This is a genomic window from Azospirillum sp. UENF 112521 (assembly GCF_058780665.1).
The window spans coordinates 168,281-225,243 of the sequence record NZ_JBSNCI010000007.1; the positions used below are offsets into that span (position 1 = coordinate 168,281).

General features: G+C 69.8%; 50 protein-coding genes (2 of these 50 running past the window's edge). 25 read left to right on the plus strand and 25 right to left on the minus strand.

All coding sequences use genetic code 11. The features are described from left to right. Positions 1-757, plus strand: partial view of an amino acid ABC transporter ATP-binding protein gene (locus ACWPN8_RS29545; RefSeq protein WP_492243341.1) — the 3' portion only. It extends 26 nt beyond the left edge of the window; 757 of the gene's 783 nt are visible here — the last part of the coding sequence; the start codon falls outside the window, past its left edge; its stop codon occupies positions 755-757. A 42-nt stretch (positions 758-799) separates the two neighbouring features. Continuing rightward, entirely contained in the window at positions 800-2,194 is a 1,395-nt protein-coding gene (locus ACWPN8_RS29550) for an MmgE/PrpD family protein (protein WP_492243342.1), read from the plus strand. A 65-nt stretch (positions 2,195-2,259) separates the two neighbouring features. On the opposite strand, the gene ACWPN8_RS29555 is transcribed toward ACWPN8_RS29550, so the two are convergent. The 8 genes from ACWPN8_RS29555 to msuE form a co-directional block, all read right to left on the minus strand. Next, positions 2,260-3,537, minus strand: coding sequence for an SfnB family sulfur acquisition oxidoreductase (locus ACWPN8_RS29555; RefSeq protein WP_199237420.1), 1,278 nt, complete (start codon positions 3,535-3,537; stop codon positions 2,260-2,262). A gap of 36 nt (positions 3,538-3,573) precedes the next feature. Continuing rightward, positions 3,574-4,365 (minus strand): ABC transporter ATP-binding protein, encoded by a 792-nt coding sequence (locus ACWPN8_RS29560; protein WP_492243343.1) that lies wholly within the window; start codon positions 4,363-4,365, stop codon positions 3,574-3,576. 26 nt (positions 4,366-4,391) lie between these two features. Further along, positions 4,392-5,753, minus strand: coding sequence for an ABC transporter substrate-binding protein (locus ACWPN8_RS29565; protein WP_492243344.1), 1,362 nt, complete (start codon positions 5,751-5,753; stop codon positions 4,392-4,394). A gap of 65 nt (positions 5,754-5,818) precedes the next feature. After that, entirely contained in the window at positions 5,819-6,874 is a 1,056-nt protein-coding gene (locus ACWPN8_RS29570; protein ID WP_492243345.1) for a branched-chain amino acid ABC transporter permease, read from the minus strand. A gap of 3 nt (positions 6,875-6,877) precedes the next feature. Further along, positions 6,878-7,765 (minus strand): branched-chain amino acid ABC transporter permease, encoded by an 888-nt coding sequence (locus ACWPN8_RS29575; RefSeq protein WP_492243346.1) that lies wholly within the window; start codon positions 7,763-7,765, stop codon positions 6,878-6,880. 3 nt (positions 7,766-7,768) lie between these two features. Next, positions 7,769-8,608 (minus strand): ABC transporter ATP-binding protein, encoded by an 840-nt coding sequence (locus ACWPN8_RS29580; RefSeq protein WP_492243347.1) that lies wholly within the window; start codon positions 8,606-8,608, stop codon positions 7,769-7,771. 66 nt (positions 8,609-8,674) lie between these two features. Beyond that, entirely contained in the window at positions 8,675-9,784 is a 1,110-nt protein-coding gene (sfnG, locus tag ACWPN8_RS29585; RefSeq protein WP_492243348.1) for a dimethylsulfone monooxygenase SfnG, read from the minus strand. A 32-nt stretch (positions 9,785-9,816) separates the two neighbouring features. Then, positions 9,817-10,404: an FMN reductase gene (gene msuE / locus ACWPN8_RS29590; protein ID WP_492243349.1), complete on the minus strand. Its 588-nt coding sequence runs from the start codon at positions 10,402-10,404 to the stop codon at positions 9,817-9,819. A gap of 297 nt (positions 10,405-10,701) precedes the next feature. On the opposite strand from msuE, the gene ACWPN8_RS29595 reads away from it, so the two are divergent. The 4 genes from ACWPN8_RS29595 to ACWPN8_RS29610 all read left to right on the plus strand — a co-directional run bounded on the left by ACWPN8_RS29595 (position 10,702) and on the right by ACWPN8_RS29610 (position 16,274). Next, positions 10,702-12,900, plus strand: a complete 2,199-nt coding sequence (locus ACWPN8_RS29595; protein ID WP_492243350.1) for a sigma-54-dependent Fis family transcriptional regulator — start codon at positions 10,702-10,704, stop codon at positions 12,898-12,900. Between the two features lie 174 nt (positions 12,901-13,074). After that, complete coding sequence (locus ACWPN8_RS29600) at positions 13,075-13,932, plus strand: amidohydrolase family protein (protein ID WP_492243351.1); 858 nt, start codon at positions 13,075-13,077, stop codon at positions 13,930-13,932. 15 nt (positions 13,933-13,947) lie between these two features. Then, complete coding sequence (gene ssuD / locus ACWPN8_RS29605; RefSeq protein ID WP_492243352.1) at positions 13,948-15,078, plus strand: FMNH2-dependent alkanesulfonate monooxygenase; 1,131 nt, start codon at positions 13,948-13,950, stop codon at positions 15,076-15,078. Next, a complete protein-coding gene (locus ACWPN8_RS29610; protein ID WP_492243353.1) occupies positions 15,075-16,274 on the plus strand; it encodes an acyl-CoA dehydrogenase family protein in 1,200 nt (399 codons plus the stop codon). Before ssuD ends, ACWPN8_RS29610 begins: the two co-directional genes overlap by 4 nt. A gap of 25 nt (positions 16,275-16,299) precedes the next feature. On the opposite strand, the gene ACWPN8_RS29615 is transcribed toward ACWPN8_RS29610, so the two are convergent. Genes ACWPN8_RS29615 through ACWPN8_RS29625 form a run of 3 tightly spaced genes read right to left on the minus strand, consistent with a single transcriptional unit; the run spans position 16,300 to position 19,603 of the window. Then, a complete protein-coding gene (locus tag ACWPN8_RS29615) occupies positions 16,300-17,373 on the minus strand; it encodes an amino acid ABC transporter permease (RefSeq protein WP_492243354.1) in 1,074 nt (357 codons plus the stop codon). Beyond that, positions 17,370-18,524: an amino acid ABC transporter permease gene (locus tag ACWPN8_RS29620; protein WP_492243355.1), complete on the minus strand. Its 1,155-nt coding sequence runs from the start codon at positions 18,522-18,524 to the stop codon at positions 17,370-17,372. Before ACWPN8_RS29620 ends, ACWPN8_RS29615 begins: the two co-directional genes overlap by 4 nt. Before the next feature lie 8 nt (positions 18,525-18,532). After that, the gene (locus tag ACWPN8_RS29625) at positions 18,533-19,603 is read right to left on the minus strand and encodes an amino acid ABC transporter substrate-binding protein (RefSeq protein ID WP_492243356.1); all 1,071 of its coding nucleotides are present in this window, start codon (positions 19,601-19,603) and stop codon (positions 18,533-18,535) included. Positions 19,604-19,975: 372 nt separating this feature from the next. On the opposite strand from ACWPN8_RS29625, the gene ACWPN8_RS29630 reads away from it, so the two are divergent. The 10 genes from ACWPN8_RS29630 to ACWPN8_RS29675 all read left to right on the plus strand — a co-directional run bounded on the left by ACWPN8_RS29630 (position 19,976) and on the right by ACWPN8_RS29675 (position 30,888). After that, the gene (locus ACWPN8_RS29630) at positions 19,976-20,167 is read left to right on the plus strand and encodes a hypothetical protein (protein ID WP_492243357.1); all 192 of its coding nucleotides are present in this window, start codon (positions 19,976-19,978) and stop codon (positions 20,165-20,167) included. An 86-nt stretch (positions 20,168-20,253) separates the two neighbouring features. Next, positions 20,254-21,330, plus strand: a complete 1,077-nt coding sequence (locus tag ACWPN8_RS29635) for an isopenicillin N synthase family dioxygenase (protein ID WP_492243358.1) — start codon at positions 20,254-20,256, stop codon at positions 21,328-21,330. Between the two features lie 37 nt (positions 21,331-21,367). Further along, complete coding sequence (locus ACWPN8_RS29640) at positions 21,368-22,663, plus strand: O-acetylhomoserine aminocarboxypropyltransferase/cysteine synthase family protein (protein WP_492243359.1); 1,296 nt, start codon at positions 21,368-21,370, stop codon at positions 22,661-22,663. Between the two features lie 261 nt (positions 22,664-22,924). Next, on the plus strand, positions 22,925-24,586 hold the full coding sequence (locus ACWPN8_RS29645) for an FAD-binding protein (RefSeq protein WP_492243360.1): 1,662 nt from the start codon (positions 22,925-22,927) through the stop codon (positions 24,584-24,586). Next, positions 24,583-24,963, plus strand: coding sequence for a 4Fe-4S dicluster domain-containing protein (locus ACWPN8_RS29650; protein ID WP_492243361.1), 381 nt, complete (start codon positions 24,583-24,585; stop codon positions 24,961-24,963). Before ACWPN8_RS29645 ends, ACWPN8_RS29650 begins: the two co-directional genes overlap by 4 nt. Then, a complete protein-coding gene (locus ACWPN8_RS29655) occupies positions 24,960-26,006 on the plus strand; it encodes an ABC transporter substrate-binding protein (RefSeq protein WP_492243362.1) in 1,047 nt (348 codons plus the stop codon). Before ACWPN8_RS29650 ends, ACWPN8_RS29655 begins: the two co-directional genes overlap by 4 nt. Beyond that, a complete protein-coding gene (locus tag ACWPN8_RS29660) occupies positions 26,003-26,824 on the plus strand; it encodes an ABC transporter ATP-binding protein (RefSeq protein ID WP_492243363.1) in 822 nt (273 codons plus the stop codon). Before ACWPN8_RS29655 ends, ACWPN8_RS29660 begins: the two co-directional genes overlap by 4 nt. Beyond that, positions 26,821-27,714 carry an ABC transporter permease gene (locus ACWPN8_RS29665; protein ID WP_492243364.1) on the plus strand — a complete coding sequence of 298 codons (894 nt, stop codon included), beginning with the start codon at positions 26,821-26,823 and terminating at the stop codon, positions 27,712-27,714. The genes ACWPN8_RS29660 and ACWPN8_RS29665 overlap by 4 nt, the downstream gene beginning before the upstream one ends. Before the next feature lie 10 nt (positions 27,715-27,724). Further along, the gene (locus ACWPN8_RS29670) at positions 27,725-29,404 is read left to right on the plus strand and encodes an amidohydrolase (protein ID WP_492243365.1); all 1,680 of its coding nucleotides are present in this window, start codon (positions 27,725-27,727) and stop codon (positions 29,402-29,404) included. Between the two features lie 2 nt (positions 29,405-29,406). Beyond that, positions 29,407-30,888, plus strand: a complete 1,482-nt coding sequence (locus ACWPN8_RS29675; protein WP_492243366.1) for an FAD/NAD(P)-binding protein — start codon at positions 29,407-29,409, stop codon at positions 30,886-30,888. A 9-nt stretch (positions 30,889-30,897) separates the two neighbouring features. Here the strand turns inward: ACWPN8_RS29675 and ACWPN8_RS29680 are convergent, their stop codons facing one another. From ACWPN8_RS29680 to ACWPN8_RS29715, 8 genes are all read right to left on the minus strand, one after another. Then, positions 30,898-33,210, minus strand: coding sequence for a molybdopterin-dependent oxidoreductase (locus ACWPN8_RS29680; RefSeq protein WP_492243367.1), 2,313 nt, complete (start codon positions 33,208-33,210; stop codon positions 30,898-30,900). Beyond that, a complete protein-coding gene (locus ACWPN8_RS29685; protein ID WP_492243368.1) occupies positions 33,210-34,247 on the minus strand; it encodes an NrtA/SsuA/CpmA family ABC transporter substrate-binding protein in 1,038 nt (345 codons plus the stop codon). Before ACWPN8_RS29685 ends, ACWPN8_RS29680 begins: the two co-directional genes overlap by 1 nt. A gap of 57 nt (positions 34,248-34,304) precedes the next feature. Continuing rightward, positions 34,305-35,015: an ABC transporter ATP-binding protein gene (locus ACWPN8_RS29690; protein WP_492243369.1), complete on the minus strand. Its 711-nt coding sequence runs from the start codon at positions 35,013-35,015 to the stop codon at positions 34,305-34,307. Continuing rightward, the gene (locus ACWPN8_RS29695) at positions 35,012-35,887 is read right to left on the minus strand and encodes an ABC transporter permease subunit (protein ID WP_492243370.1); all 876 of its coding nucleotides are present in this window, start codon (positions 35,885-35,887) and stop codon (positions 35,012-35,014) included. Before ACWPN8_RS29695 ends, ACWPN8_RS29690 begins: the two co-directional genes overlap by 4 nt. A 229-nt stretch (positions 35,888-36,116) precedes the next feature. After that, the gene (locus tag ACWPN8_RS29700) at positions 36,117-37,436 is read right to left on the minus strand and encodes an LLM class flavin-dependent oxidoreductase (RefSeq protein ID WP_492243371.1); all 1,320 of its coding nucleotides are present in this window, start codon (positions 37,434-37,436) and stop codon (positions 36,117-36,119) included. A gap of 53 nt (positions 37,437-37,489) precedes the next feature. After that, positions 37,490-38,530, minus strand: coding sequence for an ABC transporter substrate-binding protein (locus tag ACWPN8_RS29705; RefSeq protein WP_492243372.1), 1,041 nt, complete (start codon positions 38,528-38,530; stop codon positions 37,490-37,492). 36 nt (positions 38,531-38,566) lie between these two features. Then, complete coding sequence (locus tag ACWPN8_RS29710; protein WP_492243373.1) at positions 38,567-38,914, minus strand: 4Fe-4S binding protein; 348 nt, start codon at positions 38,912-38,914, stop codon at positions 38,567-38,569. Beyond that, entirely contained in the window at positions 38,911-40,590 is a 1,680-nt protein-coding gene (locus tag ACWPN8_RS29715) for an FAD-binding protein (protein WP_492243374.1), read from the minus strand. Before ACWPN8_RS29715 ends, ACWPN8_RS29710 begins: the two co-directional genes overlap by 4 nt. A gap of 294 nt (positions 40,591-40,884) precedes the next feature. Here ACWPN8_RS29715 and ACWPN8_RS29720 point away from each other — a divergent pair, with 294 nt between their 5' ends. From ACWPN8_RS29720 to ACWPN8_RS29760, 9 genes are all read left to right on the plus strand, one after another. Next, positions 40,885-41,178: a co-chaperone GroES gene (locus tag ACWPN8_RS29720; RefSeq protein ID WP_492243375.1), complete on the plus strand. Its 294-nt coding sequence runs from the start codon at positions 40,885-40,887 to the stop codon at positions 41,176-41,178. A gap of 75 nt (positions 41,179-41,253) precedes the next feature. Continuing rightward, positions 41,254-42,885: a chaperonin GroEL gene (gene groL, locus ACWPN8_RS29725; protein ID WP_492243376.1), complete on the plus strand. Its 1,632-nt coding sequence runs from the start codon at positions 41,254-41,256 to the stop codon at positions 42,883-42,885. A 173-nt stretch (positions 42,886-43,058) separates the two neighbouring features. Continuing rightward, positions 43,059-44,246, plus strand: a complete 1,188-nt coding sequence (locus tag ACWPN8_RS29730; RefSeq protein WP_492243377.1) for an ABC transporter substrate-binding protein — start codon at positions 43,059-43,061, stop codon at positions 44,244-44,246. A gap of 30 nt (positions 44,247-44,276) precedes the next feature. Then, positions 44,277-45,473, plus strand: coding sequence for an ABC transporter substrate-binding protein (locus ACWPN8_RS29735; RefSeq protein ID WP_492243378.1), 1,197 nt, complete (start codon positions 44,277-44,279; stop codon positions 45,471-45,473). A gap of 20 nt (positions 45,474-45,493) precedes the next feature. Continuing rightward, complete coding sequence (locus ACWPN8_RS29740; RefSeq protein WP_492243379.1) at positions 45,494-47,332, plus strand: ABC transporter permease; 1,839 nt, start codon at positions 45,494-45,496, stop codon at positions 47,330-47,332. 7 nt (positions 47,333-47,339) lie between these two features. After that, positions 47,340-48,239 (plus strand): ABC transporter ATP-binding protein, encoded by a 900-nt coding sequence (locus ACWPN8_RS29745; protein WP_492243380.1) that lies wholly within the window; start codon positions 47,340-47,342, stop codon positions 48,237-48,239. A gap of 14 nt (positions 48,240-48,253) precedes the next feature. Continuing rightward, entirely contained in the window at positions 48,254-48,982 is a 729-nt protein-coding gene (locus tag ACWPN8_RS29750) for an ABC transporter ATP-binding protein (RefSeq protein ID WP_109095556.1), read from the plus strand. A 43-nt stretch (positions 48,983-49,025) separates the two neighbouring features. Then, a complete protein-coding gene (locus ACWPN8_RS29755) occupies positions 49,026-50,483 on the plus strand; it encodes an FAD/NAD(P)-binding protein (RefSeq protein WP_492243381.1) in 1,458 nt (485 codons plus the stop codon). Continuing rightward, the gene (locus tag ACWPN8_RS29760; RefSeq protein ID WP_492243382.1) at positions 50,480-51,595 is read left to right on the plus strand and encodes a CMD domain-containing protein; all 1,116 of its coding nucleotides are present in this window, start codon (positions 50,480-50,482) and stop codon (positions 51,593-51,595) included. Before ACWPN8_RS29755 ends, ACWPN8_RS29760 begins: the two co-directional genes overlap by 4 nt. A gap of 42 nt (positions 51,596-51,637) precedes the next feature. Here the strand turns inward: ACWPN8_RS29760 and ACWPN8_RS29765 are convergent, their stop codons facing one another. The 6 genes from ACWPN8_RS29765 to ACWPN8_RS29790 form a co-directional block, all read right to left on the minus strand. Beyond that, positions 51,638-52,444: a ParB/RepB/Spo0J family partition protein gene (locus ACWPN8_RS29765; protein ID WP_492243383.1), complete on the minus strand. Its 807-nt coding sequence runs from the start codon at positions 52,442-52,444 to the stop codon at positions 51,638-51,640. Between the two features lie 172 nt (positions 52,445-52,616). Continuing rightward, complete coding sequence (locus tag ACWPN8_RS29770) at positions 52,617-54,044, minus strand: aldehyde dehydrogenase family protein (protein WP_492243384.1); 1,428 nt, start codon at positions 54,042-54,044, stop codon at positions 52,617-52,619. After that, positions 54,041-54,202, minus strand: a complete 162-nt coding sequence (locus tag ACWPN8_RS29775; protein WP_492243385.1) for a hypothetical protein — start codon at positions 54,200-54,202, stop codon at positions 54,041-54,043. The genes ACWPN8_RS29770 and ACWPN8_RS29775 overlap by 4 nt, the downstream gene beginning before the upstream one ends. 117 nt (positions 54,203-54,319) lie before the next feature. Next, on the minus strand, positions 54,320-56,017 hold the full coding sequence (locus ACWPN8_RS29780) for a thiamine pyrophosphate-binding protein (RefSeq protein ID WP_492243386.1): 1,698 nt from the start codon (positions 56,015-56,017) through the stop codon (positions 54,320-54,322). 137 nt (positions 56,018-56,154) lie between these two features. Beyond that, positions 56,155-56,346, minus strand: a complete 192-nt coding sequence (gene thmT / locus ACWPN8_RS29785; RefSeq protein ID WP_098734949.1) for a 2-hydroxymuconate tautomerase — start codon at positions 56,344-56,346, stop codon at positions 56,155-56,157. Positions 56,347-56,386: 40 nt separating this feature from the next. Then, on the minus strand, positions 56,387-56,963 hold the 3' portion of the coding sequence (locus ACWPN8_RS29790) for an IclR family transcriptional regulator (protein WP_158285335.1). Its footprint extends 260 nt past the window's final position; the window shows 577 of its 837 coding nt (coding positions 261-837); its start codon lies off the right edge, out of view; the stop codon is at positions 56,387-56,389.

Here is a 56,963-nt window from a genome sequence, read left to right on the forward strand (position 1 = left end):
GCAGGTCGAGGATCTGCACAAGAGCTTCGGCTCCACCGAGGTGCTGAAGGGCATCGACCTGTCGGTGCGCCGGGGCGAGCGCATCGCGATCCTCGGTTCCAGCGGGTCGGGCAAGAGCACGCTTCTGCGCTGCCTGAACGTTCTGGAGATGCCGACCAGGGGGCGCCTAATCCTCGATGGCGAGGCGGTTGGCAAGCCGGCGGCCGGCGGCGGCACCCGCTACCGCGAGGCCGAGCTGAACCGCCTGCGGGCGCGGGTCGGCATGGTGTTCCAGCAGTTCAACCTGTTCCCGCACATGACCGCGCTGGAGAATGTGATGGAGGGGCCGCTGTCGGTGCTCGGCCGCTCGCGGGCCGAGGCGCGGCGGACGGCGCAGCGGCATCTGGAGCGGGTCGGCCTTGGCGGCAAGGCCGACGCCCATCCGGCCCGCCTGTCCGGCGGCCAGCAGCAGCGCGTCGCCATCGCCCGCGCCCTGGCGATGGACCCGGAGGTGCTGTTGTTCGACGAGCCGACCTCGTCGCTCGATCCGGAGCTGGTGGGGGAGGTGCTCGGCGTCATCAACGACCTGTCGGAGGACGGGCGGACCATGCTGCTGGTGACGCATGAGCTGGGCTTCGCCTATCACTTCGCCACCCGCATCCTGTTCCTGCACGAGGGCCGCATCCTGGAGGACGGCCCGCCCGAGCAGGTGCTGAAGTCCCCGCGCGAGGAGCGCACGCGGCGCTTCCTCGACCGTTTCACCGCCTTCCGGTTCTGACGGTTCGCCCATGCACCCCGTCTCGACGCCGATGAACGCTCCATGACCTCGCTGACGCGGCGTCTGGCCGATTTCGCGGCGGGGCTGGAGGTGGCGGACATCCCCGCCGACGTCCTCGCCAAGATCACCCTGCATCTGCTCGACGCGCTCGGTTGCGGCCTCGCCGGTGCGGACACCGATCTGACCCGGCGCGTGCTGGCCGCCGTGCGGGCGGACTGTGCCGACGGCCCCTGTCCGGTGCCGGGCATGGGGGTGTCGCTCGCGCCGGCCGGAGCTGCCTTCGTCAATTCCACGGCGATGAACGCGCTCGATCATGACGACGGCTTCGAGGTCGACGGCAAGGGCATGGGGCATCCGGGCGCGACGCTGGTCGCCGCCGCGCTGAGCGGCGTGGCCGTGTCCGGTGCCGACGGCGCAACGCTGCTGGCGGCGCTTGCCGCCGCCTATGAGATCAACGCCCGCATCATCCTGTCGATCCAGCCGAGCCAGGAGCGGTTCCGGCAGGTCTATGGCGTGTGCCAGCACCAGTCGCTGGCGGCGGCTGCCGTCTACGGACGCCTTCTCGGGCTTGGTGGCACCGATCTCGCCAATGCATTCGGCTTCGCCGGCACGCTGGCGCCGGTGCCGAGCCTGCGGCGCTACAATTGGGATGCCCGCCCGCTGGTGTCCTTCAAGGATTTCAACGCCCCCGCCGCGGAGGCCGGGCTGCGTGCCGTCGGCTACGCCATGGCTGGGCTGGTCGGTGCCGCCGATGTGCTCGACGGGCCGACCGGGTTCTGGCGGATGATCGGTTCGGACCGCTTCGATCCGGACGTCCTGTGTGATGGGCTGGGAGAGGTCTGGTGGACACGCCATGCCAGCTTCAAGGCCTATCCGGCCTGCCGCTGGATGCACACGGCGCTGGAATCCTTCGAGATTCTGCGCGACAGCCACGGGCTGGCGGCCGGTGAGATCGAGCGGATCGAGGTTCTGACCTCCGCCGGTATGGCGCGCGACTTCATGGATGCGGCCCCCGCCACCATGGTCGATGCGCAGTTCAGCCTGCCTTACTGTCTTGCCTGCCTCGCGCTGGGGCTGCCGCCGGTGGACTGGCATGTCGCCGGAGCCCTCGCCGACGATGACCGCGCGGCTTTGGCCGCCCGCGTCATCGCGGCCGTCGATCCTGAAATCGACGGGGCGATGGGCGGGGAGACGCGCCGGCCCGCCGGACAGGTGCGGGTGCATGCGCGCGGGCGCTGGTTCGAGGGGCCGCGGCTGTCCCATCCGCGCGGCTGCCGCGAACGTCCGATGGACGATGCGGCCGTGATCGCGAAGTTCCGCGCCAATGCGGCGCGGGTGCTGGCCGAACCGGCGGTCGACCGCCTGCAAGCCGCCGTGCTGACCATCGGAACCGCTGGCGACGCCCGCTGCCTCTTCCGGGATGCGGCGGCGGCCTGAGCATCCGGACGATCCCCGGTGGCCGCCGCCGCACCGATCCTGTCCCGTCGGCTCAACTCCTGCTGTCAACTCCAGGCATGGAGCGGCGGGTTGACGCCGTTCAGGGCATGGTTGCCGAGGATGGCGTATTTCCAGCGCACCGGGTCGTGCAGCGTGTGGGTGCGGGCGTTGCGCCAGTGTCGGTCGAAGTTATGCTCGGCCAGGACGGAGCGGGTGCCGGCCAGTTCGAACAGGGTGCTGCTCGCCTCCAGCGCGATTTCGGTGCTGAGGATCTTGGCCTCCGCCACCGCCAGTTGGGCCCGGGCGACGGTTTCGGCGCCGGGGGCGGCGACGGCGGCATCCACCGCGAGGCCAGCCTTTTCCTGCAAGGCTTCGGCGGCGTGCAGCCGCAGGGTCAGGCGACCGACCGCCTGGATGGTGTAGGGATCGTCGGACGCCCGGTCCTGCCCGCTGTCCACCCAGGGACGGCTGCGGCTGCGCACGAATTCCAGCGTGTCGCGGATCGCCGCCTCGGCGATGCCGTTGTCGACCGCGACCTGGATGATCTGGAAGATGGCGCCGTCGGCGGTCGGCACCTCATAGCCCTTGTAGCCGGGCACCAGATGGCTCTTCGGCACCCTCACCTTGTCGAGGATCACCGTGCCGCTGGCCGTGGTGCGCTGGCCGAAGCCCGACCAGTCGTCGATCACCGTCAGGCCAGGGGCGTTGCGGTCGGCGATGGCGTACCAGGCACGGCCCTGGTCGTCCACCGCGACAATGGGAACCAGATGGGCGAGCAGGGCGCCGGTCGAGTAGAATTTGCGGCCGGTCACCAGCACATGGTCGCCCTCGTCGGTGAAGCTGGTGGCGAAGTCGGCGGCGCGCTTGGTGCCGAATTCGGAAAAGGCGTTGCCGAAGCGGATGCCCTTCAGCACCTCGCCGAACAGCAGGCGCTGCTGCGCCTCGTCCGAGACGGTGCGGATGGCGGCGACCACGCCCAGATGGTTCTGCGAGATCTGCGACAGCGAGGGGTCGGCCGCCGCCACGATCTGCACCACCCTGGCCAACGTCGCGTAGGAGACCTCCGGCCCGCCGAACGCCTTCGGCACGTTGATCGACCACAGGCCGCTCTGCGAGAAGGCGTCCAGTTCGGCCACCGGCAGGATGCGCTCTCGGTCGCGCTTCGACGCGCTGTCGGCGACCTTGCGGGCCAGCGCCTCCGCCACCGCGATGGCTTCGGCGTCGTCCTTGATGACGTGGGCGGGCTTGGCGGGGCGCGGCAGGCCGGGCACGCCTTGCGGCGCGGGATCGGCGGTTTTGCTGTCGGAGGTTTTGGGGGCTGTGTCGAGAACGGCAGTGCTCATCGTCTCGTATCCTTTATCGGTTTCGGGTTGGTCCGCTCAGGCAGCGGTAGGGGTGGTTGCGGCGGCGGCGGGACTGCCGACACCGAAGCCCAGATAGAAGGCCTTGATGTCGTCGCGGTCGCGCAGGTCGGCGGCGGAGCCGTCCAGCACGGTGCGGCCGGTCTCCAGCACGCTGGCGCGGTCGGCATGGCGCAGGGCGACGGTGGAGTTCTGTTCGGCCACCAGAATCGACAGCCCCTCCTCGCGGTTCAGGCGCTTCAGCGCGGCGAAGATGCCTTCGACCACCAGCGGGGCGAGGCCCATCGACGGCTCGTCCAGCACCAGCAGGCGGGGCCGCGCCATCAGCGCCCGGCCGATGGCCGTCATCTGCTGCTCCCCGCCGGAGGTCAGGCCGGCGGGGGTCTTGCGCCTCTCGCGCAGCCGGGGGAACAGGGCGTAGATGCGCTCCAACTCGGAGCGCAGGGCGGTGCTGCCCAGGCCCCGCACCTGACCGCCGACAATCAGATTGTCCTCGACGGTCAGGGAGCGGAAGCAATGCCGGCCCTCCAGCACCTGCACCAGCCCGGCGCGCACCAGCTCGGCCGGGCTGCGGCGGGTGGCGTCCTCACCGTCATAGACGATGCTGCCGGCGGCGATCTGGCCGCGCTCCGCCGGCAGCAGGCCGGACAACGCCTTCAGGGCGGTGGTCTTGCCGGCCCCGTTGGCGCCGAGCAGGGCGACGATCTCCCCTGTCCGCACGGTCAGGCTGACGCCCGACAGCGCACGGATGGCGTGGTTGTAGGTCGCCTCGACCCCGTCCAGCGACAGCAGCACCTCGTTGATCGTCATGGTGGCGGAACTCCTCCGGGCTGCGGTCAGTTGCTCGCGTCTTCGGCGGCGGGGTCGCGGACCTGGAGGCCGTGCTCGGCGGCGTAGGCCAGCGACGACTTCTCAATGATCGGGCGCAGCAGGGCCCAGTCCGGGGCGATCCAGTCGGACACCACCTTCCACTTGGCGCCGTCCCACTGCTGGAAGGTCACGCGCCCTTCGCCTTCATGGTTGGCGACGCTGACGTTGATGGAATGGAACAGGCCCTTGGCGCCCAGCGCCTCGACCCGTGCGGGATCGAGCCGCAGATGCTCGAAGCCCCAGCGCACCTCGTCGCCGGTCAGGGTCCGCTTGCCGAACTTGTCCTGGGCGATGCGCACAGCCTCGACGTTCAGGATGCCGTTCACGATGCCGAGATTGTGATAGACGCTGCCGATCCGCTTCCTGTCGTCCAGATTGCCCTTGCCGGCGCCGTAGACCGTCTTCGCGATCTCCTGCAGCACCGGATAGTCCGCACCCGACGCCTGGGTGGTGATGGCGGTGTAGCCCTTGGCGGCGTCGCCGGCCGGGATGACGTCCTCTTCGGAGTTGGACCAGACATTGCCGATGATGCGGTCGGCCGGGAAGCCGACCTTCTGCGCGGTCTTCAGCGCCACCGGATTCATCACGCCCCAGCCGCGCAGCACCACATAGTCGGGCTTGGTCCGGCGGATCGACAGCCATTGCGACTGCTGCTCGTTGCCGGGGTGCGGCACCTCGACCTGCTCGACCGAGAAGCCGTATTTCTCGGCCAGCAGCTGGTAGATCGGGATGGTCTCCTTGCCGTAGGGCGAGCCGTGGTAGAGCACCACGATCTTCTTGCCCTTCAACTTCTCCAGCCCGCCTTCCCGCGTGCCGATGTAGTTCACGATGCCCGAGCTTTCGCTGTAGGGGTTCAGCAGCAGCGGGAAGACGTATTTGAAGACGCGGCCGTCGGTGCTGTCGGTGCGGCCATGGTTGACGGTGATCAGCGGAACCTTGTCGCGGCCGACATCGTCGATCATGGCATAGGCGATGCCGACCGACAGCGGGTTCCAGGCGGCGACGCCGGGCCGGTTCTTCTGCCGCTTGTAGCATTCGACGCCGCGTTCGACCTCATACTGGGTTTCGCACTCGTCCCAGGTCAGCTTGACGCCGTTGACGCCGCCGTCGCGATTGTTGACCAGCGTCAGATAGTCGATGAAGCCGCCGAAGAAGCCGGTGCCGCCGGCGGCATAGGGTCCGGCGCGGTAGCTTTGCAGCGGGAAATACTGCTCGTCGGCCCGTGCCGCGCCGGGCAGCAGGGCGGCGGTGCCGAGCAGCGCGCCGAGCAGGGCGGCCTTCAGGGACAAGGCTTTCAGGGACAAGCTTCGGGTGTTCGGACGCGACATCTGGTGTGTCTCCGTTGGAAAGGGCGGTTTTTGAAAAGGGGCGGGATGCCCCGGTTTTTTTGCGGTCAGCCGGCCCGGCGGAAGCGTCCGGCGATCCGGCTCCAGGCCCGGTCGAGCAGGGCGGTCAGGCCGGCCGGTTCGGCGATCAGGAAGGTCACGATCAGCAGGCCGAGCACGATGCGCTGGCTCATCTCCAGCACGCCGCTGTCGAACAGCCCGCCCAGCAGCGCCTCGCCCAGTCGGGACAGCAGCAGCGGGAAGACGACGATCAGCGCCGCCCCCAGGAAGGCCCCGCGCAGCGAGGCAAGCCCGCCGATGATGACGATGAACAGGATTTGAAAGGAGCGGTCGAGGTTGAAGCCGGCCGGCTCCACCGTGCGCAGATAGGCGAAGGCCCACAGCACGCCGGCGACCCCGATGATGAAGGAGGATACGGCGAAGGCCAGCAGCTTCAACCGCAGCACCGGGATGCCGATCACCCGCGCCGCCGTCTCGTGGTCGCGCAGGGCGACCAGGGCGCGGCCGGTCGGGCTTTCCACCAGCCGCCACACCGCCAGCGTCACCGCTGTCACCACGCCGAGCGCGAACAGGTAGCGGCCGGCGGAGCTGTCGAGCGGCAGGCCGGCGACCGACAGCGGCGGCACGGTGACGATGCCCGACGGGCTGTTGTTGGAAAACCAGCCGACCTTGTTGAACACCCACTGCACGAAGAACTGGGCAGCCAGCGTCGAGACGGCGAGATAGAAGCCGCGCAGCCGCAGGCTGGGCAGGCCGAACAGCAGCCCGACCGCGGCGGCGACCAGACCGGCCAGCAGGATGTCCAGCAGGAAGGGCAGGCCCGGCAGGCGGAGCGCCAGATTGTAGGCGGCATAGGCGCCGACCGCCATGAAGGCCGACGATCCCAGCGACACCTGCCCGGCATAGCCGGTCAGGATGTTCAGCCCCAGCCCGGCGAGCGCCAGCGCCAGGAAGGGCGTCAGGATGGCGTCGAACAGATATTCGCTGGCGACCAGCGGCAGGACGCCATAGGCGACGATCAGCAGGACGCCGATGCCCAGCAGGGCAGGGGAGGCACGGTGCGGAGCCGCCGCTGCGGTCTTCTCAAGCGCGAGATCGGTCATGGCTCAGACCCTTTCCACCGGCTTGGCGCCGAACAGGCCGGAGGGTCGGATCAGCAGGAAACCGAGGGCGGCGACATAGGCGATCCACCCCTCGATGCCGCCGCCGACGAACGGGCCGACATAGACCTCCGCCAGCTTCTCCACCGCGCCGACGATCAGCCCGCCGACGATGGCCCCGGCGATGGAATCGAAGCCGCCGAGCACCAGCACCGGCAGCGCCTTCAGCACCACCAGCGACAGCGAGAACTGCACGCCCAGCCGCGCTCCCCACAACAGGCCGGCGACCAGCGCCACCACCCCGGCCGCTGTCCACACCGCGGTCCAGATGCGGTCCAGGCTCAACCCCACCGCCAGTGCGGCCAGCTGGTCGTCGGCGACGGCGCGGAAGCCGAGACCGATGCGGGTGTAGCGGAAGAACAGGGTCAGCGCCGCCACCATCGCCCCGGCCACCGCCGCGGCGAACAGGTCGAAGCTGCTGATCAGCACGCCGCCGATCTCCAGCGGCAGGTCGTCGATGCCCAGATCCAGACCATGCACCTGGGTGCCCCACAGCAGCTGTGCGGCTCCCTCGATGACGTAGGAGACGCCGAGCGTCGCCATGAACAGGGTGATCGGCGGCTGGTTGACCAGCGGGCGCAGCACCGTGCGCTCGACCAGCGCGCCGATGGCGGTCATCGCCGCCAGCGTCAGCAGGATCGCGGCCCAGACGGGCAGTCCGCGCTCCGTCAAACTGACGAAGGTCAGCGCCGCGAACAGCAGCAGCGCGCCCTGGGCGAAGTTCAGCACGCCGCTGGTCTTGTAGATCAGGACGAAGCCGATGGCGACCAGGGAGTACATCACCCCCGACAGCAGGCCGCCGACCAGCACCTCGGTGAAGAATTGCCACTCCATGGCTCAGATGCCCTCTCCGGCTTCGAGGTCGTGGGCGACGCCGAGATAGGCGTCGATCACCACCGGGTCGTTGCGGATCTGATCGGGTGTGCCGTCGGCGATCAGCCGGCCGTAATCCAGCACGGCGATGCGGTCCGACAGCCCCATCACGACGCCGACGTCATGCTCGATCAGCACGATGGTGGTGCCGAGATCATCGCGGGCGGCGCGGATGTGGCCGCTGAGATCCCGCTTCTCGGTCAGGGTCATGCCGGCCATCGGCTCGTCCAACAGGAGCAGGCGGGGCCGCGCCACCAGGGCGCGGGCAAGCTCGACCCGTTTCTGCATCCCATAGGGCAGGGTGCCGGCGGGCCGGTCGCGGACATCGTCCAGATGCAGGAAGGCCAGCAGCTCCTCCGCCCTGGCATAGCCCTCCGCCCGTTCCCGCCGGGCGGCCGGCAGGCCGATGACCTGGGCCAGCACCCCGGCGCGCAGCCGGTGCGACAGGCCGGCGGCGACGTTGTCCAGCACCGACAGCCCCTTGAACAGCGCCAGATTCTGGAAGCTGCGGGACACGCCGAGCGTCGCCAGCCGGTCGGTCGGCACGGCAGCGAAGCTGTGCCCGCCGAGCCAGACCCGGCCGCGGTCGGGCTGGTACAGGCCGCTGACGACGTTGAGCAGCGAGCTTTTGCCGGCGCCGTTCGGACCGATGACCGCCCGGATTTCCCCCGGCGCGACGGCGAAGGAGATGTCGCTCAGCGCCATAACTCCGCCGAAGGACAGCGACACCGCCTCGACTGCCAGGGCGGACGGAACGGTCCCCGCCGCGGGCGAGACAAAGGGTTCGGAAAGGACGGCCGGCATGGGCGCGCTCCGCTGAAGACCTCGGGTTATGGGGCGAGGGAGGTGGGCCTCCCCCGCGGGACTTGCTCAGGCGGCGACCGCTTCCCGTTCCTTGGCCGCTTCCAGTTCGCGGACCAGCGGGATGACGTGTTTGCCGAAATACTCGACCTCCTCCTGGAAATGCAGGAAGCCGAGCAGGACCAGATCGACGCCGATGGATTTCAGGTGGACGATGCGCTCCGCCACCTGACGCGGCGTGCCGATCAGGTTGGTCTTGAAGCCGTCATTGTACTGGACGAGATCCTCGAAGGTGGATTTGGCCCAGTTGCCCTCGCGCTCCGGCGAAGCATTGCCGGCATTCTGGACCTCATGGTGGAAGCCCTTCACCGCGTCGGGATCGGCCTTTTCGAGAATCTCGCTAAGGACGGCGCGGGCCTCCTCCTCGGTCTCGCGGACGATGGCGAAGGCGTTGACGCCGATCTTCGCGCGGTGGCCGGTGCCGGCCTCCTTGGCGCGGATGTCGTCGATCTGCGCCCTGATGCCCTCCGGCGTGTTGCCGTTGGTGAAATACCAGTCGGACACGCGGGCCGCCATGTCGCGGGCGGCGCGGGAACTGCCGCCCTGGAAGATCTCCGGCAGCGGGGCCAGCGGCTTCGGCTTCAGCGTGTAGTTCTCGAAGCGGTAATGGGCGCCGTTGAAGGAGAAATTGTCCTCCGACCAGACGCCGCGGATGACGCGGATGAACTCCTCCGACCGGCGATAGCGCTCGTCATGATCCAGCCACGGCTCGCCGATGGCCTGGAACTCGCCGCGGAACCAGCCGCTGACGATGTTGACGGCGATGCGGCCCTTGGTCAGATGGCTGATGGTGGCGACCTGCTTTGCCAGCAGGGCCGGGTGCCAGGGGCCGGGCAGCACCGCGGCGATGACGTTCAGTGTCTCGGTCGCCGCCAGCAGGGCATGGGTGAAGGCGACCGATTCATGCTGGTTGTCGGCGCCGTAGCCGGCGGTGAAGCGGATCTGGCTCAGCGCATACTCGAACCCGGCCTGCTCGGCGATCTGCGCCAGCTTGCGGTTGTAGTCGATGTCCCAACTGGTGCGCTGCTCGATCTTGCTGATGACGAGGCCGCCGGACACGTTCGGAACCCAATAGGCGAACTTCACGGCGTCGGAATTGGCAGTCGTGGTGGCGGTCATGGCGAAGTCTCCGGGAGCGGAAGAAGGGAGGATCAGGCGGCGACCAAGGGCGCGGCGGCCAGGGAAGCGGTGGGAGCCGTCAGCCGGCCGAGTGCGGCGATGCGCACCGCCTCGTCGGCGGCGCGGGTCGCGCGGGCGGCGATGTCGGCGCTGCTCAGGCGGTAGTCGGTGAAGTCGCTGTCCTGGGCGAAGACGCCGGTCGGCACCGTATGGGCCAGGAAGAAGCCGAACAGCGGGCGAAGCTGGTGTTCGATCACCAGGGCATGGCGCGGGCTGCCGCCGGTCGCGGTCAGCACCACCGGCACGCCGCCCAAAGCGTTGGGGTCGATGAAGTCGATCAGATGCTTGAACAGCCCGGTGTAGGAGCCCTTGTAGACGGGCGTGCCGACCACCAGCAGATCGGCGCCGGCGATGGCGGCCAGCGCGTCGGCCACGCGCGGCGGCACCGCCTTCGGATCGGTCAGCGCCCCCAGCTCCGGTGCCAGTTCGCCGATGACGATGTCGGTGCGGTGGATGGCGGTTTGCGCCTCGACGCCTTCCACCACGGCATCGATCAGGGCGCGGGTGCGGGACCGGGCGCCCAGATTGCCGGAGACGGTGACGACCTTGATCTTGCCCATTGTACACAAGCTCCAGTGCGGGGTTGTCCGGAGCCATAGGCGCAATCAGTGTGCCAGATGCCTAACTAGCTGATTTTGTTGAAGAGACCATGCAGGGATCGCGGAAAATCCCGCTTCAAAGGCAGCAGGCTTCACACCATTCCTGCTGCACATGCAACAGCATGTAGGCATTATGCTGGCGTAGATTGTTCAATAATAACTCTGTGAGTTTGTAATATTGAATCAATTTCCATATTGATACACTGGGGAATGTTCGGGGTGACCCGACGATGCCCGCCTCAGGAAGCAGGTGCCGCCATGACCAGGATCCCGCCCAGTGACCGCTGGCCCGCCGCGACAGCCTTCGACGCCGCTCCCCGTCCGGGGCCCGGCCTGTCCTCCTGCCGGTTCGACGCCGCCGCCTTGCCGTCCGTTGTCGTGGGGCAGGACGGGGGGTGCGGACCGGGCATCGACGCCGCCGGTTACGAACAGCGCCGCATCGTCGCCTTCGACCCGGCCAGCCGGGGGCGCAAGCCGAAGATCCGCGCCACCGCCATGGTGTTCGAGGATCCGCAGTCGCAACGGCTCCAGGCCGATCTCGACCGGCTGGCGCCCAGCGACGCCACCGTGCTGATCATAGGCGAGACCGGCACCGGCAAGGAACTGGTCTCGCGCTATATCCACAGCCGCAGCCGGCGAGCCGACGGCCCCTTCGTCGCCGTGAATTGCGGCGCCTTCACCGACACGCTGGCGGAGGCCGAACTGTTCGGCTTCGAGAAGGGGGCCTTCACCGGTGCGCTGAAGACCCAAGCCGGCTGGTTCGAGGCCGCCCATGGCGGCACCTTGCTGCTGGACGAGATCGGCGACCTGCCGCCCGCCCTTCAGGTCAAGCTTCTGCGCGTGCTGCAGGAGCGCGAGGTGGTGCGCGTCGGCTCCCGCAAGCCCATTCCCATCGACGTCCGTGTCATCGCCGCCACCAACGTCGATCTGGAGGCGGCGGTGGAGGCCAGGCGCTTCCGCGAGGATCTGTTTTTCCGTTTGAACGTCGCCTCGGTGCGGCTGGCGCCGCTGCGCGAGCGGCCGGGCGACATCCCGCCGCTGGCCGGGCATTTCCTCGACCTTCACAAGGAACGGCTCGGCCGGCCGGAATTGTCGCTGAGCGGGGAGGCGTTGCGCCGGCTGGCCCGTTGCCCCTGGCCGGGCAACATCCGCCAGCTGGAGAATGTGCTGCATAACGCCGTGCTGCTGGCGCCCGGCCCGGAGATCGGCGCGGACGACGTCCGGCTGCGCTGCGAAGGGCAGGGCCGAGCTTCGGGAGGGGTGGAACCGCCACCCTGCGACCTGGAGGGGGCGGTGAGGGCGCTGGTCGCCCGCGCCGTCGCCGAGGGCGAGGCCGACCTGTATGAGCGGCTGGTCCGCACCGCGGTGCGCAGCGCCTTCGAGTTGGCGGACGGCAACCAGATGCGGGCGGCGGAAAGCTTGGGGATGACCCGGAACGCCTTCCGCACCCAGCTGGCCCATCTCGGCGCCATCGCACCGCGCCGCCGCCCCGGCGCGGCGGAGCCGGGGGAGGAGCGGAGCCAGGAACGGGGGTCCAAGCTTTCCGCTCCGGTGGTCTCGTCCCTGCCGGCCCGGCTGCCTGTCCGGCTTGTGGAGCTGCCGATCGGCTACCAGAAATTCGGCACCTCCAGCATCCTGAAGATGCGCGGCGCCGTGGAGCAGCGGCTGGCCGCCCATGGCTACCGCGTCACCTGGACCGAGTTCGTGTCCGGTCCGCAGATGATGGACGCGCTCGGCAGCATGCAGGTGGAATTCGTGGCGACCGGGGAGGCGCCGCCGGTCTTCGCCCAGGCGGCCGGGGTGCCGCTGGTCTATGTCGGCTACGACCCGCCGGCTCCCAATGCCGAGGCGCTGCTGGTCCGCCATGACAGCCCGTTCCGCAGCACCGCCGACCTGCGCGGGCGGACGGTGGCGCTGCACACCGGCTCGAACGTCCATTACTTCCTGCTGCGGGCCTTGCAGGCCTATGGGCTGACCCTGGACGACGTGCGGATCGTCCATATGCAGCCGGCGGCGGCGCTGGAGGCGCTGCTCGACGAGATGGTGGATGCCTGGGCGATCTGGGATCCGCTGCTCTCCTCGGCCCAGATCCGCGACGACACACGGGTACTGACCGACGGCAGCGGGCTGGTGCCCAACCACCAGTTCTACCTCGCCAACCAGAGCTTCGCCGACCGCAACCCGGAAGCCGTCTCCATCCTGCTGGACGAGGTGGGCAAGGCCGGCGAATACGCCGCCCTGCACGCGGCGGAGGCGGCGCAGAGCATGACCCGCGATCTCGGCATTGCCGCCCAGGCATTGGAACTGGCCTTCAGCCGGCTGACCTACGGGGCCAAACCGCTCGACGACCGTGCTGTGCGGCGGCAGCAGGCGGTCGCCGACAGCTTCCACGCTTCCGGTCTGCTGAAGTCCAGCATCTCGGTGCGCGAGGCGGTGTGGTCCGGCACCTGGGCGTAACGGGCGACATGTGAAACCAGCGCTGCCCATGCAGCAATTCCCCGGCGGCGGCTGTTGCAATTGCAGCGCGGCGGCCGGGGAGAACCTTGGTCAAGCAATTGAAAACAAACAACAAGCCGGTTTGGCACCGATGTTGCCCCTCCAGGGCAGACCCTGCAACCGGAGACCGCAACCGTGTCCCGCAAGATCATCGACCTGCGCAGCCGCCCCGCCTTCCTGCATGATTTCTATGGGGCGACCCCCGGCACCCCCGGCTTCGAGACGGCCAGATGGCTGAACCGGCGCGTTGGCACCCGTGGCGACGACGCCCATTTCACCCGCTCCCACACGCTGGACGGCTATCTCGCCGATGTGCGGGAGGCCGGCATCACCGTCGCCGCCATCATCGGCCGCGACACCCCCGGCGTCAGCACCTCCAACGACCGGGTGCAGGAGCTGGTCGCCGGCCGGCCGGACCTGATCGGCATCGGCTCCGTCGATCCGCAGCGCCAGGGCATCGCCGCCGCGGTGGTTGAGGTGGGCCGAGCCGTTACCGCGCTGGGGTTGAAGGGCATCAATCTGGAACCGGGCTTCCTCGATCCGGCGATCCCCTTCGACGATCCGTCGCTGCTGCCGGTCTATGACGCCTGCGACCAGCTGAAGGTACCGGTCTTCCTGATGACCGGCCCGACCACGCCGGACCCGCGCTTCAACGACCCGGCCCCGGTCGGCCGCATCGCCCGCGCGTTCCCCACCCTGAACATCGTCATCCACCATGGCTTCTGGCCGCATGTGGCGGAGATCGTCGGGATCGCCTTCCGCCATCCCAACGTCCACATCGTGCCGGACATGTACCTCTTCCTGCCCGGCAGCCGCCTCTATGTCGAGGCCGCCAACGGCTTCCTGCGCGACCAGCTGCTGTTCGGCAGCTCCTATCCGTTCCGCCCGATGAAGCAGACGGTGGAGGATTTCCTGAAGCTCGGCTTCGACGGGGCGGTGCTCGACGGGCTGCTGTTTGACAATGCCCGGCGCCTGCTGGCGCTCGATCTCTGAGCGGAGGACCGACCCATGGACATTTTCTGGTTCCTGCCGGTGCATGGCGACGGCCCCTATCTGGGCAGCCAGGTCGACAGCCGGCCCGCCACCCTGGACTATCTGACGGAGATCGCCCGGGCCGCCGACCGGCGCGGCTACCATGGCGTGCTGGTTCCCTGCGGCAAGGCCTGCGAGGAGCCCTACATCGTCTCCGCCGCGCTGATCGCGGCGACGGAGCGGCTGCGCTTCCTCGTCGCCACCCGGCCGTCCTCGATGACGCCGACCTTCGCGGCGCGGCTCGCCGCCGGGCTGGACCGGCTGTCGGGCGGGCGCTTCTACCTCAATGTGGTCGCCGGCGGCGACGCGGCGGAACTGGCCGGCGACGGCGTCTTCCTCGACCATGACGCCCGCTATGCCCAGGCGGCCGAGTTCTTCACGGTGTGGAAGCGGGTTCTGGCCGGCGAGACCGTCGATTTCGCCGGCAGCCACGTGACGGTGAAGGGTGCCGCCGTGCCGCTGCGGCCTGTGCAGCGCCCCCATCCGCCGCTGTTCTTCGGCGGCTCGTCGCCCGCCGGCCATGCCGCGGTGGCGGAGCATTTCGACACTTACCTGACCTGGGCCGAGCCGCCCGACGCGGTGGCCGCCAAGATCGCGGACGTGCGGACGCGGGCGGCGGCGCATGGTCGCACCCTGTCCTATGGCCTGCGCGTCAACATCATCGTGCGCGAGACCGAGGCGGAAGCCTGGGCCGCCGCCGAGAAACTCATCAGCAAGATCGACCGCAGCGCCGTCGAAGCCGCGCACGGCGCCTTCCGCCGCTTCGAATCCGAAGGCCAGCGCCGGATGACCGAGCTTGCCTCCCGCGACGATCTGGTGGTGGCGCCGAATTTGTGGGCCGGCGTCGGGCTGGTGCGCGGCGGGGCCGGAACCGCGCTGGTCGGCAACCCGCGGCAGGTGGCGGACCGGCTGCTGGAATACCGCGATCTCGGCATCGACAGCTTCATCCTGTCCGGCTACCCGCATCTGGAGGAGGCGCACCGCGTCGCCGACCTGCTGTTCCCGCTGCTGCCGGTGACGGCCCCGCCGCCGGCAGCTCAGGCCGCACCCGACGTCGCCTTCGTCAGCCCCTTCGGCGATCTTCAGCCGGCCAGGAGTGCCTCATGAGCCTCGTTCCGCTGTCCAGCCCGGCCCTGCGCGGGGCGCTGGCCGACCTCAAAAGCCTGTTGGCCGAGACCGCCGTCGCCCGAGACCGGGCCGGCGGCACCGCCAAGGCGGAACGCGACGCCATCCGCCGCTCCGGCCTGCTGACCCTGGCGATCCCGGCGGCCTATGGCGGGCAGGGGGAAGGCTGGCCGGCGATCCTGGGGTCGGTGCGGGAACTGGCGCAGGTCAATTCCTCGCTGGCCCATCTGTTCGCCTTCCATCACCTGATGGTCGCCTCGATCCTGCTCTATGGCAATCCGACCCAGCGGGCGGGGCTGCTGACCGCAACCGCCCGGCGCGGCCTGTTCTGGGGCAATGCGCTGAACCCGCTCGACCGCCGCACCCACCTGACGCCGGCCGGGGAGCCGGCGGAGGAGGAACCGCAGAACTGGAGTCTGAACGGCACCAAGAGCTTCTGCTCCGGGGCAACCGATTCCGACCTGCTGCTGGTGTCGGCGGACGGGCCGGACGGGGTGTTGCGGGTGATGGTGCTGCCGGCCGACCGTGCCGGCATCGCCGTGCTGGACGATTGGGACGCCATCGGCCAGCGCCAGACCGACAGCGGCACCGTCACCTTCACCGACGTGGCGGTGTCGGCCGCCGACATCCTGGGACCGCCGGGGCCGTTCGGCGACGTCGCCTCCAGCCTGCGCCCCTGCATCGCCCAGTCGATCCTGGCCAGCCTCTATCTCGGCATCGCCGAAGGGGCACTGGCGGCGGCGCGCGGCTTCACCCTGACGGAAGGGCGGCCGTGGCGGGCGTCGGGCGTGGCCAGCGCCGCCGAGGATCCCTATCTGCTGCACCATTTCGGCGAGGTGCAGCTGGCCGTTGCCGCGGCTGACGCGCTGGGCGGGCTGGCGCTCGACCGGCTGCAACGGGCGTGGGAGCGCGGACGGTCGCTGGGGGCGCAGGAGCGGGGCGAGACCTCGCTCGCCGTCGCCACCTTCAAGGTGGCCGCCGCCCGTGCCGGCCTGGATGCCGCCGGCCGGCTGTTCGATATTACGGGCGCACGGGGAACCGCCGGGCGCTATGGCTTCGACCGCTTCTGGCGCAATGTCCGAACCCACTCCCTGCATGATCCGTTGGATTACAAGCTGAAGGAGCTGGGCGTCCATGCCCTGACCGGCGCGCTGCCGGAACCGGGTTTCTACTCCTGATCCGGCTGGCTGCGGCGAGCGGTTCTCACCGCCGCAGCCGGCGTTCCAGCCACAGGCTGTAGCGCGACGCGATCACGCAGACCGTCAGGTAGATCAGCGCCGCGAAGCCGAACGCCTCGTCGTAGAATCCGAGCCAGGCCGGGTCCTTGGCGGCGGTTCGCGCGGTGTTCAGCAGGTCGAACAGGCCGATGACGATGATCAGCGTGGTGTCCTGGAACAGCCCGATCGCCAGGGTGACGATGGAGGGGATCACCGTCCTGAGCGCCTGCGGCAGGATCACCAGCCGCATCGATTGCCAATAGCCGAGCCCCAGCGCCTGGGCGGCTTCATACTGGCCCGCCGGGATCGACTGAAGGCCGGCCCGGACGATCTCGGCCAGATAGGCGGAGACGAACAGGACGATGGCGATCTGCGCCCGCAGCAGCTTGTCGATGGCGGCGCCGGCGGGCAGCATCAGCGGCAGCAGCAGGGTCGCGACATAGAGCACCGCGATCAGCGGCACGCCGCGCGTCACCTCGATGAACAGGACGGCCAGCGTCCGCACCCCGCCCATGGAGCTGCGCCGGGCGAGCGCCAGCAGCACCGCCAGCGGGAAGGCGCCGACCAACCCGAGGACGGCGAGCAGCAGGCTGACCGGCAGGCCGCTCCAGCGCTCGGTCGGCACCGCCGGCCCGCCGGGCCCGCCGGTCAGCAGCAGCAGGGCGGCGGCCAGCCCGAGGAGCCAGAGCCACAGCGTCGCCCGCCGCCAGAACAGCGGCATGCCGCTGAACCCGGCCAGCGCCAGCAGGATGGCGCCGGCCGCCGCAGGGCGCCACTGCCGGTCCTGGTCGTAGAAGCCGAACAGGATGTAGCGCAGCTTCTCGCCGATGAAGGCCCAGCAGGCGCCGGCCGCATCGGCGCAGCGGTCGGCCGGCCCCACCCACACGGCATCCAGCAAGGTCCAGCGCAGCAGCGGCGGCACGGCCCAGCCGAGAAGGGCGAGGCAGCAGAGCGTCACCGCGGCATTCAGCGGCGTGCCGAACAGGCCGGCCCACAGGCGCTGCCAGCGCGGCTGTGGCGAGGTGAGGGGCGGGGCGCTTTGCAGGACGCCGTCGGTCATCGCGCTCCCCTCGCCGCCAGCCGGCGGTTGTACAGGTTCATCGCCGCCGAGACCGCGAGGTTCACCGTCAGATAGGCGCCCATCATGATCGCCATGGTTTCCAGCACCTGCCCCGTCTGGTTGGCGCTGGTGTTGATGACGCTGACCAGATCGGGGAAGCCGATCGCGACGGCGAGGCTCGAATTCTTGGTCAGGTTGAGATAGCTGGAGGTCAGCAGCGGCACGATCACCCGCATGGCCTGGGGCAGGACCACCAACCGCATGATCCGGCGGCGCGGCAGGCCCAGCGCGCGGGCGGCCTCCCACTGTCCGGCCGGCACCGCCTGGATGCCGCTGCGCACGATCTCCGCGATCATCGCCGCGGCGTTGACGACCAGCCCGACCAGCAGGGCGGAGAATTCCGGCGATACCGTCGTCCCGCCGCTGAAGTTGAAACCGGCGAGTTCGGGAAATTCGACCTGCAACGGCACGCCCGACGCCAGCAGCAGCGCGACGGGCAGGCCGCATGCGGCCGTGGCGAGTACCACCCCCGACAGCGCATCCCGCCGCCCGAGGCGCCGGAGCAGAACGGTCCCGGCAAGGGCGAGCGCCAGCGCCAGCGCGATGGCCGCGAGCAGCCATCCGCCCGCCCGTCCGTCGGCGAAGGCGGGCAGCTGGATGCCGCGGTTGCACAGGAAGACGCCCGGCAGCGGGTTCAGCGCCTGGCGTGGGGAAGGCAGCGCCTGGAAGGTGGCGCTCCAGAAGAAGAGTTGCAGCAGCAGCGGCGTGCTGCGGACCATCTCGACGTAACCCTGCACCAGCCCCGACAGCAGCGCGTTGCCGGACAGCCGCGCCACCCCCAGCAGCACGCCCAGGACGGTGGCGATCAGGCAGCCGGCCACCGCGACCTTGACGGTGTTCAGCAGCCCGACCAGCAGGGCCAGCGCGTAGCTGTCCTGCGGCCGGTAGTCGAGCAGCGCCTCCCCGATCTCGAAGCCCGCCGGGCGGCCGAGGAAGGCGAAGCCCGGCGTGATGCCGAAGCGCTCCATGTTCGCCAGCGTGTTGGAGCCGAGCAGGAAGCCGCCCAGCAGCACGAGCGCCAGGATCGCCGCCTGAAGGCCGCTGCGGCCACCCCACCAGAGGGCGACCGCGGCAATCGGACCGGAGCGCACCGGATTGCTCACCGGAAGGGCGGGGCGTAGAGCAGGCCGCCCTGGGTCCACAGCTTGTTGAAGCCGCGGTCCAGCCCGACCTTGGTCGCCGGCCCGACGTTGCGGTCGAAGATCTCGCCGTAATTGCCCACGGTCTTGACGATGGTGTAGGCGAATTTCGGGTCGAGCTTGGCCGCTTCGCCCAGGCTGGGATCGACGCCCAGGAAACGGCGGACCGTCGGATCGGCGCTGGTCAGGAAGCTGTCGATGTTGGCCTGGGTGATGCCCAGCTCCTCCGCCTGGATGGTGGCGTAGACCGCCCAGTTGACGATCTCCAGCCACTGGTCGTCGCCATAGCGGATGGCCGGGGCCAGCGGTTCCTTCGAGATGCGCTCGGGCAGCAGGACGTAATCGTCGGGCTTGGGCAGCTGGGTGCGGGTGATCGCCAGATCGGAGGCGTCCTGGGTCAGCACGTCGCAGCGGCCGCTGGAGAAGGCCTTCTGGTTCTCGGCGGTTTCCTCGATCACCACCGGCTTGAAGGCGATCCTGTTCTGCCGGAAGAAGTCGGTGATGTTCAGCTCGCCGGTGGTGCCGGTCTGGACGCAGACGGTGGCGCCGTTCAGCTCCTTGCCCTTGCTCACCCCCAGCTTCTTCGGCACCAGCAGGCCCTGGCCGTCATAGAAGACCACCGGGCCGAAATGGAAGCCCAGCTTGGTGGCGCGGGTGAAGGTCTGGGTCACGCCCGACAGCAGGATGTCGAACTCGCCCGATTGCAGGGCCGGCAGGCGCTGCTGCGGCGAGGAGGAGACGAACTGCACCTTGTCCGGGTCGTTGAACACGGCGATGGACAGCGCCCGTCCGAAATCGACGAAGAAGCCCTGCCAGCGGCCGTTGCTGTCGGGGGCGAAAAAGCCCGGCTGGGTGCCGACGCCGACCTTGATGCTGCCGCGCGCCTTGATCGCGTCCAGCGTCGGACCAGCCTTGGCTGCGCCGGTCAGGGCGAGGCCGATGGCGAGGCTGAGGGCGCCGGCGATCAGAAATCGCGGCGACAGGCCGCTTCGGGAGGCCGGACGCGAAGGGGCCTGCGAGGGAGTGCGCATGGTGGTTTCCCGCAATGAGTTTGTTGTTTTGTGAAAGCAGCAGAGCGCCGCATCGAAAAGGCGCCCGACAGGCCCGATCCGGTCGCGGACCGGCGGTTGGCAGAGCAGCCGCGAAGGGGCAGCGCTTATTCCCTAATTAGCAGATAGGGAAAATGACCTGTCAACGGTTTCGTGAAAATTTACAAATCAACAAATCAAAAATGTTCAAATAGAATTTTCTCGGCTCATAAATCCACAATCATGATAGACAATAAGAGTCTTCCGCGTAATGATCGGATGTGAAACCGGGATGCCGCCTGGAGTTCCGTGACCCCGGCGGCCGTGCCAAGCCTCAAGCCCTAACCTCCCAAGTCATTGTACTGGAACGCTATCATGGCCAATCCTCAGACGGCCCGCCGGGCCTCCGCCTCCGCAGCGTCCGAACAGACCATGGTCTGGATCCCGCTTCCGGAAGCCATGGGGATGTGTGCCGTGAATGACGGGCTGACGCCCGATGCGCCGGTCAGCCGGCTGTGGGCGCAGATGCGCAGCACCTGGCTGAAGGCGCGCAGCCGCACCGACTGAGCGGCGCCGGCTTCCACAAAATCCGATTTCACATGTCGCTGCACGAAGCGGGCGTTCCCGAACGCATGTCCGCAAAGGAGAGTCCTGTGACCGCGCTTCCCTCTTCGGCCGAGCGGCCGCCGCTGCCGTTTCTCGATCTCGCCCGCCTGGATGGCGCCGCGGCGGACCGCGCCCTGTTCCTGTCGGAGCTGCGGGCGGCGATCCGCCGCTTCGGCGCCTTCTATGTGACCGGCCACGGGGTCGATCCGGCCTTCATCGACTCCGTCTTCGACCTGTCGCGCGGCTTCTTCGCCTTGCCGGAGCAGGACAAGCTGTCCATCGAGATGGTCAACTCACCCCATTTCCGCGGCTACACCCGCGCCGGCTGGGAGCGCACGCGCGGTCTGGCCGACTGGCGCGAACAGCTGGACGTCGGCGCGGAGCGGCCGGCCTTGCCGTGGAGCCCGAACTCGCCGCCCTGGGTCCGCCTGCAAGGCCCCAACCAGTGGCCGGAGGCCCTTCCGGAGTTGCGCCCGGCGGTGCTGCGCCTCCAGGACCAGTTGACCGCGGTGTCGCGGCGCATCCTGTCGACGGTGGCGGTGGCCCTGCGCCTGCCGGAGGATGCCTTCGATCCGATCCTGACCGACCAGCCGACGCAGCTCGTCAAGCTGATCCGCTATCCGGGCCATGACGCGGTTCCCGCCGCCGATGCCTCTGCCGACGATGCCCCCACCGATAATGCCGAGGGGCAGGGCGTCGGGCCGCACAAGGACAGCGGCCTTTTGACGCTGGTTCTCCAGCACCGCCAGAGCGGCTTGCAGATCGAAACCGACGGGGGCTGGGCCGATGTGCCGCCGGTTCCCGGCACCTTCGTCGTCAATGCCGGCGAATTGCTGGAACTGGCGACCGACGGCTATTTCCGCGCCGCCGTGCACCGGGTGGTGACGCCGCCGGCGGGGGTGGACCGGCTGTCGACCGCCTTCTTCCTGGGGGCCGGCCTGGATGTCCGGGTGCCGGTGCTGCCGCTGCCGGACGATCTCGCCGCCGAAGCGCGCGGGCCGGAGCGCGACCCGCTGAACCCGCTCTACAGCTCGGTCGGGGAGAACACGCTGAAAAGCCGCCTGCGCTCCCACCCCGACGTGGCCAGCCGCCATTACGCCGATCTGGTCGGCGCCTCCACCTGACCGCCGATATCAAGAACCCAGAAAGAGGAACCGCCCGATGACCGACCGTAAGCCGCACTTTGAAACCCTGGCCGTCCATGGCGGCGCCTTCCGAGCCGATCCAGTCACCGGCTCCGTCGCTGTGCCGATCCACCAGACGACCTCCTACCAGTTCCAGGACACCGCCCATGCCGAGCGCCTCTTCGCGCTTCAGGAGCTGGGCCACATCTACACCCGCGTCACCAACCCGACGGTCGAGGTGCTGGAACAGCGGCTCGCCGTGCTGGAAGGCGGTGCGGCGGCGGTGGCGGTCGCGTCCGGACAGGCGGCGTCCTTCTATTCGGTGCTGAACCTGGCGCAGGCCGGCGACAACATCGTCACCTCCACCGACCTCTATGGCGGAACCTGGAACCTGTTCGCCAACACGCTGAAGCAGATCGGCATCGAGGCGCGCTTCGTCGATCCGGCCGACCCGGAGAATTTCCGCCGCGCCACCGACGAGCGCACCCGCGCCTATTATGCAGAGACGCTGCCGAACCCGAAGCTGAACGTCTTCCCGATCCGCGAGGTCGCCGACATCGGCCTGGATCTGGGCGTGCCGCTGATCGTCGACAACACCGCGGCCCCGCTGACCGTGCGGCCTTTCGACCATGGCGCGGCGGTGACGATCTATTCGGCGACCAAATACATCGGCGGCCACGGCACCACCATCGGCGGCGTGCTGATCGACGGCGGCACCTTCCCGTGGGAGGCGCATGCCGCCCGCTTCCCGCTGCTGACCCAGCCCGACCCCAGCTATCATGGCGCGATCTGGACGGAGGCGGCCAAACCTCTCGGCCCCATCGCCTATGCGCTGCGCGCCCGCGTCACCCTGCTGCGCGACATCGGCGCCGCGCTCAGCCCGCAATCGGCCTTCCAGCTGATCCAAGGGCTGGAGACGCTGCCGCTGCGCATCCGCCAGCACAACGCGAACGCCGGCATCGTCGCGAACTACCTCAAGACGCATGCCAAGGTCACGTCGGTGATCTTCCCCGGTTTGCAGGAGGGCGAGGCACGGCGGCGCGCCGACACCTACCTGAAGGGCGGCTATGGCGGGCTGGTCGGCTTCGAGTTGGCCGGCGGGGCGGAGGCGGGGCGGCGCTTCATCGACGCGCTGAAGCTGTTCTACCACGTCGCCAACATCGGCGACGCCCGGTCGCTGGCGATCCATCCGGCCACCACCACCCATTCCCAGCTGTCGCCGGAAGACCAGATCGCCACCGGCGTCACCCCCGGCTATGTCCGCCTGTCGGTCGGCATCGAGCATCCCGACGACATCATCGCCGACCTGGAGCAGGCGCTGGCGGAGGCGTAACACCCGCTGCCCATCGCCCAGCATCAGGCGGTAGCGGACGCTCGCGGCCCGGTTCCTCACTGTGCGGCCGGCACCATCCCCTCGGCGGGATGTGCCGGCCGAATTTTTTCACAGATGTGCATATTTTGGTATGCGCAGTATCTCTACTGTGTAAGTATGATTTTAGAAAGAAAGAGCGATCCAAAGCGGTAATAGAAAGCTGTTCCGGAATCGCCGCTTCGCTCAATCCACATGATCGACAGTCCCGGAGGGTTCTTTCCGATGGCCACCGTGCCCGGCGCTCCTGTCAGTTCATCCGCCGCATCCCTCGACCTTGAGACCGACGTCCTGATACTGGGGGGCGGTCCCGCCGGTACCTGGGCCGCCATCGCCGCTGCAACCGGCGGTGCCCGCACCATTCTGGCCGACAAGGGCTTCTGCGGCACGTCCGGCGCCACCGCGGCGTCGGGGACCACGCTGTGGTATGTCGATCCCGATCCGGCCAAGCGCGCGGCGGCCAAGGCATCGCGCGAAGGGCTGGGCGGCCATCTGGCCGACCATGGCTGGATGGACCGGGTGCTCGACCGCACCTATGCGGCGGTCGGCCAGCTCGCCGACTGGGGCTATCCCTTTCCACGCGATGCGGACGGGCGTGAGCGCCGCGTGTCGGTGCAGGGGCCGGAATATATGCGGCTGATGCGCCGCCGGGTGAAACAGGCGGGCGTGACGATCCTCGACCATTGCCCGGCGCTGGAGCTGCTGGTCGACGACGGCGGCGCCGTGGCCGGTGCCGCCGGCGTGCAGCGGCAGAAGGGTGGGCGCTGGACCGTGCGGGCGAAGGCGGTGGTCATCGCCACCGGCGGCTGCGCCTTCCTCAGCAAGGCGCTGGGCTGCAACGTGCTGACCGGCGACGGCCTGCTGATGGCGGCGGAAGCCGGGGCCGACCTGTCGGGGATGGAGTTCTCCAACGCCTACGCCATCGCCCCGGCCTTCGGCTCGGTGACCAAGACGCTGCTCTACCAGTGGGCCAGCTTCACCCGTGCCGACGGCGAGCCCATTCCGGGGGCGGCCTCCAAGGGCGGCCGGTCCGTCATCGCGCGGGTGCTGGCGACCGAGCCGGTCTATGCCCGGCTCGACCGGGCAGAACCGGAGCTGTGGGCGGCGATGCGCCAGGCCCAGCCGAACTTCTTCCTGCCCTTCGACCGCGCCGGCATCGACCCCTTCACCCAGCGCTTCCCGGTGACCCTGCGGCTGGAGGGCACGGTGCGCGGCACCGGCGGCCTGCGGCTGGTGGACGGGACCTGCGCCACCGCCGTCCCCGGACTGTTCGCCGCCGGCGATGCCGCGACGCGCGAACCGATCTGCGGCGGCTTCACCGGCGGCGGCAGCCACAACGCCGCCTGGGCGATGTCGAGCGGTCATTGGGCAGGGCTCGGGGCGGCCGATCATGCCCGTGCTTTGGGAAATGGAACCCGCACCCTGCGCCGGGCCGGCGGCGCCGGATTGCAGGACAGGCTGCGGGGCGGACATGGCGGGGTGATCGATGCCGGAGGTTTGACCCGTGCCGTCCAGGCCGAGGTGTTCCCCTACGACATCAACTATTTCCGCACGGAGGAGGGGCTGGCCGGCGCTCTCAGCCGGCTGGACCGGCTGTGGACCGATGCCGCCGGGACGATGCCGGCCTCCGCCGACAGCGTCCTGCGCGTGCGGGAGGCGGCGGCGATGCTGGCAACCGCCCGCTGGATGTACCGCTCGGCGCTGGCCCGCACGGAATCGCGCGGCATGCATCGCCGCATCGACCATGCGGCCCTCGATCCGGCCCAGCGCCATCTGCTGACGGTCGGCGGCCTGGACGAGGTGCATGTCTCGACTCGCCCGGCGCCGGTTCGCCTGGATCCGGTTCGCCTGGATCCGACCGAGGCCGGCCGGGAGTTGGCGGCATGATCGAGCTGATCAGCCCGGCCCGCTGCACCGGCTGCAACATCTGCGTCTCCGTCTGCCCGATGGACGTTTTCCAGCCGGCCGGCAGCGGCCGGGCCGACGGGGCCGCCCCCGTCATCGCCCGGCAGTCCGATTGCCAGACCTGCTTCCTGTGCGAAGCCCATTGCCCGGACGACGCCCTCTATGTCGCTCCCGATGCCGAAACGGTGACGGGGATCGCCGAGGACGCGGTTGCCGCCGCCGGCCTGTTCGGCAGCTACCGCCGCGCCATCGGCTGGACTGCCGCCCATCGCGAGAACCGTTCCGCCGACCAGAACCTTCCGGCTGCTGGCGCCGCATTGAGCGCCCGGCCGCATCCGACAGGAGCCTTTCGATCATGACCGTGTTCGACCCCTCCGGCATCCGCCTGAACCGCCGCCGCCTGCTGGCCGGTGCGGCCGTCACCGCCGGTATGCTGGCCGCCGGGCCGCTGTGGACCGGCCGCGCGCAGGCCGCCGCGGCCAAGGCGACGCTGGCCTATGGCAGCACCGGCTACACCTGGGCGGTGCCCTTCGTCGCCGAGGCCGCCGGCACCTGGGCCGAGGCCGGCTTCGATCTGAACACCATGGAGTTCGAGAGCGGGCGCGATTCGATGCAGGCGCTGCTCGCCGGCTCGGCCGACTTCTCCGCCTCGACCGACACGCCGGTGGTGTTCGCGGTGCTTCAGGGGCTGCGGCCGCTGATCCTGGTGAATTACAGCCGCTATTCGCGCGACATGAAGATCGTCGTCCGCAAGGACGGCGGCATCGATCCGGCGAAGCCGGCCAGCCTGAAGGGGCGCAGGATCGCCACCCGCGTCGGCACCTCCGGGCAATATATGCTGGCGAAATATCTGGAATTCGCCGGGCTGGCGCCGGGCGACGTCGAGGTGGTCGACCTCACCCCGAACAACATGACCTCCGCCCTGGTGCGCGGCGACATCGACGGCTTCGCCTGGAGCAGCCAGTCCGCCGCGGTGGCCGAGCGCCAGTCCGGCGGCAAGACCTCGGTGATGACGCAGGACGGGCTGGAGAAATTCTTCCAGAGCCATCAGCTGCTGCTGACCACCGAGAAGGTGGTGAAGGAGAAGCCCGAGCTGGTGGCCGGCGCCATCCGGGCGCTCCAGGGGGCGGAACGCCGCATCCTGGCTGACGGCGGCTGGGCCGACCTGATCTCGCGCCGCATCCACACGCCGCCGAAGGAGATTCTGGAGGCGACCTCCGAGTTCACCTTCAAGATCGCCTTCGACGACCGTTTCGTCGACGATCTGGTGGCGGAGGCGGAATGGGCCATCGCCGCCGGCCTCGCCAAGCGTCCGGCGGGCGACCTGCGGGCCCTGTTCCGCGGCCTGATCGTCGATAGCCCGCTGAAGGCGGTCGCACCCGACCGGGTCACCCTGTCATGAGCGGGGTCACGAGCGGGGGCACGGGCGGGCCGCTGATCGATTTCGACCGCGTGTCGCAGATCTATGCGGCGCGCGACGGCTCGCCGGTCTGGGCGCTCAGCGAGGTGTCGCTGCGGGTGGAGGCCGGCGAGTTCGTCTGCCTGATCGGTCCGTCCGGCTGCGGCAAGTCCACGCTGATCCATCTGCTGGCCGGCTTCCTCAAGCCGACGTCCGGCGCCGTGCGCTTCCGTGGCCGGCCGCTGGACGGGCCGGGGCCGGACCGCGGCGTGGTCTTTCAGGAATACGCGCTGTTCGCCTGGATGACCGCGCGCCAGAACGTCGAGTTCGGCCTGCGCATGCAGCGGGTCTCCGCCCCCGTCCGGCGCCGCCGGGCGCTGGAAGCGCTCGACCGGGTCGGGCTGCGCCATGCCGCCGACCGCTACCCGCACGAGCTGTCGGGCGGCATGCGCCAGCGCGTCGCCGTCGCCCGCGCCCTGGTGGTGGAGCCGGAGGTGGTGCTGATGGACGAGCCCTTCGCCGCCGTCGACGCCATGACCCGCACCACCTTGCAGGAAGACCTGCTGCGGCTGTGGCGGGAGACCGGGGTGTCGGTGCTGTTCGTCACCCACAACATCGACGAGGCGGTGTTCCTCGCCCAGCGCGTGGTGGTGATGGGAGCCGGGCCGGGGGTGATCCGCGAGGATCTGGCGGTCGATCTGCCCTATCCGCGCGACCGCGGATCGGCGGAGTTCGGCCGGGAATATGCCCGCATCGCCGCGGCGCTGGCCCGCGGCAGCCAGAATGCCGACCGGCCCGATGGTGAACGGAGGGCGGCGTGACGGCAACGACGGATGACACGGCCGGCAACGGCTTCTCCACCCCCCGGCACCCGGCGGCGGAGGCGCCGTCCGACAGGGACGCCTTCGCCGAGGAGTTCCGCCGCGCCCATCGCCGCGGCCTGCGGCGGGCGGCCTGGCTGCGCGCCCTGCTGAACGTGGCGGGCATCCTGCTGTTCCTGGCGGTCTGGGAGGCGGTGCCGCGGCTGGGAACCTGGGTCAATCCGGTGCTGCTGCCGCCGCCGTCGGCGGTGTTCGACAGCTTCGTTCCGATGCTGCTGTCCGGCGAGATCCCGGCCAACATCTTGGCCAGCCTGCGCCGGGCGGCGCTGGGCTTCGCCATCGCGACGGCGACCGGCGTGACGGCCGGGCTGCTGACCGCGCGCATCGGCCTGCTGCACCATGTCAGCGAGCCGATCCTGCACGGTTTCCGCTCCGTCCCCTCCATCGCGCTGGTGCCGCTGTCGGTCCTGTGGTTCGGCATCGGCGAAGGCTCGAAGGTGGCGCTGGTCGCCTGGGGCAGCTTCTTCCCGATCTGGATCACCACCTTCATCGGCGTGCGCGACGTGCCGGCCGCCTATCTGCGCTCCGCCGCCTGCCTGGGTGCCGGGCGGCTGGCGACTCTGCTTCTGGTCGTGCTGCCGGCGGCCTTGCCGATGATCCTGGCGGGCTTGCGCCAGGGCATCGCCGTCTCGCTGATCCTGCTGGTCGCCGCCGAGCTGTCCGGCGCGCGGGAGGGGGTGGCCTACATGATGTCCACCGGCCACCAGATGTTCCGGGTCGACATCATGCTGATCGGGCTGGTGCTGCTCGGCACCTTCGGCTTCATCGCCGACCGCCTGTTCGTGGCGCTGATCCGCCGCCTGTTCCCCTGGTACACCACCGCCTCGTGAGGATCGCCGGATGAGCGGACCGAGTTCTTCCCCCACCCTGATCCTGCGCAACGCCAACATCCTCACCTTCGATCCGGCCCGGCCGCGCGCCAGCACGGTGGCGCTGGCCGGCGACCGCATCCTCGCGGTCGGCGGGGAGGAGGTGGCCGCACTCGCCACCGCCGTCACCGAGGCGATCGACCTGGGTGGCGCGACGCTGATCCCCGGCTTCAACGACGCCCACGCCCATATGGAGCGCGAGGGGCTGAAGCGCCTGCGCCCTTCGCTGGCCGGCGCCCGCAGCGTCGGCGACATCCTGGAGCGGGTGCGGGCGCTGGCGGCGGAGACGCCGCCCGGCCAGTGGATCGTCACCATGCCGATCGGGACGCCGCCCTTCTTCTTCGACGGTGCGGTGACGCTGGCCGAGGGGAGGCCGCCGGACCGGCACGAGCTGGACCGCGCGGCACCGGACCATCCCGTCTACATCCCCGGCCTGTTCGGCAATTGGGGCAAGCCGCCGGGTCACAGCGCGCTGAACAGCCGGGCGCTGGCGCTGAACGGCATCACCGCGGCCAGCGTGCCGAGCTGCGGCGGCGTGGAGATCCTGAAGGATGCCGACGGCGAGCCGACCGGCGTGATCGTCGAGCACAACAGCCGACCGACCGTCGAGTTCGACCTGCTGCCGGCGGTTCCCCGCTTCGGCTTCGCCGAACGGCTGGAGGGCGTCCGGCTGTCCCAGCGGCTCTACAACGCCCAGGGCACCACCAGCATCTATGAGGGGCACGGTTCCGCGCCGCAGACCATCTCGGTCTACCGCCGCCTGTGGGAACTGGGGGAGCTGACGGTGCGGGTCGGGCTGGTGGTCAGCCCGAGCTGGGCCGACATCGCCGAGGCGCGCCGCGCCATGCGCGACTGGCTGGCCCATGCGCGCGGCGCCGGGCTGGGCGATCCCTGGCTGCGGCTGTCGGGCGTCCACATCGCCTATGGCGGCGACCCGGCGGTCGCCTGCTGCGCCCGCGACAATCTGCCGGACACCGGCTGGTCGGGCTTCGTCGAGCAGGCGCTGACCCCGGCCGACTTCCGCGAGGCCTGCTTCCTGGCCGCCGAGCACGATCTGCGCCTGCACACCATCGTCAGCGACAGGCTGCACGAGGTGGTGCCGGTGCTGGAAGCGGTCAACGAACGTCATCCGCTGTCCGGCCGCCGCTGGGTGATCGAGCATATCGGCCGCGCCCGGCTGTCCGATCTGGAGGCGCTGAAGCGGCTGGACGTGCTGGTGACGACGATCCCGACCTATTTCCTGTGGAAGGGCGGAGCCGCCTATCTGGACGAGCCCGATGGCGGCGATCTGGTGGTGCCGCACGCCCATCTGCTGCGGCTGGGCATCCCGACCGCCATCGCCACCGACAACATCCCGCACGACCCGTTCTTCACCCTGTGGTCGGTCTGCAACCGGCTGGAACGGACCAGCGGCCGGGTCATCGGACCCGACCAGCGGCTGGATGCCGAAACGGCGCTGCGGCTGTTCACCGTGGCCGGCGCCGCCCTGACCTTCGACGAGGGATGGAAAGGGCCGCTGCGTCCCGGCTTCGCCGCCGACCTCGCGGTGCTGTCGGAGGATCCCACCGTCATCGACCCGGACCGGTTGCGCGACCTGCGCTGCCGCCTGACGCTGGTCGGCGGACGGATCGTCCATCGCGAGGGGCTGTGACCGTGCCGCGGCCGTTGCGGGTCGTCATCGTCGGTGCCGGTGTGTCGGGCAGCGGCGTTGCGGCCGGGCTGGTGCGCGCCGGTGCCGCCGGCGGCTTTTCCGCCGAGGTGGAGCTTGTGGATCCACGGCCGTCGCCCGGGGCCGGGCTGACTTATGCCGCGGGCGGCGACCCGCGCCACCGGGTGAATGTTCCCTCCATCCGCATGGCGGCCGTGGCCGGCAGAACGGCGGCGGAGGGCGGGGAGGAGGATTTCCATAGCTGGTGCCTGGAGAGCGGCGTGCTGGAGGCCGATCCGGCCGGCTGGGCCGACGGGCTGCATTATCCGGCGCGGTCGGTGTTCGGGCGTTATCTCGACGAGAGGCTGCGCGCGCTGTTCGCCGCGGCCGGGCCGGTGCGGGTGACCCACCGGCGCGACCGTGCCGTCGCCGCCCGCCGGCTGGTATCGCCGCAGGGAACCGGGTTCGTCGTGGAGCTTGCCGGCGGCAGGGTGCTGGAGGCCGATGCGCTGGTACTGTGCACCGGAAACCCGGGGCCCGAACTGCCGGGTGTGCTGGCCGGGCTGACCGGGCACCGGCGGGTCGTCGCCGATCCATGGGCGCCGGGCGCGCTCGATCCCATCGGCCGGACCGACCGGGTGCTGATCGTCGGCACCGGACTGACCATGGGGGATGCGGTGTCGACGCTGCTCGGTCGCGGCCATCGCGGACCGCTGACCGCGCTGTCCCGCCACGGGCTGGTGCCGCGGCCCCGCCCTGCCGGGCATGCCGACTCCTGGACCGACTTCACCGCCGATCCGCCTGCCGGGATCCGGGACCTGCTGTGCCGGGTGCGTGCGGCGGTCGCTGACGCCGGCCGGCAGGGGCGGCCCTGGACCGATGTGCTCGAAAGCCTGCGTCTCCAGAACGGTGCCCTGTGGGCGGCCCTTTCCATCGACGAGCGGCGGCGCTTCCAGCGCCATCTGCGGCCCTGGTGGGACGCCCACCGCTTCCAGTCCGCCCCGCAGGTCGCCCGGCTGGTGACGTCCGCGCGGGCGGACGGGCGTCTTGCGGTCCTGGCCGGCCGGCTGGTCGCGGCGAGTGCCGACGGCGAACCGTCAGGCGGCGGCGATGGAGCTGGCGGTCATGGCAGCGACGGTCATGGCGGTGGCGGCCTGTGGATCGTCCACCGGCCGCGCGGCGGCGAAACGCTGGTCGGACGCACTTACGATGCGCTGGTGAACTGCACCGGCGCCGGCCATGGCGTCTCGTTCAGGCGCAATCCGGTGCTGGCCGCCCTTGCCGGCCAGGGGTTGATCCGGCCCGATCCGCTCGGCATGGGGGTGGAGGTGGACAAGCGGCACCGGGCGCTGGACGCCGATGGCCGCCCGGTGTCCACCCTGTTCGTCGTCGGGCCGCCGACCCGCGGCAGCCTGGGCGAGGTGGTCGGCGCCTCCGAGATCGTCCCGCATGCGCTGGCGGTGGCGGAGGCTCTGGCGTCGTCGTGAGGCTGCATCTCACGGCCTGCCGACGAAGTGCCCGACGAAGCGCGGCGGCTGGAAGGCGCGGATCGGCGGCAGCGGGCCGGTGAAGCGCTCGACCTCCACCAGGGCGCTCTGGGCCGAACAGCCCTGTGCAAGGGCCGAGGTGCCGGTGTCGGGCGTCACCATGTTGGGATTGCCGTGGGCGTCGAGGCTGCCGTCGGTATCGGGATCGACCGGATCGTACCAGGCGCCGGTGGCGATCTGCAGCACGCCGGGCCGGATGCCGTCGGTCAGCACCGCACCGGCCAGGAAGGCGCCGCGCCGGTTGAACACCCGCACCACGTCGCCGTCGCCGATGCCGCGCGCCGCCGCGTCGCCGGGATGGATGCGGATCGGCTCGCGTCCGGCGATCTTGCTCTCGCGGCTGACCGCGCCATGGTCGTACTGGCTGTGCAGGCGGGTCGCCGGCTGGCAGGACAGCAGATGCAGCGGGCCGTCGTCGCCGGCCAGTCCAGGATGCTTCACCGGGTCGCGCCACACCGGATGGCCGGGGCAGTCGGGCAGGCCGAAACCGGCGATGGAGGCGGAACCGATCTCGATCCGGCCCGACGGGGTGGGCAGCGGCGATCCGTCCGGATCGGCGCGGAAGGCTTGCAGCAGGACCTTCTCCGGCTCGACCAGGGGGATCTCGGCTAGCCCGGCCGCCAGGAAGCTGCGGAAATCCGGCAGCGGCACCGGGGCGTTGAAGCGGCATTCCTCATAGAGCCGTTCCAGCCATTCCTCCGTCGTCAGCCCGCCGGTGAACTCGGCCTCGACCCCCAGCCGGCGGGCGAGCCCGGCGAGGATAGCATGGTCGTCGCGCGCCTCGCCGACCGGATCGAGGGCGCGGGCCATCCACACCAGGAAGCGGTCGCCGGTGGCGCCGCCGATGTCGTCGCGCTCCAGCGCCGTGGTCGCCGGCAGCACTATATCGGCGAATTTCGCCTGGGCGGTCCAGAAGGGATCCTGGACGATGATTGTCTCCGGCCGCCGCCATGCCCGGACCAGCCGGTTGATGTCCTGATGGTGGTGGAAGACGTTGCCGCCGGCCCAATGGACCAGCCGGATGTCGGGATAGCGCCGTGTTTGCCCATTGTAGCGGTAGGAGGCGCCGGGGTTCAGCAGCATGTCGGCGATGCGGGCGACCGGGATGGCGGTGTCCACCGGGTTGCGCCCCTGCGGCAGCCGCGGCCCGGTCACCCGGCGCCGGCCCGACCCCATGGTGTTCATCACCGAATAGCCGACCCCCAGCCCGCCGCCGGGCGTGCCGATCTGACCCAGCATCGCCGCCAGCGTCACCCCCATCCAGAAAGGCTGTTCGCCATGCACCGCCCGTTGCAGCGACCAGGCGAGGTTCATCATGGTCCGGCTGCCGGCCATGCGGCGGGCCAGCGTCGCGATGGTTTCAGCCGGCACGCCGGCGATGGCGGCGGCCCAGCCGGCGTCCTTGGCGACGCCATCGGCTTCACCGGTCAGATAGCGGCGGAACTTCTCATAGCCGACGGTGCAGCGGGCGAGGAAATCGCCGTCCGCCAGACTGTCCCTCACCAGCGTGTGGGCGAGGCCCAGCATGAAGGCGGTGTCGGTGCCGGGCTGGATGGCGATCCACTCCGCCCCCGGCACGTCGTCGAGGTCGTGGCGCACCGGGCTGACATTGACGAAGCGCACGCCGGCCGCCGCCAACCGGTCCAACGCCGGCTTGACCAGATGGTCGCTGGCCCCGCCCGATCCGACCTGCGCGTTGCGGGCCGGCAGGCCGCCGAAGGCGACGAACAGCTCGCAATGCTTTTCCAGGCTGGTCCAGGCGGTGTGGGACAGCATCAGGTCGTCCATCGACGCCAGGATGCGCGGCATCAGCACCCGCCCGGCGCCCAGGCTGTAGGTGTCGCTGTGCGCCGTGTAGCCGCCGATACAGTTGAGGAAGCGGTGCAACTGGCTCTGGGCATGGTGGAAGCGGCCGGCGCTGGCCCAGCCATAGGAGCCGCCGAAGATGGCGGCATTGCCATGGTCCCGCCGCACCCGGTCCAGCTCGCGCGCGGCGAGGTCGAGCGCCTCGTCCCACGACAGTTCCACGAAGGGTTCGCGTCCGCGCCCGTCACGCGATGCCGGACCGTGGCGCAGGAAGCCTTCGCGCACCGCCGGGCGGCGGATGCGGGCGGGGGCGTCGATGCCGTCCACCACCGACCGGCCGATGGCCGACGGCGCCTCGTCCCACGGGGCCGGGTCCAGCGCGGTCAGCCTGCCGTCCGCCACCCGCGGCCGGTAGACGCCCCAATGTGTCGCGGTGAAGTTGCCCCCGCCGCTCATCACAGCGCCGCCAGATGGTCGGCGACCCTGACCGGCTCCGGCAGGATGCGGCGGGCGACCAGCCAGTCGGCCGCCTTCTGGAGATCGCCGACGAAGGCGGTGTCGCTGACCGGATAGAGGCGGTACTGCCGCTTCAGCGCGATGTAGCCGTCGCGGATCTCGTCGCGATAACCGGCCTTGGCCTGGACGATGGTCTCCGCCTCCACCGTGTTGGCTGACGCCCAGGCCGCTTCGGCGGTGAAGGCCGCGTTCAGGGCGCGGATCAGGTCCGGGTTCTCCTGCGCGAAGCGGCGGCGGGTCAGGTAGCTGGTGAAATCGATCTGGAAATCGAGGTCGCGCTCCTCCTGGAAGATGTCATGCGCCTTGTATTCCAGCCGGGCGATGTCGACGCCGGGGCTCCACATCGACCAGGCGTCCACCTTGCCCGATGCCAGCGCCGGGGCGGCGTCGGGTGGGTTGAGATAGACGAAATTGACCTTCGAGCGGTCGACGCCGTGCTTCTCCAGCGCCGCCACCAGCAGGAACTCGCCGAGGCCGGACCGGTTGACCGCGACCGACTTGCCGACCAGATCGGCCACCCTGTCGATGCCGGAGCCGTCCTTGGCGATGATCGCGGTGGTGCGCGGGGTGTAGTTCAGGAACAGGCTGAAGACCAGCGGCGAGCCGGCGATGATGGCCGCCAGCGCCGGGGTGGTGCTGCCGCCGAAGCTGAAATCGGCGGTGCCGCCGGTCACCGCCTGCAAGGTCGGCGCATGGTTGGGAAAGGGGCCGATCCATTCGACCTTGATGCCGTCCTTCGCCAGCGTCTTCTCCAGCTCTCCCCGCTCCTTGGCTATGAAGGCCAGACCGGAGAAGCCCCAGGTTAGCCGGATGGTATCGGTGTTGCGACCGGCCGTGGTCTGGCTGGCGGCATCGGCAGCCGGGAAAGTTCCCGCCAGCGGATCGAAGCCCGCGGCGAGGCCGGCGGCCCCGGCGCCGATCAGCGAGCGGGCGAGGAAGGCGCGGCGGGTGGTGGTGGAGCGGAACGGATCGGTCATCGGAAAGCTCGTTCGGTCGGGCAATAGGTTGGGCGGATATGGCAAGACGGGGATCGGTCAGGCGGCGGCGCTTCCCTGCACGCCCAGCTCCGCCAGCAGCAGCGCGCGGAAGCGCTGGGGATCGGCGGCGGTCTCCGGCAGATGTTCGGCGGCGATGGCGCCGTCCCGCATCACCAGGATGCGGTCGGCCAGCCGGATCGCCTCCTCCACGTCATGGGTCACCAGCAGGACGCCCGGCCGGTGGCGGGCCACCAGTTCCTTGACCAGCCCGTGCATGCGGATGCGGGTCAGCGCGTCGAGCGCCGCGAAGGGCTCGTCCAGCAGCAGAAGTTCCGGCTCCTGCACCAGCGCCCTCGCCAGCGCCACGCGCTGGGCCTGACCGCCGGACAGGGTGCGTGGCCAGTCGTCCAGCCGGTTGCCGAGCCCGACCTCGGTCAGCGCCGCTGCCGCGGCCTCGCGCGCGCCGTGCTCCGGCAGGCCGAGCGAGACGTTGCGCCACAGGCTGTCCCAGGGCAACAGGCGCGGCTCCTGGAACACCACCGCCGGCTTGCCGGGAGCGTCGATGCGTCCGCCCTGGATCGGGTCAAGCCCGGCCAGCGCCCGCAGCAGCGTGGTCTTGCCGCAGCCGCTCTCGCCCAGCAGGGCGACGAACTCGCCGCGCTCGATGCGCAAATCCAGCGCGTCGATCACCACGCGGCGGCCATAGGCCCGGCGCAGGCCGGTGACGGTGACGGCAGGCTCGGCGTTCGGGACGTGAAGAGCGCTCATCGGGCGGCTCCGTAATTGGGATGCCAGGCCAGCAGGCGGCGCTCCAGCAGCCGGGCCAGACTGTCGGCCAGCACGCCGATCAGGGCGTAGATGACGATGGTCAGCACGATCACGTCGGTGCGCAGGAACTCGCGCGCGTCCATGGCGAGGAAGCCCAGCCCGGCCTGCGCGCCGATGGTCTCCGCCACCACCAGCGCCAGCCATGCCGTCGCCAGCGCATAGCGGACGCCGGTGAGGATGGAGGGCAGGGCGCCCGGCAGGACGATCCGGCGGATCAGCAGGGCGGTGGACAGGCCGCGCACCCGGCCCAGTTCCAGCAGCTTGGGATCGACCTGCCGGATGCCGAGCGTGGTGTTGATGTAGACCGGGAAGGCGACGCCGAGCGAGACCAGGAAGATCTTCTGCCCTTCGCCGACGCCGAACCAGACGATCACCAGCGGCAGCAGCGCCAGGAAGGGGATGGCGCGGATCATCTGCACGCTGCGGTCGACCAGCGCCTCGGCCAGCCGCGAGAAACCGACCAGCGTGCCGAGCACGAAGCCGATGCCGCCGCCGATGGCGAAGCCGGCCGCCGCCCGCAGCAGGCTGGTACCGAGGTCGCGCAGCAACGTGCCGTGCAGCGCCAGCTTCCACGCGGTCGCCACCACCTTGCTGGGCGCCGGCAGCACCTGCGGCTCGATCCAGCCGTTGCGGGCCAGCCCCTCCCACACCGCGAGCAGCAGAAGCGGCGCGATCCAGGACAGGGCGACATGGGCTCTCGTTCCGATGCGGTGCTGTCCGTCGGAGATCGGGCGGCGCACCCGCTTCGCGGCGGCCGGTGCTTGCGGCGTGGCGGTGCGGCGGACGCCGAAACTGCTGTCGAGGCTGCTCATGCGGGGTCTCCACGGCTGGGCAGAACGGCTTGTCGATGGATGGGGGGCGGTGTGGCGCCGGGCGCGGCGGCCGATGGCATGGGCGGGCAAAAGGGATGGCGGCGCGCCGGACATGCGGAGCAATAACCCCGACCTCCACTTAGCTTGGTTTAATCTACTAAATCAGTCAACAAATAAAATAATAATCACAAAATCAGATAGTATATTTATACCTCACTCCGCGGCAGCGTCACGCATAACGTGACGCCGGCCGGTCCAGCCCGAGATGGTCGCGCAGCGTGGCCCCGCTGTACTCGCGCCGGAACAGGCCGCGCCGCTGCAATTCGGGCACCACCTGCGTCAGGAAGCCATCGACGCCGCCCGGCAGATAGGTCGGCATCAGGACGAAGCCGTCGGCCGCCTGTTCCGTGACCCATCGTTCCAGCGTGTCGGCAACCGTCTTCGGCGATCCGGCGGCGACGGCGAAGGACAGGCTCTCGACATAGGCGGCGCCGACCTCGGCGACGGTGGCGCCGCGCTCCAGCGCGTCGGCGATCACCCGCTGGAAGCGCCCGCGGCTGCCGGTGATGACGTCGCGCAGGTCGGGGAAGGGGCCGTCCAGCGGATGGCGCGACAGGTCGTAATTCATGCTGCCGGACATGAAGGTCAGGCCGGCCACCGGGTCGATCAGGTCGCGCAGCTCGGCGCGGATGTCTTCGGCCTCGGCATCGCTGCGCCCGACGATCGGCATGATACCGGGCAGCACCTTGACGCTGCCGGGCGACCGCCCGTTGGCGGCGACCTGGGCCTTGAAGGCGGCGTAGGCCCGCTTGGCGCCGTCCAAATCGGGCTGCACGGTGAAGACCAGATCGGCCTGCCGGGTGGCGATGTCCTGGAAGGTGCCGGACACGCCGGCCTGGATGACGACGGGATGGCCCTGCGGGGGCCGCTCGACGTTCAGCGGACCGCGGACGCGGAAATGGCGGCCCTCATGGTCGATGTAATGGACGCGGCGGTCGTCGGCGAAGCGGCCGGACTCCTTGTCCGGCCGGATCGCGTCCTCCTCCCAGCTGTCCCACAGCTTGCGCACCACGTCGATGAACTCGTCGGCGCGCTCATAGCGGCTGGCATGGTCGAGATGGGCGGCGCGTCCAAAGTTGCGCGCCTCGCTGTCGCTGACCGAGGTGACGGCGTTCCACGCCGCCCGTCCGCCGCTGAGATGGTCGATGGTCGCGACCATGCGGGCGACGTGATAGGGCTCGGCATAGCTGGTCGACACCGTGGCGCCCAGACCGATCCGGCTAGTGGCGCCGGCCAGGGCCGCGATCAGCGTCAGAGGCTCGGGCCGCGCGTTGGGCCGGCGGGCGACGGTGGCCGCCACCCCGCCGCCATAGAGGTCGTCGAGGCCGAGCTTGTCGGCGACGAACAGCATGTCGAGCCTGGCGGTTTCTGCCTTCAGCGCCAGCTCGCGGTAGAAGCCGAGGTCGAACGGGCGCACGGTGCCGGCGTCGGGGTGACGCCAGCCGCCGGCGTGCATCCCGGCCTCGGTGCAGAACAGAGCCAGATGCATCGTGGTCTCAATCGGTTTGAAAAGGGTCTGAACGGGAAGGGCAGCCGCGGGGGTCAGCCGGCGCGGGCCGATTGCGCCAGCAGGCCGGCGTCAAGGGCGAAGCTGCGGTCGGCATGGGCCGCCGCGGTGAAGGGCTTCTGGATCACGCCGATGCCGGTGTAGAAGTCGGCGGTGGTCTGCAGGTCGGCGACGATGCCGTCATCCACCGCCACCGGGCGGAACCGTTCCAGGTTGAAGGCGGCGACGGCGATCTCCGGCGTCACCTTCACCAGATCGCCCCAGATGCGGGCATACTGCTCGACATTGTCGAGCGCCCAGATGCGGGCGGCGGCGACGCGGGCGACATAGTCCTGCAACAGCGCGCGCTTCTGCGCGATGGCGACATCGGTGGCGCTGATGAAGGCGTTGTTGTTCAGCAGGCCGCGGCCATCGACCAGAACCCTGCCGGTGCCGGCCACCACCTCCTGCGCGACATAGAGCGTCCAGATCGCCCAGGCGTCCACCGTGCCGCTGGAAAACGCCGATTTCGCTTCGGTCGGTTGCAGGAAGGCGAGCGTGACGTCACTCACCGACAGGCCGTTCGCCTTCAGCGCGGCGACCACCAGATAATGGCCGATTGAGCCGCGCACCGCAGTGATCGTCCGCCCCTTCAAGTCGGCAACCGTTCGGATGGGCGAGTCCTTGCGCACCAGAAGGCCAATGCAGCCGGGATCGGAGCGGGCGGCGGAGATGATCTTGGCCGGCAGCCCGTTGGACAGGGCGAAGGCATGGGCGGCGTCGCCGGCAAATCCGGCATCGATGGCGCCGGCATTCAGCGCCTCCAGCACCGGCGCCGCGGCTGGGAAATCGGCGAACTCCAGCGTGTAGGGGATGTCCTTCAACTGGCCGGACGCCTCCAGCAGCGAGCGGATGGTGGACCGCTGGTCGCCGACCTTGAGGCTGGTGCCGGCGGCGTTGGTGGCAGTGGTGGCGAAGGCCGGGCGGGACAGCAGCGGGGCTGCCAGGGCGGGAGCCAGCAGTCCGGCGGCGGCGGCTTTGCCGGCTCCGCTCAGCAGGCGGCGGCGCGACAGGGTGGGCGGACGGTGCTCGGTCATCTTTGAAAATCCAGTTCGGGGAAGGCAGCGGCGGAATCAGGACAGGGCGCGGGCGCGGGCGAAGATCTGGTCCATCCGCCAATGTTCGTTGGCATAGCGCGGGTCGCCGGCCCATTCGTCCCAGCCGGAGTCGCGGCGGTAGCTGCCGCGCTGGCCGGAGCGCTCGACCTCTTCGGCGCTGACCGCGGCCGGCGTCTCGCAGTCGGGATCGACATAGAGCGCGTCGGGCTGGCAGTAGAGTTCGCACAGGAAGCAGGTCTGGCAGTCCTGTTGCCGGGCGATCACCGGCGCCCCGCCGCGGACGGCGTCGAAGACGTTGGTCGGGCAGACGCGGACGCAGACCTGGCATCCGGTGCAGCGTTCGGCGATGACGAGGCTGATCATGCGGCACCTGCCTGGGGTGTGGCGGGATTGTCGAACGGCTGGGGGGCCGGGCCCTCGAAGCGGGACCACAGCCGGTCCAGCCCGCCGACGGTCAGGCGCCGGGCTAGAGCCGGGTGGCTGGCCGGGGCATCGACGCGCAGATGCATTCCGCGGCTTTCCGGCCGGACGAGCGCGGCGCGGGTGCACCAGCGGGCGACGGCGGTCAGGGCGGCGCTCTCGCGCGCCTGCACCGTTTCCCCCGCCGTGGCCGCCCCTTCGCCGTCCAGATGGTCGCGCAGGTCGCTCCACACCCCGTCCAGCCGCGACAGCGAGCGGGCCAGCGCCGGGCCGCGGCGGAAGATGGTCTTGTCGTAGGGCAGCATCTCGGCCTGGATGGCGGCAGTGATGGCGCGCGGATCGACCGCCGCGGCATGGCGCGCCGGGCGCAGTCCGGCCTGTCCCAGCGGACGGGCGGGGGTGTCGGTGCGCCGGCCCTGGCGGGCCGCCCGCGCCGCGGCGGCGCGTCCGGCGATCACGCCCGACGACAGCGCCCAGGCGGCCAGGATGGCGCCGCCGCCCGACACCGCCCCCGCCACCGGCTCGCGCGTCGCGGCATCGCCGACGACGAACAGCCCGTCGGCGGCGGTGCCGCAGTCGTCATCCGCCAGCCGGATGCCGCCGGATCCGCGGATGGTGCCCTCCGGCGGCAGCAGGACGGGAAAGCGCCGGGTGAAGGGATCGATGCCGCCACCACTGCGGTCGAAGGGCAGCATCATGTTGGGCTGCACCCGGCGCAGCCGCTCGCGGATGTCCGCCGGCATGCGGTGCAGGCTGCACAGCACCGGCCCCTCCAGCATGGCGCGGGCCAGCGTCCGGGTGGTGTCGCCGGGCGGCACGGCGATCTCCCGCCCCTCCGCGTCGTAATAGGTGGCAAAGGCGAAGGACATCGACCGGGTCATGGTCGAATGGGCCGGCGCCACCGTGTGGTAGGTGGAGAACTCCATGCCGGAGAAATCCACACCGGCCTCCGCCGCCATCAAATGGCCGTCGCCGGTGTTGGTGTGGCTACCGAGAAGCCGCGACTTGAAGGCGCAGCCGCCGGTCGCCAGGATCACCGCCCCGGCCCGCACGGTCCAGGCTTCGCCCCGCTGCCGGCGCAGGCCGCGTGCGCCGACGATGCCGCCGCCGGACTCGGCCAGCAGCTCCAGCGCCGGACTCTGGTCGAGGATGCGAACGCCGAGCCTGTGGATCTTTCGGCGCATCGCCCGCAGATATTCCGGCCCGCGCAGGCCGCGATACTGCACCGTTCCGGTTTCGTCGGTGGAGAAGTCGTAGACATCGGCGATGGTCGGCAGGGTGGTCCAGGTGATGTCGAGGATTCGCTCCATCCAGGCCGGGTCGGCGATGCCGCCGGCAATTGCCATGCGCTGGCGGATCGCCTCGGCCCGCGCCTCTGGATCGGGAGGCACCCACCAGTGGCCGGGGCCCGAGGTGGCGGCGACGCCGCTGGCGCCGCAATAGCCCTTGTCGGCCAGCACCACCCTGGCACCGGCCTGCGCCGCCGCCAGCGCCGCCCAGGTTCCCGACAAGCCGCCGCCGATCACCAGCACGTCGGCGGCGATGGCCGGCAACTCCGCGATGGGCACGGCCGGCAACCCAGCGGTCGGCGGAGCGGTCGATATCCGGGTGTTCGGCATTTCTGTGAAACTCCGCCGCTTCGATGCATCTGTGTGTTGTTTCTTACAATACCGCGGCGGCATCCCGTCAATTTTGGAATGCTCATGATTTCGTTGAGTTTTTCAAATGAGTCGGATGCCGAACGCCCTGGCGGGATCAATAATAACAAAAGAAAAACGTATAATAAAAACATAAATCACTATCTTTACAGTAGGAATAAACAGTGATTAAGCTCTGTCCCTACGGTGAATGCGGGGCGCCGCACATGACCCCCAGAGAGGCCCGAACGGGGCCCGAACCAGGAGACACCAGGCATGTCGTTCCGTCCGTTGCACGACCGCGTCGTCGTCCGCCGTGTGGCGCAGGAGGAAAAGTCGAAGGGCGGGATCATCATCCCCGACACCGCCAAGGAGAAGCCGCAGGAGGCAGAGGTGATCGCCGTCGGTCCCGGCGTGCGCGACGACCAGGGCCGCATCCACCCGCTCGACGTGAAAATCGGCGACCGCGTGGTCTTCGGCAAATGGTCGGGCACCGAGATCAAGGTGCAGGGCGAGGATCTGCTGGTCATCAAGGAATCCGACATCGTCGGCGTGGTCGAGCCCGCCTGAGGCCCCGCCTGAGGCAGAACCGTCCGTTTCCGCTGGAACCCACCCAAAAAAGACTTCGATAAAAAGGACATCGCCATGGCCGCCAAGGACGTCAAATTCTCCGCCGATGCCCGCGACCGCATCCTGCGCGGCGTCGATACCCTCGCCAATGCCGTGAAGGTCACGCTGGGCCCGAAGGGCCGCAACGTCGTGATCGAGAAATCCTTCGGCGCCCCCCGCATCACCAAGGACGGCGTGTCGGTCGCCAAGGAGATCGAACTGGCCGACCGCTTCGAGAATCTCGGCGCACAGCTGGTGCGCGAGGTGGCGTCGAAGACCGCCGATCTGGCCGGCGACGGCACCACCACCGCCACCGTGCTGGCCCAGGCCATCGTCCGCGAGGGCGCCAAGGCGGTGGCCGCCGGGCTGAACCCGCTGGATCTCAAGCGCGGCATCGACCGCGCCGTCGCCGCGGTGATCGCCGACGTGAAGGAACGCGCCAAGACCATCTCCACCAACGACGAGGTGGCGCAGGTCGGCACCATCTCCGCCAACGGCGAGCGCGCCATCGGCGCCATCATCGCCGAGGCGGTGGCCAAGGTCGGCAACGACGGCGTCATCACGGTGGAGGAGGCCAAGAGCCTGGAGACCGAGTTGAACGTCGTCGAAGGGTTGCAGTTCGACCGCGGCTATCTCTCGCCCTACTTCGTCACCAACGCCGAGAAACTGGTCGTCGATTTCGACAACCCCTACATCCTGATCCACGACAAGAAGCTGTCCAGCCTGCAGCCGCTGCTGCCGGTGCTGGAGGCGGTGGTGCAGTCGTCCCGCCCGCTGCTGATCGTCGCCGAGGATGTCGAGGGCGAGGCGCTGGCGACGCTGGTGGTCAACAAGCTGCGCGGCGGTCTGAAGATCGCCGCGGTGAAGGCGCCGGGCTTCGGCGACCGCCGCAAGGCGATCCTGGAGGACATCGCCATTCTCACCAACGGCCAGGTGATCAGCGAGGACATCGGCCTCAAGCTTGAGACCGTTTCGCTGGCCGATCTCGGCACCGCCAAGCGGGTGGTGATCGCCAAGGAGGAAACCACGGTGATCGACGGCGCCGGCGGCCGCGAGGCTATCGACGCCCGCATCGCTCGAATCCGCGCCCAGATCGAGGAAACCACCTCGGACTACGACCGCGAGAAGTTGCAGGAGCGGCTGGCCAAGCTGTCGGGCGGCGTCGCGGTGATCCGCGTCGGCGGCTCGACCGAGGTCGAGGTGAAGGAGCGCAAGGACCGTGTGGACGACGCCGTCCACGCCACCCGCGCCGCCATCGCCGAGGGCATCGTGCCCGGCGGCGGCGTCACCCTGCTCTACGCCATCCGCGCCATCGATGCGGTGGTGCCGGTCAACGACGACGAGCGCGTCGGCATCGACATCGTGCGGCGGGCGCTCCAGGCGCCGGTGCGTCAGATCGCCGAGAATGCCGGGGCCGATGGCTCCGTCATCGTCGGCAAGCTGCTGGAGGGGGGCGACACCGCCTTCGGCTACGACGCGCAGACCGGCGAGTTCACCGACCTGCTGAAGGCCGGCATCATCGATCCGGCAAAGGTCGTGCGCATCGCTTTGCAGGACGCGGCGTCGGTCGCCGGCCTGCTGATCACCACCGAGGCGCTGATCGTCGAGCGCCCGGAACCGAAGTCCCCGGCTGCACCGGCCGGGGCCGGCGGCGGTTACGATTTCTGATCGCGACCGTCCGGGTGCCGGCGGGCGCTGCGACCATTGTCCTTCCGGCGCAGCACCCCGCTGGTGTCCCGTCCTCCCGTGCCTGAAGCCGCCGCCCGTCAGCGGGTCCACGCCCCGGTTCCGGGCGGCGGCCTTTTTTGAATTCGTTCCGAAAGCCTTTTGGAGACGATGCCATGCCCCAGCCCGCGCTTTCCCGACGTTCCGTGCTGTTCCACACCCTGGCCGGGACCATGGCGCTCGCCTGCATCGCGGTGTCCGCCGGGCCGGCAACTGCGGCGGCGGCGGCGGGCGAGCCGCTGTGGTTCGGGGTCAGCGGGCCGCTGACCGGTCCCAGCGCCCAGTATGGCGCGCAGTGGAAGAAGGGCTTCGACCTGGCGCTCGACCAGATCAACGCTGCTGGCGGGGTGAAGGGCCGTCCGTTGCGCTACGTGTTCGAGGACAGCCAGAACGATCCGCGCCAGTCCATCGCCATCGCCCAGAAATTCGTCTCCGATCCGAAGATCCTGATCGAGCTTGGCGACTTCTCCAGCCCGGCGTCGATGGCGGCTTCGCCGATCTACCAGCGGGCCGGGCTGGTGCAGTTCGGCTTCACCAACTCCCACCCCGATTTCACCAAGGGCGGCGACTTCATCTGGAGCAATTCCATCAGCCAGGCGGAGGAGCAGCCGAACGTCGCCGACTTCGCGGTCACCTCGCTGAAGCTGAAGCGGCTGGCGGTGCTGCACCTCAACACCGACTGGGGCCGCACCAGCAAGGATATCTTCGTCAAGGCGGCGAAGGAGCGCGGGGCGGAGGTCGTCGCCACCGAAGGCTATCTGCCCGACGAGAAGGACTTCCGCTCCACCCTGGTGCGGGTGCGCGAGGCCAATCCCGACGGCATCGTCCTGATCTCCTACTATGCTGACGGGGCGGCCATCGCCCGGCAGCTGAAGCCGGTCGGTCTCAACCAGCCGGTGGTCGCCGTCGGCTCGGTCTATTCCCCGAAATTCCTGGAATTGGGCGGAGAGGCGGTCAACGGCGTCCACACCCGCGCCAACTTCTTTCCGGCGGAACCTCGTCCGGAGGTGCAGGGCTTCGTCGCCGCCTACCGTGCGAAGTACCAGGAGGAGCCGGACGCTTTTTCCGCTTACGCCTATGACGCGGTGCTGGTGGCGCAGCGGGTGATTGAGGCCGGCGGCACCGACCGTACCGCGATCCGCGACGCCTTCCCCCGCGTGAAGGACATCCCCAGCGTCATCTTCGGCAAAGCGACTTTCGATCCCGAGACGCGCCGCGTGTCCGGCGTGCGCAACGTCAAGCTGGTGGTCAAGGACGGCGCCTTCGCCCTGTGGGACGGCAGCATCCCCGCCGCCACCAACTGATCCGAATTTTGCAGTTTGAAAGCGATTCCGATGCTCGATCTGATCCTCCGGTCCACCGCGCTCGCCGCCGGCACCCTGTCGCTGCTGGCGGCACTCGGCGTCGTCCAGCCGGCCTTCTCGCAGCCCGCCGACCCGGCGAAGGAGCCGGTGGTGCTCGGCGTCAGCGGGCCGTTGACCGGCCAGTATGCGCAGTATGGCGCGCAATGGCAGCGCGGCTTCGATCTGGCGCTGGAGCAGGTGAATGCCGGCGGCGGCATCCAGGGCCGTCCGCTGCGCGTCCAGTTCGAGGACAGTCAGAGCGATCCCAAGCAGACCGTCGCCATCGCCCGCAAATTCGTCGCCGACAGCCGGATCGTCGCCGAGCTGGGCGACTTCACCAGTGCGGCGTCGATGGCGGCCTCGCCGATCTACCAGACTGGCGGGCTGGTGCAGTTCGGCTTCACCAATTCGCACCCGGATTTCACCAAGGGTGGCGATTTCGTCTGGAGCAACGCGCTCAACCAGGCGGAGGAGATGCCGGTCCTGGCCGATTACGCGGTGACGGCGCTGGGTCTGAAGCGCGTCGCCCTGCTGTTCATCAACAACGACTGGGGCCGCACCAGCAAGGACCTGTTCGCCAAGGCGGCCAAGGAGCGCGGCGCCGAGGTGGTCGGTGCCGAAGGCTATCTGGCCGATGAGAAGGATTTCCGCTCCGCCCTGGTCCGGGTGCGCGACACCAAGCCGGACGGCATCGTGCTGGTCTCCTATTATGCCGACGGCGCCCAGATCACCCGCCAGCTGCGCGAGGCCGGGCTGACCCAGCCGGTGGTAGCATCCGGGTCGGTCTATTCGCCCAAGTTCTTGGAGCTGGGCGGGGCGGCGGTCGAAGGCGTCCACACCACCACCCCCTTCTTCCCCGGTGACCCGCGGCCGGAGGTCCAGACCTTCGTCAAGGCCTACACCGGCAAATACGGTGTCGAGCCGGATGCCTATTCCAGCCGCGCCTACGACGCGCTTCTGCTGCTGGCGACGGTGATCCGGCAGAGCGGCACCGACCGCACCGCCGTCCGCGACGGGCTCGCAACCGTCAAGGATGCGCCGAGCGTCGTCTACGGCACCGTCCGCTTCGATCCGCAGACCCGCCGCGTCGACAAGCCGCTGAGCACTCGGCTCGTCGTGAAAAATGGTGCCTTCGCCCTGTGGGAGCAGGCGGGGCGGGAGCAGCCGGCCGTCAAGGCCGCGAACTGACGCCGGAAGGACCGACCATCGTGTTTCCCACCACTCCCGGCCCGTGGCTCGACTACACCATCAACGGGCTGGTCATCGGCAACATCTATGCGCTGCTGGCGGTCGGTCTGGCGCTGATCTTCGGCGTCTCGCACCTGATCAACTTCGCCCATGGCTCGGTCTACATGGTCGGTGCCTATATCGGCTGGCTGTGCGTGACCAAGCTGGCCCTGCCGCTGCCGGTGACCTTCGTTGCGGTGGCCGCCGGCTGCGGGCTGCTGGGGGCGGTCATCGAGCGGGTGGGCCTGCGTCCGCTGCGCAACGCCCCGCGCATCGCCCCGCTGCTCGCCACCATCGGCCTGTCGGTGGTGCTCGACCAGTCGGCGCAGCTGCTGTTCAGCCCCGACCCGCGCGCCCTGCCGACCCAGCTGCCGACATGGCGCATCGCCATCGGCGGCGGCAGCATCGGCGCGCTCGACCTGCTGATCGCCGGGGTCGGCATCGGCAGCGCCGCACTGCTCTATGGCTTCCTCCGTTTCACCAAGCTCGGCTGGGCGGTGCGGGCGACCGCGCTCGACCGCGATGCGGCGCAGCAGTGCGGCGTCGACGTCGACAAGGTGAACCGCACGGTGTTCGCCATCGCCTCGGCGTTGGGCGGGGTCAGCGGCCTGCTTGTCGGCATGTATTACAACACCATCGACCCCAACATGGGCTTTCAGGCCGGGCTGAAGGGCATCGTCGCCCAGCTGATCGGCGGCGTCGGCAACGTGCCGGGCGCCATCGCCGGCAGCCTGCTGCTGGGCTTGATCGAGAGCTACGGCATCGCCCTGTTCGGCACCAGCTATCGCAACCTGTTCGCCTTCGTGGCGCTGATCCTGATCCTGGTGCTGCGGCCCAACGGCCTGTTCGCCCGGGCCCGCCGCCTGCCGCCGGAGCCGCTGACCGGCACCTTCATCGCCCCAAGCCGGCCGCTGGTCCTGCCGAAATGGGCGGTGTGGGCGCTGGCCGCCGCCGCACTTGCCCTGCCGCTGGTCGTGCAGCAGCCCTATCTGTTGCAGACGCTGGGCAATGCCTGGCTCTACGCCCTGCTGGCGCTCAGCCTGACGCTGGTCGCCGGCACGGTCGGGCAGGTGTCGCTCGGCCATGCCGGGCTGCTCGCCATCGGCGCCTATGCCTCTTCGCTGCTGGCGCTCGATGCCGGGGTGCCGGTGCTGCTGGCGGTGCCGCTGGCCGGGCTGGTGGCGGCGGCGCTGGGCACGGCGCTGGTCTATCCCGCCTTCCGGCTGCGCGGCCATTACGTTTCTATCGCCACGCTGGCGGTGGGCGAGATCGTGACGCTGGTCATCCTCAACTGGGAAAGCCTGACCCGCGGTCCGATCGGCGTCACCGGCATCCCGCCGCTGTCGGTGGCCGGCAAGCCGCTGGTCAGCGGACAATGGGTCTATTGGGTGCCGCTGGCGGTCCTGCTGGCCTTCGCCGCCCTGCAATCCCGCCTGCTGAACTCCCATCTCGGCCGCACGCTGCGGGCGATCCGCGAGGACGACGTGGCGGCGCGCTCCTACGGCGTCGATCTCAACCGCTACAAGGGGCTGGCCTTCGCGGTGGCGGGATTCATCGCCGGGGTGGGCGGCGCGCTGATGGCGCATTTCTACTCCTACATCAACCACGAGACCTTCCCGGCGCCGGTGTCGATGCTGGCGCTGACCATGGTCATCCTCGGCGGGCTCGGCAATGTCGCCGGGGCCGTGCTGGGAGCCGCGGTGCTGGTCGGGCTGCCGGAGCTGTTCCGCGCGGCGGCCGAATACCGCATGCTGATCTACGGCGTCGTCCTGCTGCTGCTGATCCGCTTCCGCCCGCAGGGCCTTCTGGGAACGGTGTGAGGACGCCATGGCGAAGCAATCGACAACGCCTCTTCTCGAGATCGCCGGCCTGACCCGCCGCTTCGGCGGGCTGACCGCGGTCAACGGCCTGTCGTTGACGGTGGGGCAGGGCGAGCTGGTCAGTGTCATCGGCCCGAACGGCGCCGGCAAGACCACCCTGTTCAACCTGATCTCCGGGCTCGACGTGCCGGATGCCGGGTCCGTCACCTTCGAGGGCCGCGACGTCACCGGCCTCTCCGCCGAGCGGCTGGCCGCGCTCGGGCTCGCCCGCAGCTTCCAGCATGGCCGGGTGTTCGGCAACCTCAGCGTGCTCGACAATGTGCTGGTCGGCGCCCACACCCGGCTGCGGGCGGTGAAGCCGCGGATTCCGGTGGTGGGGCCGCTGGTCGAGCTTGCGTTGGCGCTGATCCGTCCCGCCTCCGTCCGGGCGGAGGAGGAGCGGCTGCGCGCCGAGGCGAGGGAGATCGTCCGGATGTTCGGCGAGCGGCTGACCCCGCGCCTCGACAAGCCGGCGCACAGCCTGTCCTACGCCAACCGCCGCCGGGTGGAGATCGCCCGCGCGCTGGCCCTGCAGCCCCGCCTGCTGCTGCTGGACGAGCCGACCGCCGGCATGAACCCGACCGAGACGGCGGAGATGCTGGAGATCATCCGGGGCCTGAAGGCGCGCGGCCTGACCATCCTGCTGATCGAGCACAAGCTGGATCTGGTGATGCAGTTGTCCGACCGGGTGGTGGTGATGGACCATGGCGCCCGCATCGCCGAGGGGTTGCCTGCCGCCGTCGCCAACGATCCGGCGGTGATCGAGGCCTATCTCGGCCACAAGGCGGTGGGTGCCGCCAATCAGGATGTGGGCCAGGATGCGGGCCAGGACGGGGACGCCACCGTCCCGGTCCGGATCGCGCATTGAGGGGGACCGGCGGAATGACCGACGCCTTGCTGCGGCTCGACCGCGTGAACAGCTTCTACGGGCCGGTGCAGGTCCATTTCGACCTGTCGCTGGAGGTGCCGCGCGGGCAGATCGTCTGCCTGCTGGGCGGCAACGCCAGCGGCAAATCCACCACGATGAAGATCATCCTGGGGCTGCTGAAGCCGCGCTCCGGGCAGGTGGTGTTCGACGGGCAGCCGCTGACCGGCCTGACCACGCCGCAGATCGTCCGGCGCGGCATCGGCTCGGTCCCGGAATCCCGCCGCCTGTTCGGCACCATGACGGTGCGCGAGAATGTGCTGATGGGCGCCTACACCCGCAGCGACGCGCACACGGTGGCGGAGGATTACGACGGCGTCCTCGACCTGTTCCCCAGGCTGCGCGAACGCCATGCCCAGCAGGCCGGCACCCTGTCGGGCGGGGAGCAGCAGATGGTGGCGATGGCCCGCGCCCTGATGGGCCGTCCGCGGCTGATCGTGATGGACGAGCCGACGATGGGCCTGTCGCCCTTGCATGTCGACCGCGTGCTGGAGATGATCCAGACCATCAACCGGCAGGGCGTGAGCATCTTCATGGTGGAACAGAACGCCAGCCTCGCGCTGCAGATCGCCCATCGCGGCTATGTGCTGCAGACCGGACGCATCGTGCTGTCCGGCCCGGCCGCCGACCTCGCCCGCGACCCGCAGATTCGCGACGCCTATCTGGGCGGTGCCCAGGCAGCCTGACGCAGCCCGCCTGACGCAGCATTTCCGACAGGACCCTCTTCCGATGACCAAGGACAACCCCGCCGTGCCTTCCACCGTTGCAGACCCCGGCCCCCGTTCGCTGGAGGAGCTGGAGGCGCGGCTCGCCCGCGATCTCGACCTGCTCACCCTGCCGCCGGCCGACTGGGTGCCGGCACGGGACGGTATGCTCGACGTCGCCATCGTCGGCGCCGGCATGGCCGGGCTGACCGCCGCCTTCGCCCTGCGCAAGGTCGGCATCTCCAACGTCCGGCTGTTCGACCGGGCGCCTGCCGGCCGCGAGGGGCCATGGGGGACCTATGCCCGCATGGAGACCCTGCGGTCGCCCAAGACGCTGACCGGTCCGGCGCTGGGCTTCGCCAACCTGACCTTCCGCGCCTGGTATGAGGCGCAGTTCGGCCGCACCGCCTGGGATGCGCTGTTCCGCATCCCGCGTCTGCAATGGCTGGACTACCTGACCTGGTACCGCCGCGTCACCGGCGCGCCGGTGCGGAACGACACCGCCTTGACGGCGATCTCCGGCGACGCCGACGGCGTGACCCTCGACCTCGACGGTCCGGAGGGGCGGCAGCGGGTGCGGGCGCGCCGGGTGATCCTGGCGAACGGGCGCGACGGTCTGGGCGGCCCCTTCGTCCCGGCCTTCTGGAAGGCGGTGGACAAGCGGTTCTGGAGCCATGCCCATGAGCCCATCGACTTCGATGGCCTGAAGGGCAGGACGGTGGCGGTGCTCGGTGCCGGCGCCGGCGCGGTGGACAATGCGGCGGAGGCGCTGGAGCGGGGCGCCGCCAAGGTCTACATGCTGATCCGCCGGGCGGAGCTGCCGCGCATCAACAAGAGCCTGGGCGCCGGCCATCCCGGCATCGTGCTGGGCTTCCACACCCTGTCGGACGAGCGGCGCTGGGCCTACAACCAGTACATCGCCGACACCGGCGTGCCGGCGCCGCACAATTCCATGCTGCGCTGCTCGCGCCATCCCAACTTCTCGCTGCTGACCGGCTGCGCCGTCGAGGCGGCGGAGGCCGAGGGCGGCCGTCTGGTCCTGCGCACCGGACGCGGCACGGTGACGGTCGACCACGTCATCCTCGCCACCGGCTTTGCGCTGGATTGGGAACAGCGGCCGGAGCTGGCGGAAATCGCCCGCCATACGCTGCTGTGGCGCGACCGCTATGTCCTTCCCGGCCATGAGGCCGGCGAATTCGCCCAGCATCCCTATCTCGGCGCCGATTTCGAGTTCCTCGAGCGCATCCCCGGCGAGGCGCCCTGGCTGAACCGCATCCATGCCTTCAACTACGCCGCGGTGCTGAGCCACGGCAAGGTGACCGGCGACATCCCCGGCATCAGCGCCGGGGCGGAGCGTCTGGCCGACAGCATCACCGCGGCGCTGTTCACCGAGGATTACGATGAGCACTGGCAGCGGCTGATCGAATTCGAGACGCCGGAACTGCTGGGCGACGAATGGACCGAAGCGGAGGATTTCCAATGACCGCCACCAGCAGCGCCACCGGTGGCGAAATCGCCCCGGTCGCCCCCGACCTGATCGACCGGCTGGCCGGCCTGTCCGACGCCTCCCCGCTGCTGGCCCTGCGCGCCCGACGGGCGGAGATCCGCACCCGCACCCAGGCGGCGCACGACGCCCTGCTGGCGCCGCGGCGGCCCGGCCTGTTTCCGGCCGCCGAGCGCGCCGCGGTGGCGGAACGCATTGCGGCGCTGGCCGGCAACGACGCGCTCGCCGCCCATTACCGCGGGCTCGCCGCCGGCGCCGACGCCCGCCCGGCCCTGGTCGCCCATGCGGAGCGGGTCACCCGGTCCCCGCGCGAGTCCCGGCCGGAGCATCTGGGCGTGCTGGAGGCGGCGGGGCTGGATGCGCACGGCATCGTCGCGCTGTCGCAACTGATCGCACTGGTGAATTATCAGGTCCGCCTGCTGGCCGGTCTGCGGGCGCTGGCTGGGGGTGTGGCGGGGGATGCGGCAGGGGATGCGGCGGAACCGCCGTCCGGCCCGCTGCCCGCCGGGGCACCGGTGCCGGTCGATGCGGACATCGGCTTCACCACCGACGTGCTGGACTGGAAGCCCTGGCTGCCCCCCGTGGTGCTGGAGGATGCGACGGAGGAGCAGCGGCTCGCCCTGGCGGTGACGCCGTCCAACATCGCCATCGGCGCCTATTCGCTGGTGCTGGCGCATGAGCCGGAATCGCTTCTGCACCGCACGCCGCTGTTTAACGGCATCATGTACGCCCCGCGCGGCTTGGCCCGGGCCGAGCGCGAGTTCGCGACCGCCGTGGAATCGGTGCTGAACGGCTGTGTCTATTGCGCCTCCGTCCACGCCCGCCGCTTCGTCGAGCTGACCGGGGGCAGGGACGCGGTCGATCTGCTGTTCGCGCAGGGGATTTCCGGCCAGGACGATCCGCGCCGGCAGGCCATCGCCCAGGCCGCCGCCCGCCTGACCGTCACGCCGGCCGCCCTGGCGGAGGAGGATGTCGCAACGCTTCGCCGGGCCGGGGTGGAGGACGGCGAGATCCTGGATCTCGTCCTGGCGGTCGCGATCTTCGCCTGGGCCAACCGCCTGATGCTGAGCCTGGGCGAGGCCGTGCGCTGAACGGCGTCCCGGCCGGACCGGAAGGCCTGTCCGCAGCGGCGGTCAGGCCTTTCCGTTCTCGGCGCCACTCTCTGCCCCGTTTTCGGCCCCTTCCTCGCTCCCGCCTGCGAGCAGCAGGTCGATCCTGTCGCGCAGGGCCAGCAGCGCCGAGCGGTCCTTCTCCGCCAGAGCCGGCGCCGTGTCGATCCGGTCCAGCTGGCGGACGCAGCGCCGCACCGCCGACAAGGCGCGCGGCACTGCCGGCAGCGCCTCGCGCCGCAGCTGCCGGGCCTGGCGCACGGTGAGCGCTCCGCCCGCCGCCTGCCGCCACAGCTCCGCCTGCGCCGCATCGTCGCGCACCCGCGCGATCTCCACCAGCAGCGAGCGCGACACCACCCGCCGCGCCTGCGGGTATTCCGCCTTGATCCAGTCCGGCAGCCGGTTCAGGCCCAGCATGTCGCCGATCCAGCTCGTGCTGCGCCCGACCAGCCGGGCCAGCGCTTCGCGTCCCCAGCCCCGCTCCACCAGCCGCTGGAGCGCTTCAGCCAGCTCCAGCGCGTCCAGCCCCTGGCGCTGCATGTTCTCCACCAGCGACAGCACTGCAGCGCCTTCGTTGGTCACCGGCACCGCCGGCACGCCGGCCCGGCCCAGCGCCTGCATCGCGCGCAGCCGCCTCGCACCGGCCAGCAGCTCGTAACGCCCATTCCCCAGCGGACGGACCATGATGGGCTGCAACAGCCCGACCTCCTCGATGGATCGGGCGAGCGAATCCAGCCCGTCGTCGTCGATGCGGCGGCGGGCATGGCTGTCGGGCACGGCGATGGCGGCGACGGCAATGCACGCGGCGTCGCCCATGGCGGCAAGGCTCATGGCACACGAACTCCTGGGGCGGGCAGGGAGGGGTTGGGGAATTTGCGGGCGTTGCTGGCCCGCTGGTGCCGACGACACTGCCGCCGCTCAGGCATATTGTCAATGTAAAGGAAAAAATCCCTTTGAATGGCGACCCTGACGTTTATGCCGGGGCCTTGAGCCTGCCGTTTCCTCACCCGGCCCGCACATAGGCGGTCTTGACGGAGGTGTAGAACTCCACCGCATAACGGCCCTGTTCGCGCGGGCCATGGCTGGAGCCCTTGCGTCCGCCGAACGGAACATGGAAGTCCAGGCCGGCGGTCGGCAGATTGACCATGACCAGCCCAGCCGCGGAGTTGGCGCGGAAATGGGTCGCATGTTTCAGCGAACCGGTGCAGATGCCCGACGACAGGCCGAAGGGGGTGTCGTTCGCCACACTGAGCGCCTCGTCGTAATCCCGGACGCGGATGACGCCGGCGACCGGCCCGAACACCTCCTCGCGGTTGATGCGCATGGCGTTGGTGGTTTCGGTGAACAGGCAGGGCGAAAGATAGAAGCCGGGCGTTTCCCTGGTCAGCCGCTGCCCGCCGCACTGCCGCCGCGCCCCCTCCTGCTCGGCAATGGCGATGTAGGACAGGTCCTGCTCCAGCTGCCGGCTGTCCACCACTGGTCCGATCTCGGTTCCCGGCTTCAGCGCATGACCGACCGCGAGCCGCTCCAGCCGTTCCGTCACCGCGGCGACGAACCGGTCATGGATGCCTTCGGTGACGACAAGGCGGGACGAGGCGGTGCAGCGCTGGCCGGTCTGGAAGAAGGACCCGTTCACCGCGGCATCGACGGCGATGTCGAGGTCGGCATCATCCAGCACGACCATCGGGTTCTTGCCGCCCATCTCGAGCTGGCATCGGATCATGCGACCGACGGCCCGCTGCGCCACCCGGCGTCCGGTGGCGACCGAGCCGGTGAAGGTCACGGCATCCACCCCGTCGACCAGGGCGTCGCCGATCAGCGACCCCGGCCCCATGACGAGATTGAACACGCCGGCCGGCACGCCTGCGCGCGCGACGATCTCGGCCAGCGCCCAGGCCGATCCGGGAACGAGTTCGGCGGGCTTGAAAACCACGCAGTTGCCGTAGGCGAGCGCCGGGGCGATCTTCCAGGCCGGAATGGCCATCGGGAAGTTCCACGGCGTGATGATGCCGATCACGCCCACCGGCTCGCGCAGGATGTCGACCTCGACCCCCGGCCGCGTGGACGCGACCTTCTCGCCGGGGATGCGCAGGGCCTCGCCGGCAAAGAATTTGAAGACCTGGGCGGCGCGGACCACTTCGGCGATGCCGTCCGCCAGGATCTTCCCTTCCTCCCGCGACAGCAGGGTTCCAAGCTCCTCCTTGCGCGCGAGCAGTTCGCTGCCGACGGCATCGAGGATATCGGCGCGCTGCTGGGGGGTGCTGCGCGCCCAGGCCGGAAAGGCGGCCCTTGCGGCCTGGGCCGCCTCCGCCACCATGCCGCCGTCGGCGACGGCATAGCTGCCGACGATGTCGGTGGTGTCGGACGGATTGACGTTGTCGATGCCGTCGCCGCCGGCCACCCAGCGGCCGGCGATGTGGTTGTGTTTCATGGTTGCGTCTCCGGACTGGCATCCTGGGAGCAGCCGGCATCCGCGGCGGCGCTGTCGGACATCAGCAGGAAGGCGGAGACGGTCCCCATGCCGTCCACCAGCGGCAGCCTGTCGGCGGGAAGGTCGGTGAGCGCGAGGCAATCGTCGAAGGTCAGCATGTCGTGAGGGTCCTGGGTTCCTGGGTTCCTGGTCGGCGGGAGGGCGGGACAACTCCGGTTCATCGGGCCTTTTGCCGGCCCTCATTCATCGGGCCGGTTTTCCGTGCCGGCCGGCGGTCAGGCGCCGCGGGCGCGGTCCGCCTGTTCGCGCAGGCTCGTCACCGTGTGCGTCGGGCTGATGGCTTCCGGATCGATGACCAGTTCCAGCAGGGCGAGGCGTCCTGCCGCCATGGCGCGCTCGAAGGCCGGCATGAACTCTTCGGTCCGGGTGATGCGTTCGGCATGGGCGCCGAAGCTCTGCGCCAGGGTGACGAAGTCGGGATTCTTCAGCTCGGTGCCGCTGACGCGCCGGGGGTATTCGCGCTCTTGATGCATGCGGATGGTGCCGAACATGCCGTTGTTGACCAGCACCACCACGATCGCCGCCTCGTACTGCGCGGCGGTCGCGAGTTCCTGCACGCTCATCATGAAGCAGCCGTCGCCGGCGAAGGCCACCACTGGGCGCTCCGGATGCAGCAGCTTCGCCGCGATTGCCGCGGGGATGCCATAGCCCATCGAACCGGAGGTCGGCGCCAGCATGGTGCGGAACCGGCGGTAGCGGTGGAAGCGGTTCGGCCAGATGGCGAAATTGCCGGCCCCGTTGGTGACGATGGTGTCCGGCGGCAGGGTTTCGCGCAGCCAGCCCATGATCTCGCCCATCTGCAGCGGGCCGGGGATGGACGGCGGATCGGTCCAGGCGAGATAGGCGTCGTGGATGGCCTTGGTGCGTTCCCGGAGCCGTTCCGGGTTCCGGCGGGAGGCCGGCGGTGCCAGTGCGGCGAGCGCCCTGGCGGTCGTGCGCATGCCGGCATTGATGGCGAGCGCCGGCTGGTAGACGCGGCCCAGCTCCTCGACCCCGGCATGGACATGCACCAGGGTCTGGCGCGGGCATGGGATGTCGAGCAGCGTGTAGCCGCCGGTCGTCGCCTCTCCCAGCCGCGGACCGACGACGAGCAGCAGGTCGGCCTCCCGGACGGTCCTGGCCAGGGCGGGGTTGACGCCGAGGCCGAGATCGCCGGCATAGTTGGGATGGGCGTTGTCGAACAGATCCTGCGAGCGGAAGGACACGCCGACCGGCAGGTCCCATGCTTCGGCGAAGCGGCGAATGTCGTCGCAGGCCTCCGCGGTCCAGCCGCCGCCGCCGACCAGCAGGAGCGGCCTTTCGGCAGCACCCAGCAGCCGCTCCAGCTCCGCCAGATCCTCCGGCCGCAGGCCGGGCTCGACCGGGCGATAGGGTGCGGCCGGGCGGGGGGCCGCCCGTTCGACAAGCATGTCCTCCGGAAGGGCAAGCACCACCGGTCCCGGACGGCCGGACGTTGCCGTGTAGAAGGCGCGGCCTACCATCTCGGGGATGCGGCCGGCCTCGTCGATCTGCGCCACCCATTTGCTGAGCGGGCCGTACATGCGGCGGTAATCGACCTCCTGGAAGGCCTCGCGCTCCTGCGCGCTCCGTTCGATCTGGCCGATGAAGAGGATCATCGGCGTGGAATCCTGGTGCGCGATGTGGACGCCGTGGCTGGCGTTGGTGGCGCCCGGTCCGCGGGTGACGAAGCAGATGCCGGGGCGGCCGGTGCATTTGCCGTAGGCTTCGGCCATCATCGCCGCTCCGCCCTCGTGCCGGCAGATGGTGACCGCGATCTCCGGGGCATCGACCAGCGCATCGAGCACGGCGAGGTAGCTTTCGCCCGGCACGCAGAAAATCCGGTCGACCCCGTTCAGGCGCAGCATGTCGACCAGAAGGCGCCCACCGGTGGCCGGGGCGGATCCGTTGTTCATCGAGATCATCCTTTCCAGTGCGTCGGCAAGGCGGCGGTCCGTCGCCTTGCCTTGCGGACGCACGACTCCCGTCGCTCCGGCCGTCGGCCGAAGCGTCGCTTCACGTCAGCGATGTGCGGTGGTTTAAGGCCGGCGCGTTACGACGACGGGCCGGTCTTGGCCTCTCCGGCGACGGCGAAATGCTCGGGCTCGATCTCGTTCACCATGATGCGCACGCTTTCACGCGGCGCGCCGAGGGTGCGGTGGATCGCCTCCGTGACCTCGCGGTACATCGCGGCCTTCTTCTCCTGCGACCGGCCCTTGATCAGGGTGATGTTGACGATAGGCATGGCTTCTCTCCCTTCGGATCGATTGTGAGTGTCGAGACGGTCACTTCCCCACGACATGCGCGACGGAGCGGAGGCTGCCGAGCTGGTAGGGCATCAGCTTCGCCACCCGGACCAGCTCCTCGCCGATGCCGGCGATCCTGGCCTCGTCCATGTCGCGGGAATGCCCGGTCACCACCAGACAGCCGACATGGCCGTTGTTCCAGGTGGGGATGTTGGCCGCGATGGCGGTCAGGCCGACATGGTGTTCGTCATGCGCCACCACATAGCCCCGCAGGGCGGAGACACGCAGATCCTCGTCCAGCCCGGCGCGGTCGACGATCGTCTGCGGGGTGTAGACCTTGTAGGGCTCCGGCCCGAGGACGGCGGCACGCTGTTCCGGGTCGAGGCTGAGCAGCAGCGCCTTGCCGGAGCCGGAGCCGTGCAGCGGCCCCTGGAGCCAGGTGTTGTAGTAGGGCGACAGCGATCCCGGAGCCTGGGCGATGTCGGTCACCATCCGCTCGGTGCTGAGATAGAGGACGAGCACCACGGTTTCCCGCAGGTTGCGCGCCAGCTCGATCAGCACGGAGTGCGATTCCCGCCGAAGCTGGTTGATGGGATGCATCAGCGGCAGCGGCAGC

Coding starts and splice junctions, on each gene's coding strand:
- ACWPN8_RS29550 (WP_492243342.1), top strand. CDS start 800: ATGACCTCGCTGACGCGGCGTCTGGCCGATTTCGCGGCGGGGCTGGAG.
- ACWPN8_RS29555 (WP_199237420.1), bottom strand. CDS start 3,537: ATGAGCACTGCCGTTCTCGACACAGCCCCCAAAACCTCCGACAGCAAA.
- ACWPN8_RS29560 (WP_492243343.1), bottom strand. CDS start 4,365: ATGACGATCAACGAGGTGCTGCTGTCGCTGGACGGGGTCGAGGCGACC.
- ACWPN8_RS29565 (WP_492243344.1), bottom strand. CDS start 5,753: ATGTCGCGTCCGAACACCCGAAGCTTGTCCCTGAAAGCCTTGTCCCTG.
- ACWPN8_RS29570 (WP_492243345.1), bottom strand. CDS start 6,874: ATGACCGATCTCGCGCTTGAGAAGACCGCAGCGGCGGCTCCGCACCGT.
- ACWPN8_RS29575 (WP_492243346.1), bottom strand. CDS start 7,765: ATGGAGTGGCAATTCTTCACCGAGGTGCTGGTCGGCGGCCTGCTGTCG.
- ACWPN8_RS29580 (WP_492243347.1), bottom strand. CDS start 8,608: ATGCCGGCCGTCCTTTCCGAACCCTTTGTCTCGCCCGCGGCGGGGACC.
- sfnG (WP_492243348.1), bottom strand. CDS start 9,784: ATGACCGCCACCACGACTGCCAATTCCGACGCCGTGAAGTTCGCCTAT.
- msuE (WP_492243349.1), bottom strand. CDS start 10,404: ATGGGCAAGATCAAGGTCGTCACCGTCTCCGGCAATCTGGGCGCCCGG.
- ACWPN8_RS29595 (WP_492243350.1), top strand. CDS start 10,702: ATGACCAGGATCCCGCCCAGTGACCGCTGGCCCGCCGCGACAGCCTTC.
- ssuD (WP_492243352.1), top strand. CDS start 13,948: ATGGACATTTTCTGGTTCCTGCCGGTGCATGGCGACGGCCCCTATCTG.
- ACWPN8_RS29610 (WP_492243353.1), top strand. CDS start 15,075: ATGAGCCTCGTTCCGCTGTCCAGCCCGGCCCTGCGCGGGGCGCTGGCC.
- ACWPN8_RS29615 (WP_492243354.1), bottom strand. CDS start 17,373: ATGACCGACGGCGTCCTGCAAAGCGCCCCGCCCCTCACCTCGCCACAG.
- ACWPN8_RS29625 (WP_492243356.1), bottom strand. CDS start 19,603: ATGCGCACTCCCTCGCAGGCCCCTTCGCGTCCGGCCTCCCGAAGCGGC.
- ACWPN8_RS29630 (WP_492243357.1), top strand. CDS start 19,976: ATGGCCAATCCTCAGACGGCCCGCCGGGCCTCCGCCTCCGCAGCGTCC.
- ACWPN8_RS29640 (WP_492243359.1), top strand. CDS start 21,368: ATGACCGACCGTAAGCCGCACTTTGAAACCCTGGCCGTCCATGGCGGC.
- ACWPN8_RS29645 (WP_492243360.1), top strand. CDS start 22,925: ATGGCCACCGTGCCCGGCGCTCCTGTCAGTTCATCCGCCGCATCCCTC.
- ACWPN8_RS29650 (WP_492243361.1), top strand. CDS start 24,583: ATGATCGAGCTGATCAGCCCGGCCCGCTGCACCGGCTGCAACATCTGC.
- ACWPN8_RS29655 (WP_492243362.1), top strand. CDS start 24,960: ATGACCGTGTTCGACCCCTCCGGCATCCGCCTGAACCGCCGCCGCCTG.
- ACWPN8_RS29660 (WP_492243363.1), top strand. CDS start 26,003: ATGAGCGGGGTCACGAGCGGGGGCACGGGCGGGCCGCTGATCGATTTC.
- ACWPN8_RS29670 (WP_492243365.1), top strand. CDS start 27,725: ATGAGCGGACCGAGTTCTTCCCCCACCCTGATCCTGCGCAACGCCAAC.
- ACWPN8_RS29680 (WP_492243367.1), bottom strand. CDS start 33,210: ATGAGCGGCGGGGGCAACTTCACCGCGACACATTGGGGCGTCTACCGG.
- ACWPN8_RS29685 (WP_492243368.1), bottom strand. CDS start 34,247: ATGACCGATCCGTTCCGCTCCACCACCACCCGCCGCGCCTTCCTCGCC.
- ACWPN8_RS29690 (WP_492243369.1), bottom strand. CDS start 35,015: ATGAGCGCTCTTCACGTCCCGAACGCCGAGCCTGCCGTCACCGTCACC.
- ACWPN8_RS29695 (WP_492243370.1), bottom strand. CDS start 35,887: ATGAGCAGCCTCGACAGCAGTTTCGGCGTCCGCCGCACCGCCACGCCG.
- ACWPN8_RS29700 (WP_492243371.1), bottom strand. CDS start 37,436: ATGCATCTGGCTCTGTTCTGCACCGAGGCCGGGATGCACGCCGGCGGC.
- ACWPN8_RS29705 (WP_492243372.1), bottom strand. CDS start 38,530: ATGACCGAGCACCGTCCGCCCACCCTGTCGCGCCGCCGCCTGCTGAGC.
- ACWPN8_RS29710 (WP_492243373.1), bottom strand. CDS start 38,914: ATGATCAGCCTCGTCATCGCCGAACGCTGCACCGGATGCCAGGTCTGC.
- ACWPN8_RS29715 (WP_492243374.1), bottom strand. CDS start 40,590: ATGCCGAACACCCGGATATCGACCGCTCCGCCGACCGCTGGGTTGCCG.
- ACWPN8_RS29720 (WP_492243375.1), top strand. CDS start 40,885: ATGTCGTTCCGTCCGTTGCACGACCGCGTCGTCGTCCGCCGTGTGGCG.
- groL (WP_492243376.1), top strand. CDS start 41,254: ATGGCCGCCAAGGACGTCAAATTCTCCGCCGATGCCCGCGACCGCATC.
- ACWPN8_RS29730 (WP_492243377.1), top strand. CDS start 43,059: ATGCCCCAGCCCGCGCTTTCCCGACGTTCCGTGCTGTTCCACACCCTG.
- ACWPN8_RS29735 (WP_492243378.1), top strand. CDS start 44,277: ATGCTCGATCTGATCCTCCGGTCCACCGCGCTCGCCGCCGGCACCCTG.
- ACWPN8_RS29745 (WP_492243380.1), top strand. CDS start 47,340: ATGGCGAAGCAATCGACAACGCCTCTTCTCGAGATCGCCGGCCTGACC.
- ACWPN8_RS29750 (WP_109095556.1), top strand. CDS start 48,254: ATGACCGACGCCTTGCTGCGGCTCGACCGCGTGAACAGCTTCTACGGG.
- ACWPN8_RS29755 (WP_492243381.1), top strand. CDS start 49,026: ATGACCAAGGACAACCCCGCCGTGCCTTCCACCGTTGCAGACCCCGGC.
- ACWPN8_RS29760 (WP_492243382.1), top strand. CDS start 50,480: ATGACCGCCACCAGCAGCGCCACCGGTGGCGAAATCGCCCCGGTCGCC.
- ACWPN8_RS29765 (WP_492243383.1), bottom strand. CDS start 52,444: ATGAGCCTTGCCGCCATGGGCGACGCCGCGTGCATTGCCGTCGCCGCC.
- ACWPN8_RS29770 (WP_492243384.1), bottom strand. CDS start 54,044: ATGAAACACAACCACATCGCCGGCCGCTGGGTGGCCGGCGGCGACGGC.
- ACWPN8_RS29775 (WP_492243385.1), bottom strand. CDS start 54,202: ATGCTGACCTTCGACGATTGCCTCGCGCTCACCGACCTTCCCGCCGAC.
- ACWPN8_RS29780 (WP_492243386.1), bottom strand. CDS start 56,017: ATGAACAACGGATCCGCCCCGGCCACCGGTGGGCGCCTTCTGGTCGAC.
- thmT (WP_098734949.1), bottom strand. CDS start 56,346: ATGCCTATCGTCAACATCACCCTGATCAAGGGCCGGTCGCAGGAGAAG.